59 protein-coding genes and 1 tRNA gene (2 of these 60 running past the window's edge) are annotated in these 54,810 nt (G+C 66.2%); 38 read left to right on the plus strand and 22 right to left on the minus strand.

The window, feature by feature from the left end:
* The 4 genes from HNO53_RS17890 to HNO53_RS17905 all read right to left on the minus strand — a co-directional run.
* Positions 1–537 carry the 5' end (the start) of an EAL domain-containing response regulator gene (locus tag HNO53_RS17890; RefSeq protein WP_209473980.1) on the minus strand. Its footprint begins 702 nt before the window's first position, so 537 of the gene's 1,239 nt are visible here — the first part of the coding sequence; the start codon lies at positions 535–537; the stop codon falls past the left edge of the window.
* 80 nt (positions 538–617) lie between these two features.
* Positions 618–1,235, minus strand: coding sequence for a LysE family translocator (locus HNO53_RS17895; protein ID WP_209473982.1), 618 nt, complete (start codon positions 1,233–1,235; stop codon positions 618–620).
* A gap of 37 nt (positions 1,236–1,272) precedes the next feature.
* Positions 1,273–1,686 (minus strand): nucleoside diphosphate kinase regulator, encoded by a 414-nt coding sequence (gene rnk / locus HNO53_RS17900; protein ID WP_209473984.1) that lies wholly within the window; start codon positions 1,684–1,686, stop codon positions 1,273–1,275.
* A 159-nt stretch (positions 1,687–1,845) separates the two neighbouring features.
* Positions 1,846–2,004, minus strand: coding sequence for a hypothetical protein (locus HNO53_RS17905; RefSeq protein ID WP_209473986.1), 159 nt, complete (start codon positions 2,002–2,004; stop codon positions 1,846–1,848).
* A gap of 150 nt (positions 2,005–2,154) precedes the next feature.
* Between HNO53_RS17905 and HNO53_RS17910 the strand changes: the two genes are divergently transcribed.
* Positions 2,155–2,553 (plus strand): YkvA family protein, encoded by a 399-nt coding sequence (locus HNO53_RS17910; RefSeq protein ID WP_209473988.1) that lies wholly within the window; start codon positions 2,155–2,157, stop codon positions 2,551–2,553.
* A gap of 65 nt (positions 2,554–2,618) precedes the next feature.
* Here HNO53_RS17910 and HNO53_RS17915 read toward each other — a convergent pair.
* A tRNA-Leu gene (locus HNO53_RS17915) sits at positions 2,619–2,705 on the minus strand.
* Positions 2,706–2,843: 138 nt separating this feature from the next.
* Between HNO53_RS17915 and queA the strand changes: the two genes are divergently transcribed.
* The 5 genes from queA to secF all read left to right on the plus strand — a co-directional run bounded on the left by queA (position 2,844) and on the right by secF (position 8,459).
* Positions 2,844–3,884, plus strand: coding sequence for a tRNA preQ1(34) S-adenosylmethionine ribosyltransferase-isomerase QueA (queA, locus tag HNO53_RS17920; RefSeq protein ID WP_209473990.1), 1,041 nt, complete (start codon positions 2,844–2,846; stop codon positions 3,882–3,884).
* An 84-nt stretch (positions 3,885–3,968) separates the two neighbouring features.
* Positions 3,969–5,087 carry a tRNA guanosine(34) transglycosylase Tgt gene (gene tgt, locus HNO53_RS17925; protein WP_209478706.1) on the plus strand — a complete coding sequence of 373 codons (1,119 nt, stop codon included), beginning with the start codon at positions 3,969–3,971 and terminating at the stop codon, positions 5,085–5,087.
* Between the two features lie 92 nt (positions 5,088–5,179).
* Positions 5,180–5,509 carry a preprotein translocase subunit YajC gene (gene yajC, locus HNO53_RS17930; protein ID WP_197448524.1) on the plus strand — a complete coding sequence of 110 codons (330 nt, stop codon included), beginning with the start codon at positions 5,180–5,182 and terminating at the stop codon, positions 5,507–5,509.
* Positions 5,510–5,659: 150 nt separating this feature from the next.
* Positions 5,660–7,510, plus strand: a complete 1,851-nt coding sequence (gene secD, locus HNO53_RS17935; RefSeq protein ID WP_209473992.1) for a protein translocase subunit SecD — start codon at positions 5,660–5,662, stop codon at positions 7,508–7,510.
* 22 nt (positions 7,511–7,532) lie between these two features.
* Positions 7,533–8,459, plus strand: a complete 927-nt coding sequence (gene secF / locus HNO53_RS17940; protein ID WP_209473994.1) for a protein translocase subunit SecF — start codon at positions 7,533–7,535, stop codon at positions 8,457–8,459.
* Positions 8,460–8,572: 113 nt separating this feature from the next.
* Here secF and HNO53_RS17945 read toward each other — a convergent pair whose 3' ends face one another.
* Complete coding sequence (locus HNO53_RS17945; protein WP_209473996.1) at positions 8,573–9,367, minus strand: inositol monophosphatase family protein; 795 nt, start codon at positions 9,365–9,367, stop codon at positions 8,573–8,575.
* A gap of 193 nt (positions 9,368–9,560) precedes the next feature.
* Here HNO53_RS17945 and trmJ point away from each other — a divergent pair, with 193 nt between their 5' ends.
* The 15 genes from trmJ (at position 9,561) to HNO53_RS18020 (ending at position 23,788) form a co-directional block, all read left to right on the plus strand.
* Positions 9,561–10,379 carry a tRNA (cytosine(32)/uridine(32)-2'-O)-methyltransferase TrmJ gene (gene trmJ, locus HNO53_RS17950; RefSeq protein ID WP_242597466.1) on the plus strand — a complete coding sequence of 273 codons (819 nt, stop codon included), beginning with the start codon at positions 9,561–9,563 and terminating at the stop codon, positions 10,377–10,379.
* A 101-nt stretch (positions 10,380–10,480) separates the two neighbouring features.
* A complete protein-coding gene (gene cysE / locus HNO53_RS17955) occupies positions 10,481–11,347 on the plus strand; it encodes a serine O-acetyltransferase (RefSeq protein ID WP_209473998.1) in 867 nt (288 codons plus the stop codon).
* Positions 11,348–11,478: 131 nt separating this feature from the next.
* Positions 11,479–11,949, plus strand: coding sequence for a Fe-S cluster assembly transcriptional regulator IscR (gene iscR / locus HNO53_RS17960; RefSeq protein WP_209474000.1), 471 nt, complete (start codon positions 11,479–11,481; stop codon positions 11,947–11,949).
* A 38-nt stretch (positions 11,950–11,987) separates the two neighbouring features.
* Positions 11,988–13,136 (plus strand): aminotransferase class V-fold PLP-dependent enzyme, encoded by a 1,149-nt coding sequence (locus HNO53_RS17965; protein WP_209474002.1) that lies wholly within the window; start codon positions 11,988–11,990, stop codon positions 13,134–13,136.
* A gap of 36 nt (positions 13,137–13,172) precedes the next feature.
* Positions 13,173–13,499 carry a HesB/IscA family protein gene (locus HNO53_RS17970; protein ID WP_209474004.1) on the plus strand — a complete coding sequence of 109 codons (327 nt, stop codon included), beginning with the start codon at positions 13,173–13,175 and terminating at the stop codon, positions 13,497–13,499.
* Positions 13,500–13,845: 346 nt separating this feature from the next.
* Positions 13,846–14,271, plus strand: coding sequence for a nucleoside-diphosphate kinase (gene ndk, locus HNO53_RS17975; RefSeq protein ID WP_209474006.1), 426 nt, complete (start codon positions 13,846–13,848; stop codon positions 14,269–14,271).
* 76 nt (positions 14,272–14,347) lie between these two features.
* Positions 14,348–15,472 carry a dual-specificity RNA methyltransferase RlmN gene (gene rlmN, locus HNO53_RS17980; protein WP_209474008.1) on the plus strand — a complete coding sequence of 375 codons (1,125 nt, stop codon included), beginning with the start codon at positions 14,348–14,350 and terminating at the stop codon, positions 15,470–15,472.
* A 133-nt stretch (positions 15,473–15,605) separates the two neighbouring features.
* On the plus strand, positions 15,606–16,331 hold the full coding sequence (gene pilW / locus HNO53_RS17985; RefSeq protein WP_209474010.1) for a type IV pilus biogenesis/stability protein PilW: 726 nt from the start codon (positions 15,606–15,608) through the stop codon (positions 16,329–16,331).
* Between the two features lie 30 nt (positions 16,332–16,361).
* A complete protein-coding gene (locus HNO53_RS17990) occupies positions 16,362–17,339 on the plus strand; it encodes a RodZ domain-containing protein (protein WP_209474011.1) in 978 nt (325 codons plus the stop codon).
* 5 nt (positions 17,340–17,344) lie between these two features.
* Positions 17,345–18,460 (plus strand): flavodoxin-dependent (E)-4-hydroxy-3-methylbut-2-enyl-diphosphate synthase, encoded by a 1,116-nt coding sequence (ispG, locus tag HNO53_RS17995; protein WP_209474013.1) that lies wholly within the window; start codon positions 17,345–17,347, stop codon positions 18,458–18,460.
* Positions 18,461–18,488: 28 nt separating this feature from the next.
* Complete coding sequence (hisS, locus tag HNO53_RS18000; protein WP_275951351.1) at positions 18,489–19,796, plus strand: histidine--tRNA ligase; 1,308 nt, start codon at positions 18,489–18,491, stop codon at positions 19,794–19,796.
* 35 nt (positions 19,797–19,831) lie between these two features.
* Positions 19,832–20,476: a YfgM family protein gene (locus HNO53_RS18005; RefSeq protein ID WP_209474015.1), complete on the plus strand. Its 645-nt coding sequence runs from the start codon at positions 19,832–19,834 to the stop codon at positions 20,474–20,476.
* Positions 20,473–21,639, plus strand: a complete 1,167-nt coding sequence (gene bamB / locus HNO53_RS18010) for an outer membrane protein assembly factor BamB (protein ID WP_209474017.1) — start codon at positions 20,473–20,475, stop codon at positions 21,637–21,639. The genes HNO53_RS18005 and bamB overlap by 4 nt, the downstream gene beginning before the upstream one ends.
* Positions 21,636–23,039, plus strand: coding sequence for a ribosome biogenesis GTPase Der (gene der / locus HNO53_RS18015; RefSeq protein WP_209474019.1), 1,404 nt, complete (start codon positions 21,636–21,638; stop codon positions 23,037–23,039). The genes bamB and der overlap by 4 nt, the downstream gene beginning before the upstream one ends.
* A gap of 110 nt (positions 23,040–23,149) precedes the next feature.
* Positions 23,150–23,788 (plus strand): hypothetical protein, encoded by a 639-nt coding sequence (locus HNO53_RS18020; protein ID WP_242597467.1) that lies wholly within the window; start codon positions 23,150–23,152, stop codon positions 23,786–23,788.
* Here the strand turns inward: HNO53_RS18020 and HNO53_RS18025 are convergent, their stop codons facing one another.
* The gene (locus HNO53_RS18025) at positions 23,789–24,658 is read right to left on the minus strand and encodes an ATP-binding protein (RefSeq protein WP_209474021.1); all 870 of its coding nucleotides are present in this window, start codon (positions 24,656–24,658) and stop codon (positions 23,789–23,791) included.
* 120 nt (positions 24,659–24,778) lie between these two features.
* On the opposite strand from HNO53_RS18025, the gene HNO53_RS18030 reads away from it, so the two are divergent.
* Both HNO53_RS18030 and HNO53_RS18035 read left to right on the plus strand, forming a co-directional pair.
* Positions 24,779–25,579 (plus strand): M48 family metallopeptidase, encoded by an 801-nt coding sequence (locus HNO53_RS18030; RefSeq protein WP_209474023.1) that lies wholly within the window; start codon positions 24,779–24,781, stop codon positions 25,577–25,579.
* A 167-nt stretch (positions 25,580–25,746) separates the two neighbouring features.
* Positions 25,747–26,007 (plus strand): hypothetical protein, encoded by a 261-nt coding sequence (locus HNO53_RS18035; RefSeq protein WP_209474025.1) that lies wholly within the window; start codon positions 25,747–25,749, stop codon positions 26,005–26,007.
* A gap of 3 nt (positions 26,008–26,010) precedes the next feature.
* On the opposite strand, the gene aroE is transcribed toward HNO53_RS18035, so the two are convergent.
* The 5 genes from aroE to HNO53_RS18060 all read right to left on the minus strand — a co-directional run bounded on the left by aroE (position 26,011) and on the right by HNO53_RS18060 (position 30,667).
* Complete coding sequence (gene aroE / locus HNO53_RS18040; RefSeq protein WP_209474027.1) at positions 26,011–26,823, minus strand: shikimate dehydrogenase; 813 nt, start codon at positions 26,821–26,823, stop codon at positions 26,011–26,013.
* Positions 26,820–27,749, minus strand: coding sequence for an oxygen-dependent coproporphyrinogen oxidase (gene hemF / locus HNO53_RS18045; protein WP_209474029.1), 930 nt, complete (start codon positions 27,747–27,749; stop codon positions 26,820–26,822). The genes aroE and hemF overlap by 4 nt, the downstream gene beginning before the upstream one ends.
* A 63-nt stretch (positions 27,750–27,812) precedes the next feature.
* A complete protein-coding gene (tsaC, locus tag HNO53_RS18050; RefSeq protein ID WP_209474031.1) occupies positions 27,813–28,370 on the minus strand; it encodes an L-threonylcarbamoyladenylate synthase type 1 TsaC in 558 nt (185 codons plus the stop codon).
* Positions 28,371–28,448: 78 nt separating this feature from the next.
* Entirely contained in the window at positions 28,449–29,504 is a 1,056-nt protein-coding gene (gene dprA, locus HNO53_RS18055) for a DNA-processing protein DprA (RefSeq protein ID WP_209478709.1), read from the minus strand.
* A gap of 59 nt (positions 29,505–29,563) precedes the next feature.
* Positions 29,564–30,667 (minus strand): LysM peptidoglycan-binding domain-containing protein, encoded by a 1,104-nt coding sequence (locus HNO53_RS18060; protein ID WP_209474033.1) that lies wholly within the window; start codon positions 30,665–30,667, stop codon positions 29,564–29,566.
* 181 nt (positions 30,668–30,848) lie between these two features.
* Here HNO53_RS18060 and def point away from each other — a divergent pair, with 181 nt between their 5' ends.
* From def to HNO53_RS18095, 7 genes are all read left to right on the plus strand, one after another.
* The gene (def, locus tag HNO53_RS18065) at positions 30,849–31,361 is read left to right on the plus strand and encodes a peptide deformylase (protein ID WP_209474035.1); all 513 of its coding nucleotides are present in this window, start codon (positions 30,849–30,851) and stop codon (positions 31,359–31,361) included.
* A 101-nt stretch (positions 31,362–31,462) separates the two neighbouring features.
* Positions 31,463–32,449 (plus strand): methionyl-tRNA formyltransferase, encoded by a 987-nt coding sequence (gene fmt, locus HNO53_RS18070; RefSeq protein ID WP_209474037.1) that lies wholly within the window; start codon positions 31,463–31,465, stop codon positions 32,447–32,449.
* The gene (gene rsmB, locus HNO53_RS18075; RefSeq protein WP_209474039.1) at positions 32,449–33,798 is read left to right on the plus strand and encodes a 16S rRNA (cytosine(967)-C(5))-methyltransferase RsmB; all 1,350 of its coding nucleotides are present in this window, start codon (positions 32,449–32,451) and stop codon (positions 33,796–33,798) included. The genes fmt and rsmB overlap by 1 nt, the downstream gene beginning before the upstream one ends.
* A gap of 42 nt (positions 33,799–33,840) precedes the next feature.
* Positions 33,841–34,047 (plus strand): dodecin, encoded by a 207-nt coding sequence (locus HNO53_RS18080; RefSeq protein ID WP_149328065.1) that lies wholly within the window; start codon positions 33,841–33,843, stop codon positions 34,045–34,047.
* A 113-nt stretch (positions 34,048–34,160) separates the two neighbouring features.
* A complete protein-coding gene (gene trkA / locus HNO53_RS18085) occupies positions 34,161–35,534 on the plus strand; it encodes a Trk system potassium transporter TrkA (RefSeq protein ID WP_209474041.1) in 1,374 nt (457 codons plus the stop codon).
* A gap of 43 nt (positions 35,535–35,577) precedes the next feature.
* Entirely contained in the window at positions 35,578–37,026 is a 1,449-nt protein-coding gene (locus tag HNO53_RS18090) for a TrkH family potassium uptake protein (protein ID WP_209474043.1), read from the plus strand.
* A 95-nt stretch (positions 37,027–37,121) separates the two neighbouring features.
* On the plus strand, positions 37,122–38,366 hold the full coding sequence (locus tag HNO53_RS18095; RefSeq protein ID WP_209474045.1) for a TraB/GumN family protein: 1,245 nt from the start codon (positions 37,122–37,124) through the stop codon (positions 38,364–38,366).
* 2 nt (positions 38,367–38,368) lie between these two features.
* On the opposite strand, the gene HNO53_RS18100 is transcribed toward HNO53_RS18095, so the two are convergent.
* On the minus strand, positions 38,369–38,797 hold the full coding sequence (locus HNO53_RS18100) for a transcriptional regulator (protein ID WP_209474047.1): 429 nt from the start codon (positions 38,795–38,797) through the stop codon (positions 38,369–38,371).
* 182 nt (positions 38,798–38,979) lie between these two features.
* On the opposite strand from HNO53_RS18100, the gene HNO53_RS18105 reads away from it, so the two are divergent.
* Positions 38,980–40,383, plus strand: a complete 1,404-nt coding sequence (locus tag HNO53_RS18105) for a sensor domain-containing diguanylate cyclase (RefSeq protein ID WP_209474049.1) — start codon at positions 38,980–38,982, stop codon at positions 40,381–40,383.
* Positions 40,384–40,389: 6 nt separating this feature from the next.
* Here the strand turns inward: HNO53_RS18105 and HNO53_RS18110 are convergent, their stop codons facing one another.
* The 3 genes from HNO53_RS18110 to aceK are packed head-to-tail and all read right to left on the minus strand — an operon-like array spanning position 40,390 to position 43,741.
* Positions 40,390–41,190 carry a tRNA-uridine aminocarboxypropyltransferase gene (locus HNO53_RS18110; RefSeq protein ID WP_209478710.1) on the minus strand — a complete coding sequence of 267 codons (801 nt, stop codon included), beginning with the start codon at positions 41,188–41,190 and terminating at the stop codon, positions 40,390–40,392.
* 49 nt (positions 41,191–41,239) lie between these two features.
* Positions 41,240–41,974 carry an SIR2 family NAD-dependent protein deacylase gene (locus tag HNO53_RS18115; protein ID WP_209474051.1) on the minus strand — a complete coding sequence of 245 codons (735 nt, stop codon included), beginning with the start codon at positions 41,972–41,974 and terminating at the stop codon, positions 41,240–41,242.
* A gap of 21 nt (positions 41,975–41,995) precedes the next feature.
* Positions 41,996–43,741 (minus strand): bifunctional isocitrate dehydrogenase kinase/phosphatase, encoded by a 1,746-nt coding sequence (gene aceK, locus HNO53_RS18120; RefSeq protein WP_209474053.1) that lies wholly within the window; start codon positions 43,739–43,741, stop codon positions 41,996–41,998.
* 186 nt (positions 43,742–43,927) lie between these two features.
* Here aceK and HNO53_RS18125 point away from each other — a divergent pair, with 186 nt between their 5' ends.
* On the plus strand, positions 43,928–45,091 hold the full coding sequence (locus HNO53_RS18125) for a glycosyltransferase family 4 protein (protein ID WP_209474054.1): 1,164 nt from the start codon (positions 43,928–43,930) through the stop codon (positions 45,089–45,091).
* A complete protein-coding gene (locus tag HNO53_RS18130) occupies positions 45,063–45,605 on the plus strand; it encodes a phosphatase PAP2 family protein (protein ID WP_209474056.1) in 543 nt (180 codons plus the stop codon). Before HNO53_RS18125 ends, HNO53_RS18130 begins: the two co-directional genes overlap by 29 nt.
* A 2-nt stretch (positions 45,606–45,607) precedes the next feature.
* On the opposite strand, the gene HNO53_RS18135 is transcribed toward HNO53_RS18130, so the two are convergent.
* Positions 45,608–46,273 (minus strand): SDR family oxidoreductase, encoded by a 666-nt coding sequence (locus HNO53_RS18135; protein ID WP_209474058.1) that lies wholly within the window; start codon positions 46,271–46,273, stop codon positions 45,608–45,610.
* A 177-nt stretch (positions 46,274–46,450) separates the two neighbouring features.
* Here HNO53_RS18135 and HNO53_RS18140 point away from each other — a divergent pair, with 177 nt between their 5' ends.
* Positions 46,451–47,869, plus strand: coding sequence for a hypothetical protein (locus tag HNO53_RS18140; protein WP_209474059.1), 1,419 nt, complete (start codon positions 46,451–46,453; stop codon positions 47,867–47,869).
* Between the two features lie 26 nt (positions 47,870–47,895).
* On the opposite strand, the gene HNO53_RS18145 is transcribed toward HNO53_RS18140, so the two are convergent.
* Positions 47,896–49,638 carry a bifunctional diguanylate cyclase/phosphodiesterase gene (locus HNO53_RS18145; RefSeq protein ID WP_209474061.1) on the minus strand — a complete coding sequence of 581 codons (1,743 nt, stop codon included), beginning with the start codon at positions 49,636–49,638 and terminating at the stop codon, positions 47,896–47,898.
* A 210-nt stretch (positions 49,639–49,848) separates the two neighbouring features.
* Here HNO53_RS18145 and HNO53_RS18150 point away from each other — a divergent pair, with 210 nt between their 5' ends.
* From HNO53_RS18150 to HNO53_RS18165, 4 genes are all read left to right on the plus strand, one after another.
* Positions 49,849–51,147: a Glu/Leu/Phe/Val family dehydrogenase gene (locus HNO53_RS18150; protein ID WP_209474063.1), complete on the plus strand. Its 1,299-nt coding sequence runs from the start codon at positions 49,849–49,851 to the stop codon at positions 51,145–51,147.
* 80 nt (positions 51,148–51,227) lie between these two features.
* Positions 51,228–51,995, plus strand: a complete 768-nt coding sequence (locus HNO53_RS18155) for a pseudouridine synthase (RefSeq protein ID WP_209478711.1) — start codon at positions 51,228–51,230, stop codon at positions 51,993–51,995.
* Between the two features lie 28 nt (positions 51,996–52,023).
* Positions 52,024–52,863 (plus strand): tRNA cyclic N6-threonylcarbamoyladenosine(37) synthase TcdA, encoded by an 840-nt coding sequence (gene tcdA / locus HNO53_RS18160; protein WP_209474064.1) that lies wholly within the window; start codon positions 52,024–52,026, stop codon positions 52,861–52,863.
* Positions 52,864–52,896: 33 nt separating this feature from the next.
* Complete coding sequence (locus tag HNO53_RS18165; RefSeq protein WP_209474066.1) at positions 52,897–53,121, plus strand: DUF1653 domain-containing protein; 225 nt, start codon at positions 52,897–52,899, stop codon at positions 53,119–53,121.
* A gap of 98 nt (positions 53,122–53,219) precedes the next feature.
* Here HNO53_RS18165 and bfr read toward each other — a convergent pair whose 3' ends face one another.
* From bfr to lptG, 4 genes are all read right to left on the minus strand, one after another.
* Positions 53,220–53,702 carry a bacterioferritin gene (gene bfr, locus HNO53_RS18170; protein ID WP_209474068.1) on the minus strand — a complete coding sequence of 161 codons (483 nt, stop codon included), beginning with the start codon at positions 53,700–53,702 and terminating at the stop codon, positions 53,220–53,222.
* Positions 53,703–53,883: 181 nt separating this feature from the next.
* Positions 53,884–54,090, minus strand: coding sequence for a (2Fe-2S)-binding protein (locus HNO53_RS18175; protein WP_209474071.1), 207 nt, complete (start codon positions 54,088–54,090; stop codon positions 53,884–53,886).
* Between the two features lie 102 nt (positions 54,091–54,192).
* Complete coding sequence (locus tag HNO53_RS18180) at positions 54,193–54,672, minus strand: RDD family protein (RefSeq protein WP_209474072.1); 480 nt, start codon at positions 54,670–54,672, stop codon at positions 54,193–54,195.
* A gap of 37 nt (positions 54,673–54,709) precedes the next feature.
* Positions 54,710–54,810: the end of an LPS export ABC transporter permease LptG gene (gene lptG, locus HNO53_RS18185; protein WP_209474074.1), read on the minus strand. Its footprint extends 964 nt past the window's final position; 101 of the gene's 1,065 nt are visible here — the last part of the coding sequence; its start codon lies beyond the right edge, outside the window — the gene reads right to left on this strand; the stop codon is at positions 54,710–54,712.

Consider the following 54,810-nt stretch of genomic DNA (forward strand, 5'->3'; position numbering starts at 1 on the left):
GCCGCTCAGGCGACCGCTCGCCAGTTCGAACTGCGGCTGATAATGCACGGTGAGCTCACGGCGCTGGAGCGCCGACTCCAACTCGTCGGCGGAAAAGAAAGGACTGTCTTCGGGTACGATGGCCGGCTTGCGCCCGGGACGCAGCCGATCGAGACGCTGCCTGAGCTCGGCCAGCCGCATCGGTTTGTCCAACGAACCGAGCATCTGCAGCCCCAGGGTATGGCCGACCCGCTCGGCAATGCGCGAGATCTTGCGCTCGACGCCGCCCAATAGCAGCACCCAGCCGGCGAAGCGCTGCTCGGCCAGCAGCCGAAGCAGCTCGATGCCATCCGGGTCGCCGAACTCGAGCCCCATGATCACCAGCTGCGGCGCACACTCGTCGAGCTCTGCCAGCAGCGCATCGGCGCGTCGGTAGCAGCGGCTCTCCAGGCCCAGCACATGCAGTTGCAGCGACAGCACCGCCACCACGTCGGGATCCTCGTCGAGCACCAGGGCCAGGGCTCGCTCTTCTTCGTCGTATTCCGCCAAAAGGTTCATCAAGGGATCCCGCTCACGAATTATCCTGAGACTACCATCATCCCTGACGACCAGCCGGCTCAGCTGTCAACGCTTGCCCTTCAGCCGAGGGGGCCGATGACCACACGCAGGGCAAGCGCCAGCAGCATTATGCCGGTAATGCGATGAATCCAATGCGCCCGGGCCTGCAACCAGGGCAAAACGCGGGAGTGGGTCAACGACACCGCCACCAGCACGTACCAGCCGCCATCGATGACCATTGCCGTAGCAACGATGATCGCCTTGGCCGCCAGGCTCATTTCCGGCGTGACGAACTGGCTGAGCAGCGCAACGAAGAACAGGATCAGCTTGGGATTGCCCAGCGCCACCAGCATACCCTCACGGGCCGCCTGGCGGCGGGTAGTCGCCACGCCGGCCGCTTCGAGTGCCGCCGCCCTGCCGGCACGCAGCGCCTTGATCCCGAGCCAGGCCAGGTAAGCCGCTCCACCCCAGGTGATCGCCTGGAACAGCGTGGGAAAGCGCACGATCAGCGCTCCCAGCCCGAGCACCGTGAGCAGAGCATAAAAGCCTACCCCGAGCGCATGCGACAGCGCCGCCACGATGCCGGGCGAGCGACCGCCGCCCAGCGTATGACGCAGCACCAGGGCCAGGCTCGGCCCGGGTGACATCGCCCCCATGGCGCACACCGCCACCAATGACATCCAGAGTGAAAGCGGCATTCCTGCTCCTCTTCGGTTGAGCGCCAGGCGCGTCGGCTCAGCGGTGGTACTGGCCTTCCCGTTCGGGCTGCCACAGGATCGCATCGATGCGCAGGCGCGCCTCGCCGCCGCCCGGCAGCGGCCAGTCGATCTCGTCGCCGATGCGCAGGCCGATCAGGCCGGCACCGATCGGGGCCATCACCGAGATGCCGTCCTCGGTGGCCGCCAGCGCATGGGGATAGACCAGCGTACGTATCATCTGCCGGCTGCGTGTCAGGTCGGTGAACTGTACCTGGCTGTTCATGCTGACCACATCCGACGGAATCTCCTCGGGGTCGATCACCTCGCCGCGCTCGAGCTCCTCTTCCAGGCAGTCGGCAACGAAGCGATCCTTGTCACTGGCCTGATCGATCAGGCGCTGCAGCCGCTCCGCATCCAGGCGGTTGATGATGATGGGGGGACGGGATGACATACGACCTCCTTGGCACCGGCAGCGCCGCTCTTGGCAATGGTGGCTGCCGGCCATGCAACGAAAACAGCCCTTCGCCCCGGGCGGGGAGAAGGACTGTGACTCTTACTATCATAAGCCCAAGCGTGGGGAATGTCAGGCCCGCCAGACGCTTGCCGCTGCCTAGCGTTGGGGCCGCCGCTTCGACGTCGCCAGCAGCACGCCGGCCAGCGCGATCAACGCCACACCGACGAAAGCGCCCGGACTCCGCTGTTGCCAGCCAAACAGGGCCAGCCCCACCCCAAGAGCGCCGAGCGCCCAGGCAAACCGCTTCACACCCATACCGCCTCCTCATTGTTCCCGCTCGACAGCATGCCGCGGGCAGCGCGGGGACATCAAGACACTTGCCGATGGCACTGCCTGTACGCCAAGGCGAACGTAGCGCCCCCTCATGCTGTCAAAACGCTGGACGAGGCAAACACGGGATCTCGCATGAAGGCACACGACTTCCAGCGTGACGGCGGCGAGCCGAACGTTATCGAGGGCACCCTCGAGGCGAACGCGGGCCACTATTCCGAAGAGGGTTTCTGGGACAAGGTCGGCCACAGCGCCCGCCGAGCGGGCAAGCAGACCCTCGAGCCCGCCCTGAAGATGTACTACTCGGCCCAGGACCCCAGCACACCGCTGTGGGCCAAGACCGCCATCTATGGTGCGCTGGGCTACTTTATCTCGCCGATCGACGCCATCCCCGATCTCACACCGCTACTCGGCTATACCGACGACATGAGCATACTGGCCGGCGCATTGGCCATCGTCGCGGCCAAGATCAACGACAAGCACCGGCAGAAGGCCAAGGCCACGCTGGAAAGATGGTTCGGGCAGGGTCTTTAGACTGAGAGATACCAGAAGCGCAAACAGCCGCTCGTAAGCGGCTGTTTTTATGACTCATCTACCAATGGTACCGGCGGTCGGACTCGAACCGACAAGGGCTTGCACCCGGCGGATTTTGAATCCGCTGCGTCTACCAATTCCGCCACGCCGGCAGCGCCGAGCATTATACGTGGCCGGTGCGGCAGGTCAATCGCCAGGCCTGACGCAGGCGACGATTTTCGGTATCCTTGCCGGCTGTTTGCGGCTGCCCGGCAGCCGCCCGTATCGACCTATTCGCGGACCCGACCTGCATGCAGCGCGCCGACTTCCACTATGAGCTTCCCGAGGAGCTGATCGCCCGCTACCCCTCCGAGCGGCGCAGCGACTGTCGCCTGCTGTGCGTGAACGGCGAGAGTGGCGAGCTGGCCCATCGCCGCTTCACTGACCTGGTGGAACTGCTAGAGCCCGGCGACCTGCTGGTGTTCAACGACACCCGGGTGATCCCGGCGCGACTGCACGGCCACAAGGCCAGCGGCGGCAAGGTGGAGATGCTGCTGGAGCGCCCGCTGGACGCCCACCGCGGCCTGGCCCATCTTCGCTCCAGCAAGTCGCCCAAGCCCGGCACCGAGCTGATCTTCGAAGGCGACGTTCGCGCCGTGGTCGAGGGCCGCCGCGAGGCGCTGTTCGAATTGCGCTTCCTCGGCGAGACGCCGTTGATCGAGCTGCTGGAGCGTCACGGCCACATGCCGCTGCCGCCCTATATCGACCGTGCCGACGAACTCGCCGACCGCGACCGCTACCAGACCGTCTATGCCCGTCGCGACGGCGCCGTGGCGGCTCCCACCGCCGGTCTGCACTTCGACGAGCCGCTGCTGGAGCGCCTGGCGGCGATGGGCGTCGAAAGTGCCTTCGTCACCCTGCACGTGGGCGCCGGCACCTTCCAGCCGGTGCGTGCCGACGACATTCGCGAACACCAGATGCACAGCGAGTGGATCGAAGTGACCGAGGCGGCCTGTGCCAAGGTGCGCGCCGCCCAGGCGGCAGGTCGACGGGTGATCGCGGTGGGCACCACCAGCGTGCGCTGCCTGGAGAGCGCCTGTGCCAAGAGCGCCGACGGCAGCATCGCACCCTACAGCGGCGAGACCGACATCTATATCTTTCCCGGCTACGAGTGGCACTGCGTGGACGGTCTAATCACCAACTTCCACCTGCCCGAGTCGACCCTGCTGATGCTGGTCGCCTCATTCGCCGGCTACGAGACGATCATGGCGGCCTATCGCGAAGCGGTAGCCGAACGCTATGCCTTCTTCAGCTATGGCGACGCCATGCTGTTGACCCGCAAGCGCTGCTGACCCAAAAGAACTGCTGACCCGCGAGACGTCCGCCGTCGCGACGCCTTGCCGAAAGAAGAGAGTTTCATGCGCAACGAATGCTTCATGTCCTTCGAGCGGCTGGCCAGCGATGGCCGGGCGCGCCGCGGCCGCCTCACCTTCCCCCGAGGCACCGTGGAGACACCGGCCTTCATGCCGGTTGGCACCTACGGCACGGTCAAGGGCATGACGCCCGCTTCGGTGGAAGAAATCGGCGCCGAGATCATCCTCGGCAATACTTTTCACCTGTGGCTGCGCCCGGGCACCGAAGTGATCGAGGCTCACGGCGACCTGCACGACTTCGCCCAGTGGCACAAGCCGATCCTCACCGATTCCGGCGGCTTCCAGGTCTTCTCGCTGGGCGAGATGCGCAAGATCACCGAGGAGGGTGTGCATTTCCGCTCGCCGGTGGATGGCGCCAAGGTATTCATGGGCCCCGAGGAGTCAATGGCCGTGCAGCGCTCGCTGGGCTCCGACGTGGTGATGATCTTCGACGAATGCACGCCCTACCCGGCTACCGAAAAGGAGGCCGAGTTCTCCATGGAGCGTTCGCTGCGCTGGGCCAAGCGCTCCCGCGAGGCTCACGGCAGCTCGCCCTCGGCACTGTTCGGCATCATCCAGGGCGGCATGTATCCCGAGCTGCGTCGTCGTTCGCTGGAGGGCCTGCTGGAGATCGGCTTCGACGGTCTGGCCATCGGCGGTCTCTCCGTGGGCGAACCCAAGGAGGAGATGATCAAGGTGCTCGACTACCTGCCGACCTGGATGCCCGAGGACAAGCCGCGCTACCTGATGGGGGTAGGCAAGCCCGAAGACCTGGTCGAGGGCGTGCGCCGCGGCGTCGACATGTTCGACTGCGTGATGCCCACGCGCAACGCCCGCAACGGCCACCTCTTCACCGCCGAGGGAACGATCAAGATCCGCAACGCCAAGCATCGCCACGACACCCGCCCGCTGGAAGACGACTGCGACTGCTACACCTGTCAGCACTTCTCCCGCGGCTACCTGCATCACCTGGATCGCTGTGGCGAAATGCTCGGCTCGATGCTCAATACGATCCACAACTTGCGTTATTATCAGCGCCTGATGGCCGGTTTGCGCGGTGCCATCGAAGCGGGTACATTGGCTGACTTCGTGGCAGGCTACTATGCGCAGCGGGGGCTGCCGGTACCTGACGCACCCGATTGACAGCCGGCCGGTGGTAGCAGGCCAAGCGCCACCGGCCGTCAACGACTAGCTCATTCGCGACCCAACTTACCTTCTCAGGAGAGACGCTTCTCATGCTGGATTTCTTCATCTCCCCGGCCATGGCCCAGGACGCCGGCGCCGCGGGCGGCGGCATCGCCCAGATCGTCATGCTGGTCGGCTTCGTGCTGATCTTCTATTTCCTGCTGTGGCGCCCCCAGTCCAAGCGCGCCAAGCAGCACCGCGAGCTGGTCGGTGGCCTGTCCAAGGGCGACGAGGTGGTGATCGGCGGCGGCCTGGTGGGTCGCATCACCAAGGTGGGAGACGAGTTCCTCACCCTGGAAATCGCCGACAATACCGAAGTCAACGTACAGAAGAACGCCGTGGCCAACGTGCTGCCCAAGGGCACCATCAAGTCCATCTGACGTCGATGCTCCTCGCCCTTGCCGGCGGCCCTTCTCCGGGCCGGGTAACGGCGAGGGCCGCATGGCGGCCAGGCCCCTTTCCCCACGGATAGGGCGCTTGTCCGCACTGCCGTCCCGTAGCCTTCTTTACGCAACCTAGGCAGGGCTCCCATGCTCAACCGTTATCCCCTGTGGAAGTATCTGCTGATACTCATCGTGCTGCTCGTCGGCCTGCTCTACTCGCTGCCCAATCTCTACCCCGAAGACCCGGCGGTTCAGATCAGCAGCGACCAGGGCGACTCCACCCTCGATGAGACACAGCTCGAGCGCGTCCAGCAATCCCTTCGCGACGCCGGCATCGACATCAAGGCCATCGAGCGCGATACGACCAGCGTGCTGATTCGCCTCGACGACCCCGACCACCAGCTGCGCACCCGCGATCTGGTCGCCGAGCAGCTCGGCGACGATTTCGTCGTCGCGCTCAACCTCGCCGAATCCACCCCCGCCTGGCTGCAGAGCCTGGCCGCCTCCCCCATGACCCTGGGCCTGGACCTGCGCGGTGGCGTGCACTTCCTGCTCGAAGTGGACATGGAGGCTGCCGTCCAGCAGCGCCTCGAGGTCAATGCCAGCGCCATGCGCGAGCAGCTGCGCAGCGAGCGCCTCCGCTACCGGGGCACCGACATCGATGACCGCGCCCTGACCATCACCTTCGCCAGCGAAGAGGATCGCGACAGCGCGCGCCGGCTGATCAGTCGCGAGTTCCGCGACTTCGAATACCGCAGCGAGCAGGATGGCCGCGCCTCACTGCTGGTAATGACGCTGACCGAGCAGGCGGTGGCCGAGATCCAGGACTACGCCATCAACCAGAACCTCACGACCCTGCGCAACCGGGTCAACGAGCTGGGCGTGGCGGAACCGCTGGTGCAACGTCAGGGCCCCGATCGCATCGTGGTCGAGCTGCCCGGCGTGCAGGACACCGTGGCCGCCAAGCGTGTGGTGGGCGCCACCGCCAACCTGGAGTTCCGCCTCGAGGCGCGCCCGGATACCCCGGACGCCGAGACCGAGACGTTCACCTTCCGCAACGACCCCAACCGCACCGCCGACCTGATGCGCGACGTCATCATCACCGGTGACAGCGTCTCCAGCGCCAGTCGCAGCTTCGACGAGAACGGCCGCCCACAGGTCAACATCAACCTGGACGGCACCGGCGGCACGCTGATGAACCGCGCCACGCGCACCAACATCGGGCGCAACATGGCGGTGCTGTTCATCGAGCACAAGACCCGCGACCGCACGGTGATGGAGAACGGCGAGGAAGTCACAGTTCGCGAGCCCTACACCGAACGCGGCCTGATCAGCCTGGCCACCATCCAGAGTGCCCTGGGCAACAGCTTCCGCATCACCGGGCTCGATTCGCCCACCGAGGCGGCGGAGCTCGCCCTGCTGCTGCGCTCCGGCTCGCTGGCCGCCCCCATCTACTTCGTCCAGGAGCGCACCATCGGCCCGAGCCTCGGCGCCGAGAACATCGAGCGCGGCCTGATGTCGGTGCAGATCGGCCTGCTGCTGGTGGTGCTGTTCATGTTGATCCGCTACCGGGTATTCGGCATCTTCGCCAACGTCGCCCTGGCACTGAACCTGACCCTGCTGGTGGCCGCCATGTCGCTGCTCGGCGCCACCCTGACGCTGCCCGGCATCGCCGGCATCGTGCTGACGCTGGGCATGGCGGTGGACGCCAACGTGCTGATCTTCGAGCGCATACGCGAGGAGCTGCGCAGCGGCCTCTCGGTGCAGCAGGCGATCCATGCCGGCTACGAACGCGCCTTCAGCTCGATTGTCGATGCCAACATCACCACCCTGCTGGTAGCGGTCATTCTGTTCTCGATCGGTACCGGCCCGGTCAAGGGCTTCGCCGTGACCCTGTCGCTGGGGATCCTCACCTCGCTGTTCACCGCCCTGATGGTGACGCGTGCGATGGTGAACCTGACCTACGGCGGCAAGCCGGTCAAGAAGCTCTGGATCTAAGGCTCACCAACTTGAGGTGGTTATGAAGACCCTCGTCAACCGACAGTTCGACTTCATGGGCAAGCGCCGGATCGCCTTTGCGCTCTCCGGCCTGATGATCCTGGTGTCGATCGCCGCGCTGCTATTCCAGCAGCTCAATCTGGGCCTCGATTTCACCGGCGGCACCCTGGTCGAGGTCCGCTACGCCGCGGCGCCCTCGCTGGATGCGGTACGCCAAACCCTCGAGGCCGCCGAGTTCCGTGACGTCTCGGTGCAGACCTTCGGCGCCTCCAATGAGGTACTGATCCGACTGCAACAGGCCTTCGACGCCGATGTCGGCGACCGCGTGGTCCAGCTGCTGCGTGCGCAAGGCGATAGCGTGGAGCTGGTGCGTGCCGAGTTCGTCGGCGCCCAGGTCGGCGAACAGCTGCGCGACCAGAGCGGCCTGGGACTTCTGGTGGCCCTAGGCATCGTGATGCTCTACGTCGCCTTCCGCTTCCAGTACAAGTTCGCCATCGGCGCGCTGCTTGCGTTGATGCACGATGTGATCATCGTGGTCGGCGTCTTCGCGCTGTTCCAGCTCGAGTTCGACCTGACCGTACTGGCGGCCCTGCTGGCGGTAATCGGCTACTCGCTCAACGACACCATCGTCGTCTACGATCGCATCCGCGAGTCGATCCGCACCTCGCGCATCGACGACATGCGGGCGATCTTCAACGAGGCGATCAACCTCACCCTGTCACGCACGCTGGCAACCTCCGGCACCACCCTGCTGGTGCTGCTGGCACTGCTGATCCTCGGCGGCGACATGATCCGCTACTTCTCGATCGCCCTGATTCTCGGCATCGTGGTGGGCACCTTCTCCTCCATCTATGTGGCCTCGGCCCTGTTGCTCACCGTGCACCTGGAGCGCAAGGATCTGATTCCACCCAAGAAGGAAATGGACGAGGAGGAGGAGCAGCTTCCCTAGGCAGGCCCCATGACTTGTCGCGCTCCGATGCCTTTTCGGCATCAGGAGCACGCAACGCAAACCGCCCCCGCAGCAGCGCTGCGGGGACGGTGTCGTTTCAGGGCGACCGAGGCTTAGAAGTGCGGCTTGAGCTGCTGCACCAATGCCTTGTACAGGCGCGGCCCGGCGGCCATCAGTTGCCCCTCGGTCTCCAGGCTGGGCTGACCGTCGGGCGTGCCCATCAGGGCACCGGCCTCCTTGAGCAACAGGCTGCCGACCAGGCGGTCCTGCTCCTCCAGCCCCAGCACGAAGGCGGCGTCGACACGGCCTGCGGCCAGCTCGGCCATGTCGAGCAGGCCGCTGCCGCTGGCCACCTGGGTCTCGACCTGGGGGGCCAACTGCTGGATCAGGGTCAGGTAGGCGGGCAGATGGCGGGAGCGCTGCCAGCTCTCGGGCAGGCTCATGGCCACCCGGGTGCCGGGAATGGCGCTGGCCTTGGGCACGCGGATTCGCTTGCCGTTGTGCTGCGCACCACGACCGCGACTGGCCAGGTATTCGTTGTCACTGAAGGGGCAGATCACCACCGCATGCTCCGGACGTCCCTTCACCAGGCACAGCACCGACAGGGCGAAGCCGCTGCCGGCGACCTCCAGGCTGGAGTAGCCATGAAAGGGCTCGATGCGCCATTCGACATCGCGTCCTTCGCCTTCCCCGGCGCGGTGGGGCGTGAAGCGACCGGCGACCCCGTGCTGGGGATAGCCGCGGTTGAGCTGACGCACGATCAGCGTTTCGGCATTGCGGGCAGTGTCCTCGAGCAGTCGCTCGAGGTTGTGTTCCTCGTGAGCGTTCTCGATGCGCTCACGGATGCGCAGGAACTGTTCGGCGGCGCTGCGCGTGGCACGCAGGGCGAATTGGACCATCGGATGCATGATCGGGCCTTGGAGCGTCGGTGATGTTAAAGAACGGACAGGTTCGAGCGCGAAATCGGATCGAACGCGGCGTGCGCGGTCGCACGCATGGCGCGCATCCTAGCAGAGTCGCGCCACCGGCGCCATTGCCACGCCTCGACATGGTAGACTCCCCCTGACCATCCCGGACCACGTCAACGGCAGAGGCAGTTCCATGCTCGACCGCATACGCATCGTGCTGATCGGCACCAGCCATCCCGGCAATATCGGCGCCGCCGCCCGCGCCATGCATAACATGGGGCTTGCCGACCTGGCCCTGGTCGCGCCGCGTTGCGAACCCCTGACCAGCGAGAGCATCTCGCGGGCCTCCGGGGCCGACCACATCGTGCATGCGGCCCGGGTCGTGGAGACCCTGGAAGAAGCCGTGGCCGACTGCACGCTGGCCGTGGGAGCCAGCGCCCGCTCGCGCACCCTGCCGTGGCCGATGATTACACCGCGCGCCCTGGGCGAGCGTCTGCCGCAGGAGTTGTCCGGGCCCGCTTCGCGGGTAGCGCTGGTCTTCGGTCGCGAGGACAGCGGCCTCTCGAATGCCGAGCTGCAGCGCTGCCACGCCCACGTGCATATCCCCACCAACCCCGACTTCAGCTCGCTCAATCTGGCCGCCGCGGTCCAGGTGTTGGCCTATGAATGCCGCCTGGCATCGCTCGACGCCGACGACAACGCAGCCGGTGAGGACGACGAGCCGCTGGCCAGCCACGAGGAGCTGGAACACTACTTCGCCCACCTCGAGCGGACGCTGATCGCCATCGGCTTCCACGACCCCGCCACGCCGCGCCAGCTGATGGCACGCCTGCGCCGCTTCACCCTGCGCGCCCGTCCCGAGCGCATGGAACTCAACATCCTGCGTGGCATCCTGTCGGCCACGGAAAAGGGCGCCGCCACGCACGAGGCGGATACCCGGGGGGCACCAGCCGACGAGCAAGCTTGTTGCCACGGCAGCGCGGACCGCGACCCTAACCACTCGGCCGAATGATGACGCCTTGAACGTTGCCCGTTGCGTCCCCATATGATCAAACTGTTACGTGAAGGCTCTCCCGCCACCCAGGCCGCCCCTCCTTGACCAAGGACCGCTGCATGTTTCAACGACTGCGCGAGGACATCAATAGCGTATTCGCCCGCGACCCGGCGGCACGCAACTTTCTGGAAGTGCTCACCAACTATCCAGGACTGCATGCGCTGCTGCTGCACCGGCTCGCCCACTGGCTGTGGCAAAAGCAGCTCAAGTGGCTGGCCCGCACCCTGTCGACCTTCTCGCGCTGGCTCACCGGCATCGAGATTCATCCTGGGGCGAAGATCGGCCGGCGCTTCTTCATCGACCACGGCATGGGCGTGGTGATCGGCGAGACCGCCGAGGTGGGCGACGACGTCACGCTCTACCAGGGCGTGACGCTGGGCGGCACCAGTTGGCACAAGGGCAAACGCCACCCCACCCTGGAGGATGGCGTCATCGTCGGCGCCGGCGCCAAGATCCTCGGCCCGTTCAGCGTCGGTGCCGGCGCCAAGGTCGGCTCCAATGCGGTAGTGACCAAGGAGGTGCCCGCCGGCGCCACGGTAGTCGGCATCCCCGGCAAGATCGTCAAGCGTACCGATCCCGATATCGCCGAGGCGCTCGAGGTCGACCCCGAGCGCCGTGAAGCGATGCGCCGCAAGTTCGGCTTCGACGCCTACGGCGTGAGCGAGGACATGCCCGACCCGGTGGCGCGCTCGATCCAGGCCATGCTCGATCACATGCACGCCGTGGACGAGCGCATCGAGCGCATGTGCGGCACCCTGCGCAAGCTCGACGCCAGCTATCGCGAAGGCAAGCTGCCCGAACTGCGCGACGAGGACTTTGCCGACATTCTGTCCGATGTCGATGCCTGCTGCGGCCCCACCGGCGGCGCCGGCAGCGAACATGACCGAGATCAAGGCGGCTCGGAGCCGCCGCGGGGGAATGGTTGACCTCTGCACTCAGGCTTTACCATAATGGCGAATCGATCCACGGCTCGCTGCCAGCGGCGAGTGCTTGCTGACCTCCCGGCCCCGTTTCGCAGGCCCGAGGAAGGCTTCCCGATGCGCCTGAAGAGCCTGCCATGCGTTTGACTACCAAGGGACGCTACGCCGTCACCGCAATGCTCGACCTGGCCCTGAACGCTGACAAGGGACCTACCTGCCTGGCCGATATTTCGCGCCGCCAGGAAATCTCCCTGCCTTATCTGGAGCAGCTCTTCGCCCGCCTGCGCCGCGCCGGACTGGTCAACAGCGTACGCGGCCCGGGCGGCGGCTACCTGCTGGCGTTGCCGGCGGCCGAGATCTCGGTGTCACGGGTAATCGCCGCCGTCGACGAATCGGTCGACGCCACTCGCTGCCAGGGACTGTCGGATTGTCAGCAGGGCGATACCTGCCTGACCCATCACCTCTGGTGCGACCTCTCCGAGCAGATCCGCGGCTTCCTCGACGGCATTACCCTCGGCCAGTTGGTCGAGCACGGCGACGTGCGCCGCATCGCCGCGCGCCAGCGCAGTCGCCACGACGACAATACCATCCTGACCTCCTCGCCTTGATGCCGGCCGAGGAACAGATTGGAGATCTTCGCGAGACCATGAGCGCCCTCGTTTATCTCGACTATGCCGCCACCACCCCGGTCGATCCCCGGGTCGCCGAGGCGATGAGCCGCTATCTCACTGTGGACGGCACCTTCGCCAATCCCGCTTCGCGCAGCCACATGCTCGGCTGGCAGGCGGAGCAGGCGGTGGAGAGCGCACGCCGCCAGGTCGCCGACCTGATCGCGGCTGACCCACGCGAGATCGTATGGACCAGCGGCGCGACCGAAGCCGACAATCTGGCATTGATCGGCTTCATGCGTGCCAACCGTGAGCGCGGCCGCCATCTGGTGACCTCCGTCATCGAGCACAAGGCAGTGGTGGATACCGCCACGGCGCTCGAACAGGAAGGCTTCGAGGTGACCTGGCTGCAACCGGGACGCGACGGTCGCATCAGCCCCGCGCAGCTGCGCGAGGCGATGCGCTCCGATACCGTGCTGGTGTCGCTGATGGCGGTGAATAACGAACTGGGTTGCATCCACGACCTGGCGGCACTGGCCGAGGTCGCTCATGCCGGTGGTGCAACGTTCCATGTCGATGCCGCCCAGGGCGTCGGGCGCATCGACCTCGACGTAGGCCGTCTGGGCGTCGATCTGATGTCGCTCTCGGGGCACAAGGTCTACGGTCCCAAGGGTATCGGCGCGCTTTACGTGCGACGCAGCCCGGACCTGCGCATCGAGCCGCTGATCCACGGCGGCGGGCATGAGCGCGGCATGCGCTCCGGCACCCTGGCCACCCACCAGATCGTCGGCATGGGCGAAGCCTTCCACCTGGCCGCAGCCGAGGGCGAAGCCGACCAGGCGCGCATCCTGACGCTGCGGAACCGTCTGCTCGACGGACTGTCGGAGCTGGACGGGATACACCGCAATACCGCCATCGAGGTGGCGGTGCCCAATATTCTCAACCTGGCCTTCGAGGGAGTGGATGGCGAGTCGCTGCTGATGGCGCTGCGCAGCGTTGCCGTATCGACCGGCTCGGCATGCAATTCCGCCAGCGTCGAGCCATCCTATGTATTGAAGGGCATCGGCGTACCGCGCTCGCTGGCTCTGGCCTCGCTACGCTTCAGTTTCGGCCGCTTCACCACCGAGGCCGATATCGATGCGGCGCTCGAAGCGCTTCGTCATGCCCTTCCGGGCCTGCGACGCTAGTCGTCGCCCAGCCACTTTCGCTGCAGGAGAATGCACATGGCGCACCTTTCAATCACCACCAACGCCGCCGAGCAGATCCAGCGAGTGCTGGAGGAACGCGGCCACGGCCTGGGCCTGCGTGTCTCGGTCAAGCCCAGCGGCTGCTCCGGCTACAGCTACGTGCTCGACTTCGCCGACGAGGCCGCCAATGATGACGCGGTCTTCAAGGAGCACGGCGTCACCGTCTTCGTCACCCCAGAAGCGCTGCCCATGCTCGATGGCAGCGAAGTCGATTACGTATCGGAGGGGCTCAACCGCTTCTTCCGCTTCAACAACCCCAACGTCAAGGACCAGTGTGGGTGCGGCGAGAGCTTCACCGTCTGAAGAACGACTGCACAAGAGTCTGCGCGGGCAAATCGCTGCGCTGCGTGCGCCTTGCGACCCACAGGGGTGTGGGAAGTGCGATGGTTCGTCGGGAACGAACCTAGCCGCTTCACTCCGCTCGCCGACTTGTGCAGCGTTTCTTTCCGCAGGGATGACGATTGTTCAACGACCGTCGGCAGCGGTATACTCTGCGCCCACAGATTTCTCGCGCTGACGCGCCGCGTGCGGCATTCCCGGCTCGCGGGGACGAACGCATCTAGATCCGTAGCGCCACGCCGTACCGACCCGCCTGCGGGTGGGTACGGCGTGGCGCTATCACCTACCCATGTCAACGGAGACAGGCCACATGGCAACCGAACGCACCCTTTCCATCATCAAGCCCGACGCCGTCGCCAAGAATGCCATCGGCGAGATCATCTCCCGCTTCGAGAAAGCCGGTCTCAAGGTGATCGCCGCCAAGATGCTGCAGCTCTCCGAAGAGCAGGCCGGCGGCTTCTACGCCGAGCACAAGGAGCGCCCTTTCTTCAAGGATCTGGTGGGTTTCATGACCTCGGGCCCGGTGGTGGTGCAGGTGCTGGAAGGCGACGATGCCATCGCCAAGAACCGTGACCTGATGGGCGCCACCAACCCCAAGGAAGCCGCCCCGGGTACCATCCGCGCCGACTTCGCCGAGACCATCGACGCCAACGCCGTGCACGGCTCCGACTCGCCGGCTTCCGCCGAACGTGAAGTGGCCTATTTCTTCAACAGCGACGAAATCTGCCCGCGCTGAACCACTCCCGGCCAGCCGGCATTTCGCGGGGGCGCTCCTGCCCCCGCTCTCGTCCCGCCCCGACCTGCGTGAAATCATGACCGCCACCACCGCCCAACGTAGCAACCTGCTCGGCATGACCCGTGAAGAGATGGAAGAGTTCTTCCTCTCCATCGGCGAGAAGAAGTTCCGTGCCGCCCAGGTGATGAAGTGGATTCATCACGAGGGCTGCGACGACTTCGCCTCCATGACCAACCTCTCCAAGGCGTTGCGCCAACGACTCGCCGAGGTGGCCGAAATTCGCGGCCCCGGGGTGGTCTACGAGGGCACGTCAAGCGACGGCACCCGCAAGTGGGTGCTGGAAGTGGAGGACGGCAGCTATGTGGAGACGGTGCTGATCCCCGCCGACAACGGCAAGCGCCGCACCCTGTGCGTTTCGTCCCAGGTCGGCTGCTCGCTCGACTGCAGCTTCTGCTCCACCGGCAAGCAGGGCTTCCAGCGCAATCTCACCGCCGCCGAAATCATCGGTCAGGTGTGGGTCGCCCAGCGCAGCGTGGGGCCGCGCAAGGATACCGCCAATCGTCCCGTCACCAACGTGGTGATGATGGGCATGGGCGAACCGCTGATGAACTACGACAACGTCGTGCCGGCGATGAAGCTGATGCTCGACGACAACGGCTATGGGCTCTCCAAGCGCCGCGTGACCCTGTCTACCTCGGGCGTGGTCCCGATGCTCGATCGGCTGGGCGACGAGCTCGATGTGAGCCTGGCCATCTCGCTGCACGCCGCCACCGACGAACTGCGCAGCGAACTGGTGCCGCTCAACCGCAAGTACAATATCCGTACCCTGCTGGACGCCTGCCAGCGCTACCTGGCCAAGTGCGACGACACGCGCATGATCACCATCGAGTACACGGTGATCAAGGACGTCAACGATCAGCAGGAGCACGCCCGCCAGCTCGCCGAACTGCTGCGCGAACTGCCGTGCAAGATCAACCTGATCCCGTTCAACCCCTTCCCCCACTCCGGCTACGAGAAGCCGTCGCGCAACCAGGTGATGCGTTTCCAGCAGTGGCTCTACGAACTGGGATACACGGCACCGATCCGCAGCACCCGCGGCGACGACATCGATGCCGCCTGCGGCCAGCTGGTCGGCCGGGTGAAGGACCGCACCCGGCGCCATGAGCGCTACATCCGCTCGATCCAGATCGACGCCGACTGAAGCGGGGGTCGCCTTGACTTCAACCCGTCACGGCGCTTTGATGGACAGGCTTTTTTTGTCCCTGGCCCGCGCCACTCGGGCGCCAGGCACGCCAGACAACGACAGTACGACAAGGCCCGACCATGAGGATGTCATGACGCGCTCCCCCAATCTGCCAAGCCGACGCATGCCGCTGGTCGCGATGGCGGTCGTGGCGTTGTGGCTCTCCGGCTGCGCCAGCCAGTCCGGGCAGCAGGTCGACGCGGACCCGGCCGAGGCCTTCACAGAGCTGGGCATGGCCTACCTCGAGCGCGGCAATCTGCCACGCGCCATGACGGCACTCAACCGCGCCCTGGAACGCGACCCCGAGGATCCCGAGGCGCTACAGGCCATGGCCATCGTCTACCAGCGCCAGGGTGAACGGGAGCAGGCCGAGCGGATGTTTCAGCAGGCCATCGCGGCCGACCCGGATAACAGCCGGGCGCGCAACAACTATGCCGCCTTTCTCTACGAACAGGGCCAGGCACGTCGCGCCTGCGAACAGCTCGAGCTGGCCTCCCAGGATGTCCGCTACGCCAACCGCGCTCAGCTGTTCGCCAACCTGGGACAGTGCCGATGGGAACTCGGCGAGATCGAGCAGGCACGCCAGAGCCTGGCGCGGGCCCGCAGCCTCGACCCGCGCGACCCGAGAAGCTACTTCACCCTCGCTGCGCTGGAACTGGAGCAGGGCAACCCGGAGCGCGCCCAGCAGCAGCTGGAGATCTTCGTCGGGCTTGCCGGCATGACGCCCAACGCCCGGGCGTTGGCCCAGCAGATCGCCGCCAGCAGACTGGACACGACCGTCACCCCCGGCGCCGATACGCAACGTGACGCACCCTGATCAACGACTTTAGACGAAGGATGCTCAGCCATGAGCGACAATCAAGACATCGATGCCGTCGGCTTCACATCCTCGGCCTCTCCCGGGGAGCTGCTGCGCCGTGAGCGCGAAACGCAAGGGCTGAGCCGAGAGGAAGTCGCCACGGCATTGAACCTCCGCCCCGCCGTCGTCACCGGCATGGAGGAGGACAGCTACGAGCAGGTACCGGTGGCCACCTATCGCCGTGGCTACCTGCGCGCCTATGCCCGCCTGCTGGGCATGGACGACCGCCCCGTGCTGCAGGCCTACGCCGATCGCTTCGGCAGCCAGGAGAACGAGCAGCGGGTGACGCCGGTTCAGGTGACCAAGCCGCCGTCGCGCATCGGCGCCTGGCTGTTCAAGCTGGTCACACTGCTGGTCATCGCCGGCCTGATCGGCCTGACCCTGGTGTGGTGGCAGAGCCGCGATGGCAACGAGCCGCCCGCCGTCGACGCCAGCGGTCCGGTCTCGGTCGAAACGCTGGACGGCACCACCACCATCGAGGAAGAGCCGGCCCCCGAGGTAGAGGACGCCTTGCCGCCGCTTCCCGAGGAAGGCATCGATCCGCTCGATGGCGAGACCCCGGCACCGGCCAGCGAAGTCGACCCGACCGGCGCCGAGCTGATCGCAGGCATGGTCGAGGAAACACCGGTCACGCAGGGCGAGACCAGCGTCGAGGCGCCCGCGGAGCAGCCGAACACGGTCGAAGAGGAGCCGGAGGTCGCCGAGACAGCACCGCCCGCCGATCGCACCGTGCTGCAGTTGACCTTCAACGAGCAATCGTGGACCGAGATCTTCGACGCCAACAATCGGCGTGTTTTCGTCGGTCTCCAGGAACCTGGCACCACGGCAACCGTCGAAGGGGAGCCCCCGTTCCGCCTGACCATCGGCAATGCCACCGGCGTCGAGCTGAGTTGGGCCGGCGAACGCGTCGACCTCTCCGCTCGCGCCGGGGCCAACAACGTCGCCCGATTCACCTTGGGAGAGTGATACCTATGCATTCCCCGTCGCCCATCGTTCGTCGCAAGTCGCGTCAGATCCATGTCGGCAAGGTGCCGGTCGGGGGTGATGCCCCGATCTCGGTGCAGAGCATGACCAACACCGACACGCTGGACGTCGCCGCCACCGTGGCGCAGATCGAACGGCTGGAGGCCGCCGGTGCCGACATCGTGCGTGTCTCGGTGCCGACCATGGACGCCGCCGAGGCCTTCGGCCGCATCAAGCGTCAGGTCAACGTGCCGCTGGTGGCCGACATTCACTTCGACTACAAGATCGCCCTGCGCGTCGCCGAGCTCGGCGTCGACTGCCTGCGCATCAACCCCGGTAACATCGGCAAGGAGGAACGCGTACGCGCCGTGGTCGCCGCCGCTCGCGACAATGGCATCCCGATCCGCATCGGCGTCAACGCCGGCTCGCTGGAGAAGGAGCTGCAGCGCAAGTACGGCGAGCCAACGCCGGAAGCACTGGTGGAATCGGCGATGCGCCATATCGACCATCTCGACCGCCTCGACTTCCAGGAGTACAAGGTCAGCGTCAAGGCCAGCGACGTGTTCATGGCCGTGGCCGCCTACCGCCAGCTGGCTGGGCTGATCGAGCAACCCTTGCACCTCGGCATCACCGAGGCCGGCGGGCTGCGTTCGGGTACCGTCAAGTCCTCCATCGGCCTGGGCATGCTGCTGATGGACGGCATCGGCGACACGATACGCGTATCGCTCGCCGCCGACCCGGTGGAAGAGGTCAAGGTCGGCTACGACATGCTCAAGAGCCTGCGTCTGCGCAGCAAGGGCATCAATTTCATCGCCTGCCCCAGCTGCTCGCGCCAGAATTTCGACGTCATCGGTACCATGAACGCCCTCGAGGAGCGCCTCGAGGACATCATGACGCCTCTCGACGTCTCGGTGATCGGCTGCGTCGTCAACGGCCCCGGCGAGGCCAAGGAGAGCGACATCGGCCTCACTGGCGGCAGTCCCGCCAACCTCGTCTACATCGACGGCAAGCCGGCCTCCAAGCTGCGTAACGATCGCCTGGTCGACGATCTCGAGTCCCTGATCCGCGAGAAGGTACGCGAGAAGGAGCAGGCCGAAAAGAACGTGATCGCCCGCGAGGCCTGAGCGGCCGTCGACCATCAAGGAGCCCCCGTTGAGCAAGCCCGAAAGTCGCAAGAAGAAGATCCAGGCCATTCGTGGCATGAACGACCTGCTGCCGGGCCAGTCGGCCCGGTGGCAATATTTCGAAGGTACCGTCCAGGCGCTGATGAAGCGCTACGGCTACGCCGAGATCCGCACGCCCATCGTCGAGCAGACCGCCCTGTTCGCACGCTCCATCGGCGAGGTCACCGATATCGTCGAGAAGGAGATGTACACCTTCGACGATCGCAACGGCGACAGCCTCACTCTGCGCCCCGAGGGTACGGCGAGCTGCGTGCGCGCGGCCATGGAGCACGGCCTGCTGCACAACCAGACCCAGCGGTTGTGGTACCAGGGTCCGATGTTTCGTCACGAGCGCCCGCAGAAGGGCCGCTACCGGCAGTTCCATCAGGTCGGCCTGGAAACCTTCGGCCTGGAAGGGCCTGACATCGACGCCGAGGTGATCCTGCTCTCCGCCCGCCTGTGGCAAGAACTGGGGCTCATCGAACATGTCACCCTGGAGCTCAACTCGCTGGGCTCCAACGAGGCCCGCGCCGCCTACCGCGACAAGCTGGTAGCCTACTTCGAGCAGCATCGTGACCAGCTCGACGAGGACTCGCTGCGCCGCCTCACGAGCAATCCGCTGCGTATCCTCGACTCCAAGAACCCCGACATGGCGCCGATGCTGGCCGACGCGCCCCGGCTGATGGATCATCTCGACGACGCCTCGCGCGAGCACTTCGAGCAACTCACCGCCCTGCTCGAGGCCGCCGGCATCGACTATGTCATCAACCCACGCCTGGTACGCGGCCTCGACTACTACTGTCGCACCGTGTTCGAGTGGACCACCACCGCGCTGGGTAGCCAGGGCACCGTGTGTGCCGGCGGCCGCTACGACGGCCTGGTCGAGCAGCTCGGCGGCAAGCCGACCCCCGCGGTGGGCTTCGCCATGGGCATCGAGCGCCTGATTCTGCTGCTCGAGACCTTGGAGCTCGTGCCCGAAGCCGCGCTCGACGAACTGGACCTCTACGTGCTGCCCATGGATGATGGCGCCACCGCCCAGGCCATGCTGCTCGCCGAAAGAATCCGCAGCGAGTTACCCGACCTGCGCCTGCAGCTGCACTGTGGCGGCGGCAGCTTCAAGAGCCGCATCAAGAAGGCCGACCGCAGCGGCGCTCGGCTGGCGCTGCTGCTGGGCGAGGATGAACTGGCCCACGGCCGCGTGACGCTGAAATTCCTGCGCGAGGAGCGCGATCAGCTGAGCCTGGCCCAGGATGCCCTGGCCGAGGCGCTCACTTCGCTGGTGGACGAGTGCGCCTGAACGAACCGCATTTTGCTGTGTAAAGGAGACCGCCCGTGGCGGAGCTGAGAACCGAAGAAGAGCAGCTGGAAGCCATCAAGCGTTGGTGGAAGGAGAACGGCACGTCGCTGATCGCCGGAGTCGCCATCGCCATCGCCGGCGTGGTGGGCTGGAATGCCTGGCAGAGCTATCAGGACAACCAGGCGGAAGCGGCCTCGATGCGCTATCAGCAGCTGGTCAGCCTGGCCGACAGTGACAACGTCGATGAGGCCCGCGGCCTGATCAGCGAGATCACCGATCAACACGGCCGCACGCTCTACGCCGACCTGGCACGCCTGATCGACGCCAGCCTCGCCGTGGAAGAGGGCGACCTGGACGCGGCCCGTCAGGCGCTCGAGGGCGTGATCGAAGCCAGCGGCCGTCCCTACGTTCAGGGCTTGGCCCGTCTGCGCCTGGCCCGGCTGCAGGTGGCCGACGGCGAGGCCGAGGCCGCGCTCGATACCCTGGCGCGAGACGTACCCGCCTCCCTGACCGCCCAGCAGGCCGACGTGCGCGGCGATGCGCTGCGTGCCCTGGGCCGCGACGACGAAGCCCGCCAGGCTTGGCAAGAGGCTCTCGCGGTCGCCGAACAACGTAACCAGCCGATCTATGGCGTCCAGCTGAAGCTCGACGACCTGGGTGCCGAAGAGGCCATGCTATGAAGATGACACTCGCACGCAAGTTCAACCTCGCCCTGACGGCGACCCTGGCCCTTGGCCTGTTGGCCGGCTGTGCCAACAAGGCGGAGCCGCGCTACAGCCCCAAGGAGCTCAAGCGCTTCGACGCTCGCGTCGAGCTTGAAAGCGACTGGCGCCAACAGGTCGGCAAAGGGCTCGGACGGGCCACCTACCCCATCACGCCATCGCTGGATGGCGGCGTGATCTATGCCGCCGACGAGCGCGGCCGGGTCATGGCGGTGGAGGCTCAGAGCGGCGAGCGTCGCTGGCAGATCGACCTCGAGGTCGGCGTCTCCAGCGGCCTGACCGCCGTGGCCGGGCAGGTCTATCTCGGTACCCGCAACGGCGAGGTGCTGGCGCTGAGCCAGGCCGACGGCGACGTCAGCTGGCGCACCCGAGTCTCCAGCGAAGTGCTCGCTCCGCCGCAGCCCAACCAGCAACTGCTCATCGTGCAGAGCGTGGACGGCACCGTGACGGCGCTGGACCGGCTCAGCGGACGTGAGCGCTGGGTACATACCACCACCGAGCCCGCCCTCACCCTACGCGGCACCGGCACCCCCATGGTGATCGACCCGGTCACCTTCGCCGGCTTCGCCAACGGTCGCCTGGTCACGCTGGACAACCGCAACGGCCAGCCGCTATGGGAGCGACGCATCGCCGTGCCGCGCGGACGCAGCGAGATCGATCGCATGGTCGACCTGGGTGGACAGCCGGTGCTGACCCCCGACGGGCGGCTTTTCGTGACCAGCTACAACGGTCGCCTGGTGGCACTGGAAGCGCCCAGCGGCGAGGTCCTGTGGGAGCGCGAGCACTCCGGCTACCACACGCCGGTGCTGGTTGGCGACCGCCTCTTCGCGGTCAACGAAGCCAGCCACGTGATCGCCTTCGATGCGCGCAGCGGCGAAGAGCTGTGGCGCAACCGCGACCTCGAGGGCCGCTGGCTGACCGCCCCCGCCTTCGCCGATGGCAACCTGGTGCTGGGTGACTTCGAGGGCTACCTGCACCTGATCGACACCCAGGACGGCCGTTTCTCGGCACGGACGAAGATCGACGGCTCCGGCATCAGCCTGCGCCCGGTCACCGATTCCCGCCGCATCTACGTGCTGGCCAACGACGGTCGCCTCGAGGCCCTGGAAGTCAATCGATGACACCCGTGATTGCCCTGGTCGGCCGCCCCAACGTGGGCAAGTCGACCTTGTTCAACCGCCTGACTCGTAGCCGCGATGCCCTGGTGGCGGATTTCCCCGGCCTCACCCGCGACCGCAAGTACGGTAACGGCATGCTCGGCGACAAGGCCTATACGGTGATCGATACCGGCGGCATCAGCGGCGACGAGGAGGGTATCGATGCCGCCATGGCCGAGCAGTCGTTGGCGGCCATCGACGAAGCCGACATCGTGCTGTTCATGGTCGACGCCCGGGCCGGCCTGCAGGTAGCCGACGAGGCCATCGCCAACCACCTGCGGGTCAACCAGAAGAAGACCTGGCTCGTCGTCAACAAGACCGACGGCCTGGAAGAGCACTCGGCCATGGCCGACTTCTGGACCCTGGGCCTGGGCGACCCCCGTCCCATCGCCGCGGCCCACGGCCGCAACGTCACCAGCCTGATCGAGGAAGTGCTTGCCCCCTTCCCCGAGCGCGACCTGAGCATTCCGGCGGATACCGGCACCAAGGGCATCCGCATCGGCGTCATCGGCCGGCCCAACGTCGGCAAGTCGACCCTGGTCAACCGCCTGCTCGGCGAGGAGCGGGTGGTGGTCTTCGACGAAGCCGGCACCACCCGCGACGCCATCGAGATCCCCTTCGAGCGCCGCGGCAAGCCCTACGTGCTGATCGATACGGCCGGCGTGCGGCGACGCAAGAACGTCAGCGAGATCGCTGAAAAGTTCTCGATCATCAAGACGCTGGAGGCGATCAAGGAGTGCCACGTCGCGATCATGGTGCTCGATGCTCGCAGCGGCCTGGTGGAGCAGGACCTGCACCTGCTCGACTACGTGTTGACCACCGGTCGCGCGCTGGTGCTGGCGGTGAACAAGTGGGACGGCCTGGAACAGGAGGCCAAGGAGAAGATGCGCGCCGAGATCAAGCGCCGCCTGGGCTTCGCCGACTATGCCGAGCTGCACTTCATCTCGGCGCTGCACGGCACCGCTGTCGGCGACCTCTATCCCTCGATCGAGCGCGCCTTCGCCTCGGCCAACAGCCACTGGTCGACCAACCGGCTCACCACCCTGCTGCAGGATGCCGTCAGCCAGCACCCGCCGCCGTTGGTCCACGGCCGACGGATCAAGCTGCGCATGGCCCACCAGGGCGGCAGCAATCCGCCGATCATCGTCGTCCATGGCAACCAGACCGAGGCCCTGCCCGAGGCCTACAAGCGCTTCTTGACCAACACCTTCCGCAAGGTGCTCAAGGTCAAGGGCACGCCGATCCGCTTCGAGTTTCGCTCCGGCAGGAACCCGTTCGATCCATTGGCCGGTGCCAGCGACCGGGAGAAAGCCAAGCAGCGCGAACTGGGGCGCACCCGCGCCGCCCGCAACAAACGTCGTTGACCCCTTGTCCAACCCCGGTCGCCAAGGCCGGGCCGTCATTCCCACCGACAGGCCGTCCTGGCCAAGCCCGTACCCCGTTACCGAGCCGCTTCGTCCCACAGGAGGAGCCGATGTTCCTGAGTCGTTCGTTGTCCTTCGTCCTACCTCGCCGCCGCTGGCGCCTGCTTGCCCCGCTCAGCCTGGCCATGCTGCTCGGCGGCTGCCTGGCCCTGCCCCAGACCGGGCTGTTCGCCTTTCGCCTGGCCGTGACCTCGCTCGGCATCGAGGATGTCCGCATCGGCCCCTACTCGATCCAGGCCGGCCTCGACACCAGCGACATCGCCTCGCTGGTGGCTTCGTCCCTGGGCATGGGCAGCCTGCCGGTGCAGGCGACCGTGGCCATGGGCCTGTCACTGCCCGTCGGCATGCCGGCGGTGGAAATGTCGGGGTTTCGCTGGACCCTGGACGTTCCCGGCGCCGAGCCGGTCAGCGGCAACTACCAGCAGGACGTGACCCTGACCTCCCGCGACGACACCAAGCTGCGCCTGCCCGTGGCCTTCGACGTGCTGGCCACCGACAGCAGGCGCCTGGCCCCCATGGTGGAACTCGCCACCCAACTGGCCAGCCAGGGCGAGCTCCCCGCCGGCAGTGAGCTGGCCATCACTCCGGGCAGCCTGCGCGGCCTCGGCGTGACGCTGCCGGCCGGGCTGTGGACGCCGACCCTACGCTTCGCCGTGGGCCAGGATGGCGAGCTGACTCCGCAGCGTTGATCACGCCGACTCGTGCAGTCGTCGGCGACCGACCCACTGGCAGGCGAACTGCCAGGCGCCGCGGCCGCTACGGCCGCCGCGCAACGTGGCGTAGCGGATCGCCTCGGCGCGCGCCTCGGCATTCCAGTCCCGCTCGCCGCCCAGTTGCGTCACCCAGTGGCAGCAGGCTTCGAGATAGGTGTCCTGGTTGAAGGGGTAGAAGCCGAGCCATAGGCCGAAGCGGTCGGAGAGCGAGATCTTCTCCTCCACCGCATCGCCATGGTGAAGCTCTTCCCCGACCAGCTGCGTGTCGGCATTGTCGGCCAGCGACTCGGGTAGCAGGTGGCGGCGGTTCGAGGTGGCGTAGAGCAGCACGTTCGGCGGTGGCCCGGTGAGCGCCCCGTCGAGCACGCTCTTGAGCGCCTTGTAGGCGTCGTCATGACCCTCGAAGGAGAGGTCGTCGCAGTAGACCACGAAGCGATGCGGCTGCCGGCGCAGCTGCTCGACCAGCATGGGCAGGCCGGCCAGATCGTGACGATCGACCTGCACCAGGCGCAGCCCCTCCGGCGACAGGCTATTGAGCAGGGCTCGGATCAACGACGACTTGCCGCTGCCCCGCGAGCCCCACAGCAGGGCATGGTTGGCCGGCCACCCCTGCAGGAAGGCGCGGGTATTGTCGACCAGAGCCAGCTTCTGGCGCTCGATACCCAGCAGGTCGTCGAGCGACAGGGCATCGCGTGGCGGCACCGGCAGCAGGCGGCCGCCCAGTACGTGGCGCTGCCACAGCGCGGCCACGTCGCGCTCCCAGTCGACCTCCTGCGGCGCCGGGGGCAGCCAGTGCTCCACGTGATCCAGCAGGCGGCTAAGGCGGCGGCTCAGCTCGGCATCCATCGACATCTCCTTGGGACTTTCACGGTTCACGGTTGACCTTGTTACGCTTCAGGGTATCTTGTGGCGAACCGTCACCCCCGTCCAGGGTCTCAAGGGATCTGAACGAACGAGGTATCGAACATGCGCTGGATTCGCTGTGCTGCCGTGGCCACCCTGGCCCTGACTCTTACCGCCTGCACCACATCGCCGACCGGACGTCAGCAGCTCACGCTGATGTCGGATGAGCAGCTCAACCAGATGGGCCAGGAGGCCTTCGCCCAGTACCAGCAGGACCTGCCCCCGGCCGGTCAGGCCCAGCAGCGCTACGCCCAATGCGTGGCCGAAGCCATCGTCGCCGTGCTGCCGGAGCGCGAGCGCAATCAGGAGTGGCAGATCCGCGTGTTCCAAGCGGAACAGGCCAACGCCTTTGCCCTGCCCGGCGGCTACATGGGCGTCAACACCGGCCTGCTCGACATTGCCGACAATCAGGATCAGCTCGCCTCGGTGATCGGCCACGAGATCGGCCACGTACTGGCACGCCATGCCAACGAGCGTGTCTCGACCCAGACCTCGACCCAGCTCGCCCTGTCGGTGCTGTCCTCGGCGGCCGGTCTCGAGGGGCCGGGCGGCGAGCAGCTGATGGGGGCGCTGGGCCTCGGCGCTCAGTATGGCATTCTGCTGCCCTTCTCGCGCCGCCACGAGAGCGAGGCCGACGTGATCGGCCTGCGGCTGATGGCCGACGCCGGCTTCGACCCCCGGGCCAGCATCGCGCTGTGGGAAAACATGAGCGCCCAGGGCGGCGCCCGCCCGCCGGAGTGGATGTCCACTCACCCCAGCCACAGCGGGCGCATGCAGGGCCTGCAGGCCGAGATGGACAACGCCCTGGCCCGCTACGAGCAGGCACGGCAGGCAGGGCGGCAGCCAAATTGCCCGCGCCCCTAGGGGAACACTGATTTATTACTGCGCTCGATATTCTGCCCGCCGGCGGTGCTCGGAATCCTCATGTAGCAGGCTACACTCCGGTTCCTGCGCTCCGGCGGCGAACAGCCTCTCTTCGCTCGCGACATAAATCAGCCCTCCCCCTAGTTTTTTTAACTATAGGAAAATGAATGCTGAGACTTGGCCTGCTGCTGTTGATCCTGCCCATCTTCGTGCTGATGGGGGTCTACTTCTGGGAGCTCAACGACGTGCGTGAATGCGCGCTGATCCAGGGGGGGCATTGGGACTATCTGGCCGGCGTATGCCGCGAGTCGCCTCAGCCCTTCGTGCCCTGGGTGGAACGCCATCCGTGGCTGGTCAACGGCGGCATGCTGCTGTCGCTGGCCGGTGTGGTGATGTGCATGCTGGGGCTCTACGTCAAGCGCCGCTGACCCTCACAAGGACCGTCTCAGCATCTCGAGTACCGGGGCAGTATCGGGGCGCTTGCCACGCCACTGGAAGAACGACTCGGCGGCCTGCTCCACCAGCATGCCCAGGCCATCGACACCGCGAGCGCCGCGCTCCCCTGCCCACTGAAGGAAGACGGTGGGCTCGGCGCCGTACATCATGTCGTAGGCGGTGGCGCCGCCCACGAACAGGTCGTCGGGCAGCGGTGGCAGGTCGCCGGCGAGGCTGGCGCTGGTGCCATTGATCACCAGGTCGAAAGGTCCCGAGATGCTATCGAAGCCACCGCCGCTGATAGCGCCAAGGTCGCGGAAGTCGCTGGCCAGCGCCTCGGCCTTCTCGGCGGTACGATTGGCGACGAACAGGCTGGCCGGCTTGGCCGCGAGCAGCGGTTCGAGCACCCCGCGCACAGCCCCTCCGGCACCCAGCACCAGAAGGCGCGCCCCGGCGAGCGTGACAGCGTGACGCTCGAGGTCGCGCACCAGGCCGATGCCATCGGTGGTGTCGCCATAAGTCTGGCCATTCTTTCCCAACAGCAGGGTATTTACCGCTCCGGCCCGCTGGGCACGCCGGCTCAGGGTATCGCAGAGCCGGAACGCCTCCTCCTTGAACGGCACGGTGACGTTGGCGCCCCGTCCTCCCTCGGCCGTGAAGCGACGCCAAGCGCCGGCAAAGTCGTCGAGCGGCGCGGCGATGGCGGTGTAGTCGATGGTCTCACCGGTCTGCGCGGCGAAGGCGGCGTGGATCGTCGGCGACTTCGAGTGCGAAATCGGATTGCCGAAGACGCAATAGCGGTCGGTCATGCAGTGGGCTCCTCTTCCCCCAGCCAGTCGCGAGGGCGCAGGTAGTTCCGGTACAGGGTTTCCTCCGCGCTGCCCGGTTCGGGCTGCCAACCGTACTCCCAGCGGGCCAGTGGCGGCATCGACATCAGGATCGACTCGGTACGTCCGCCGCTCTGGAGTCCGAACAGGGTGCCGCGGTCCCATACCAGGTTGAATTCGACGTAGCGTCCGCGGCGGTAGAGCTGGAAATCGCGCTCGCGCTCGCCCCAGGGCGTGTCGCGACGCCGCCGTACGATGGGCAGGTAGGCGTCGAGAAAGGCATCGCCCACCGCACGCTGGAAAGCGAAGCTGGCATCGAAGTCCCACTCGTTGAAGTCGTCGAAGAACAGCCCACCCACGCCGCGCGTCTCGTCACGGTGCTTGAGATAGAAATAGCCGTCACACCATGCCTTGAAGCGCGGGTAGACGTCGGGGCCAAAAGGGGTGCAGGCATCGCGAGCCACGCGGTGCCAGTGCAGCACGTCCTCGTGCACCGGGTAGTAGGGCGTCAGGTCGAAGCCGCCGCCGAACCACCATACCGGTGCCTCGCCCGGCTTCTCGGCGATGAAGAAGCGCACGTTGCCGTGGCTGGTAGGCACGTGGGGGTTTTCCGGGTGCAGCACCCAGGAGACCCCCACGGCGTGGAAGCCGCGCCCGGCAAGCTGGGGCCGGGCCGCCGTGGCCGAGGGCGGCAGCTGGTCACCGTGGACGTGGGAAAAATTGACGCCGCCCTTCTCGAACACCCGGCCGTGCTCGATGACCCGCGAACGGCCTCCCCCTCCCGCTTCACGCTGCCAGCTCTCCTCGCGAAAGCCGGCGCTGCCATCCTCGGCGGCGAGTCCGTTACACAGCCGGTCCTGCAGGTCGAGCAGGTAGCTCTTTACCGTATCGAGATTGGCGTGCGCCATGCTGCTCCTCGCTGTCATTGCCCTTCGACGTTGCCTGCCCCGTCTGACCAGGACGTTTCGCGCTCAGGCGCGCAGCACCCGACCGCTGCGCAGGTCGCGAATGGTGCTGGGGCGGTCCAGCCCCCCCAGTTCACCTTCGACGATGGCATCGAGTTCGTCGCCGAAGATCGCGCGAACCTCGGCGGCGCTCATGGCCGAGGGCTCGCTGGCCCGGTTGGCCGAGGTCGAGACGAGCGGTCCGCCGAATGCCCGGCACAGCGCCGCGACTCCGGGGTGGGCGCTGACCCGCAGCGCCACGCAATCGTGGGCACCGCGCACCAGCGCGTGGCTGCGGCCATTGTGCGGCACCAGCCAGGTGTTGGGGCCCGGCCAGCTGGCGACCAGCGGAGCATGCAGCTCCGGCGCCAGGCCCTCGAGCCAGGGGCCGAACTGTTCGATGGAGGCTGCCACCAGGATCAATCCCTTGGCCGGGTCGCGTTGCTTGAGCCGCAGCAGGCGGGCCACGGCCTCGTCATTGTCCGGGTCGCAGCCCAGTCCCCACACGCCCTCGGTGGGGTAGGCAATCACGCCGCCGCCACGCAGCGCGGCAACGGCGGCATCGAGCGATTCGGCCACGATCATGGTCTCCTGCAGGTGATTCGGTACGCGACCGCCTGGGTGGCCAGGACGGTCGAGACAAGGGCCTCTATGCTAGCACGCCTAGGCGTTCTCAGGCAGGCGCACCCAACCCCCGGGGGCCTGGGCGGCACGCCCCTCGAGCTCGAGTTCCAGCAGCCGCCGCTGGCAATCGGGTACGGCCAGCCCGGTCAGGTTCACCAGCGCATCGAGCGGCGAGGGCGCGTCGCTGAGCCAGCGCAGCAGCGGATCGCCGCCACTGGCATCCGGCGTGCCAGCATCCGGCGGCTTGCGCGGGGAATGGCACGACGCGGCCCAGTGGGTCAGTTCCTCGAGCATGTCATCGGTATGGCGCACCAGTACGGCGCCTTCGCGAATCAGCTTCAAGCAGCCCCTGGCCTGGGGGTTGTGGATCGAGCCGGGCAGCGCGAAGACTTCGCGATTCTGCTCGATGGCGAGCCGGGCACTGACCAGCGAGCCACTTTTCTCGGCGGCCTCGACCACCAGCACCCCCAGCGAAATGCCGGTGACGATGCGGTTGCGGCGAGGAAAGAACCCCGCTCGCGCGGGCGTCCCGGGGGGATGCTCGGAGAGGATCAGCCCGCCCTGCTCAAGCAGTTGATGATAGAGCCTGGCATGACGCGGCGGATAGATCACGTCAGCGCCACAGCCGAGCACCGCCACGCTGCGACCGCCGGCCTCCAGCGCCGCCTGCTGGGCTGCCCCGTCGATGCCAAGTGCCAAGCCGCTGACGACGCACCAGTCGCGGCTGGCCAGCTCGCGGCCGAAGGCGGCGGCATTGGTCAAGCCTTCGCGGGTGGGGCGTCGCGAGCCGACGATGGCCAACTTGGGCGGCTGCAGCGCCGCCAGGTCACCCAGCGCCCAGAGTACCGGCGGCGGGTCGCCGATCTGCTCGAGCAAGGCCGGCCAGGCGGGATGCCCCGGGTGCAGCAGCTCGCGTTCGGGCGCGGCGTCCAGCCAGGCCAGGGCTGCCTCTACCCCCGGTGCCAGTGGGCTGCGGCCCGGATGGTCGAGCCACAGCCGCAGCGACAAGGACGCCTGACGCGGCAGGCGTGCCAGCCACCCTTCAGGCCAGTCGGGCGCGGCCGCCACCATCTCGGCCAGCCTCGCCGTCCCCATGCCCGGCAACCGAATCAGTGCCAGCCAGTCGCGCTGGCTCGGCCTGGAGCGCGCCTCACTCACCGCTGCGCCACCCCCACCCCACGCCGGGGATTGTAGAGACGATCGCCGACTTCCAGCGTCCGGGTTGCCTGCATCACCAGGCCATAGCTCATCTTCTCGTAGGGCCGGAATACCATGACCAGCCCGGCGTCCGTCCCGGGCAGGCGCAGCGACTCGCCGGTGCGCGGGTCGACGACTCGCTCGCCCTGTTGCTCAACCTGCAGCACATGCCCCGTTTCAAGCCCGTCACGACGCCCCCGGTCCAGCGCCACCACCTGCAACCTGCCGATGAAACGCACCCCGCCCGGCACGGCAAGGATAGTGCCCTCGATATCTCGATCCGGCGCGCGGGGCACGAATTCGCTGACCAGCTCGCGCTCCTCCAGCGGCAGCACGATATCCTCGTTGCGCACCTCCTGGCTGGCGGAGAGGACTTGCATGAGCGCGATATCATCCTCGCTGCGCTCGGCCTGGGCACGTCCGATGCTGATCAACTCAAGGCCCAAGGCCTCGCCGCTGGCCGCATCGTGATAGCGCTCACCGACACGGTAGATGCCGTAGCGCTGTCCGCGCTGCAACTCGCCGCGGGCATAGATGCGGTCGCCGGCGCCGCTGATGATGCGCCGGTCGTTGCCGGCCACCACGTAGGCCAACTCATCGAGCGTATCAGGATCGTCGACGACCCGGTGGTCACGCAGGAAGTGGCGTACGGTATCCAGCGGAATCGGTTCGATCGCTTCACGCACGGGGACACGGCGCACCTCGGGCGAGAGCCGCACCACGTTCTGGCCACGCTCGAGCCCGAGGCACGGCCGGCCATTGCAGTCCTGCAGGGTGATCACGTCACCGGGGTAGATCAAATGCGGGTTGCGAATCTGCGGGTTGACCTGCCATACCTCCGGCCATTGCCAGGGGTGGCGCAGAAAGCGCCCCGAGATGTCCCACAGGGTATCGCCGCGCACCACCGTGTAACGCTCCGGCGCGTCACTACGCAGCCCATGCTCCCAGCTCAACCCCTGGGCCTGGGCCAGCGTCGCCGCCAGCCATAGCGCCAGGCCGCCCGCCCACGTTCGCCGCCACTTCGGCGGGCCGTCCTGCCGACGCTTCGCCTGTTCGTCCATCCCGTCCCCCTGCCTCGCCGCTACCGGCCCTCTGCGCGCCCACCCACGTCGGGAACCGGAGCACAGTGCGATAGTCCAATGCTATTGGAATGATAATGCATGCCAGCGGTTTCCCCCTGGCCTGCCGCCGCCTAGAATAGGGGCAATTCCCGAATGACAGCATAACGGTGATTCCAACGCCATGGCCAAATTGACGATCCTCGAATTTCCCGACGAGCGGCTGCGCACCAAGGCAGCGCCGATCGAAGCGGTTGACGACGAGGTGCGCCGACTGGTCGACGACATGCTCGAGACCATGTACGACGCTTCCGGCATCGGCCTTGCCGCCACCCAGGTGGATGTGCACCGTCGCGTGATCGTGATGGACGTCAGCGACGACCGAGCCAACCCGCTGGTGCTGGTCAACCCCGAGTACGTTCCCATCGGCGAAGAGCGTGAACTGATGTCCGAGGGCTGCCTGTCGATTCCCGAGTACTATGCCGAAGTGCCGCGGGCGCTCAAGGTTCACCTCAAGGCGCAGGACCGCGACGGCAAGCCCTACGAGCTCGAAGCCGACGGTCTGCTGGCGCACTGTATTCAGCATGAGTGCGATCACCTCGAGGGCGTGCTGTTCGTCGACTACCTCTCGCCGCTCAAGCGCGATCGCGTGCTGAAGAAGATGCAAAAGCGCCACAAGCAGATGCAGACAGCCTGACCCCCGACTTACCCAAGGCCGACGTTTCGATGTCGGCCTTCGTCGTTTGGGCCTGCCTCCGTTAAGATGAGGGGCAACCGTTCACAGGCAAGGCTCGATCCATGTCCCGTTCCCTGCGCGTCATCTTCGCCGGCACCCCCGATTTCGCCGCCGCCAGCCTCGCTGCCCTGCTGCACAGCCGGCACTCGGTAGTGGCCGTCTACACTCAGCCCGACCGCCCGGCTGGCAGGGGCCGCAAACTGACCGCCAGCCCGGTCAAGTCGCTGGCTCTCGCGCATGAGCTGCCGGTCCGCCAGCCCGAGACGCTCAAGCGCGACGATATCCAGGCCGAACTGGCCGACTTCGAGGCGGACGTCATGGTGGTGGTGGCCTACGGCCTGATCCTTCCCCAGGCCGTACTCGACATTCCCCGACTCGGATGCCTCAACGTCCATGCCTCGTTGCTGCCGCGCTGGCGCGGTGCCGCCCCGATCCAACGCGCCATCGAGGCGGGCGACAGCGAGAGCGGCGTCACCATCATGCAGATGGACGCCGGGCTCGATACCGGCGACATGCTGATGGTGAGGCGCACGCCCATCACCCCGACCACCACCGGTGGCACGCTGCACGACACCCTGGCCACGCTCGGTGGCGAGGCGATGGTCGAGGTACTCGATGCCCTGGCCGTTGATGGGCTGACCGCCACACCCCAGCCCGAAGCAGGCGCCACCTACGCCGCCAAGCTCTCCAAGGCCGAGGCCGAACTCGACTTCACTCGCCCCGCCAGCGAACTCGCCGCCAGGGTGCGCGCCTTCAACCCCTGGCCGGTGGCCTGGTGCGCCTGCGGTGATGAGCGGCTGCGCCTGCTGATGGCCGAGGCGGACCGCCTCCACGAGGGCGAACGGGCCGTCATGCCAGGCACCCTGCTCAGCCCAGACGCCGACGCCCTGCGCATCGCCTGCGGCCCCCGCGGCGACGTCGTATTGCGGGTCACCCGCGCCCAGTTACCGGGGGGCAAGCCGCTGGCGGCACGTGACCTGCTCAATGCGCGTGATGCGCGCCTGCAGGCCGGGCGCCACTTGGGTCGTGCGAATGAGGAGAGCCTCTGATGCATCGCTCCACTCCCTCCACCCGCGCCGGCAAGAGCGTCCAGGACGGCGGCCAGGCGGTACGCGCCAGCGCCGCCCGCGCCTTGGTTCCCGTCATCACCGGCAAGGGCTCGCTGAACGAGCTGGACGATCACCAAGTGGTAATACGCGATCGGGCCCTGTTCAGAGCGATGTGCTACGGCGTGTGCCGCACGCTGCCGCGTCTCGAGGCGCTGGCCGAGCAACTGCTGAAAGCCCCTTTCAAGGCGCGCGATGCCGACATCCAGGCGCTGCTGCTGCTGGGTATCTTTCAATTGCTCTACCTGCGCATTCCGGCACATGCCGCAGTGGGCGAAACCGCCGGTGCCGCGCGCCAGCTGGGCAAGGAGTGGGCAACCCGGGTGCTCAACGGCTGCCTGCGCCGGCTGACCCGGGAATCCGCGGCGCTGCAAGCCGAGGTCGACAAGGATCCCGCAGTGGCTCTGCTGCACCCGCGCTGGCTGCTCAAGGCGCTGCGCCAGGCCTGGCCCGACGACTGGCGCGCCGTTGCCGAGGCCAACAATCAGCCCGGTCCCATGACGCTGCGTATCAATCGTCGTCACGGCGATCGCGAGGCCTACCTGGCGAAGCTGCTCGAGAGCGGCATCGAGGCCCGGCTGTGCACGCACTCGCCCGACGGCCTGACGCTGGACAAGCCCTGCGACGTGCAGGCGCTGCCCGGCTTTGCCGAGGGCGACGTCAGCGTGCAGGACGAGGCCGCCCAGCTCGCCGCTGAGCTGCTTGGACCGGCACTGGCGCCGCGCCCCGGCGGTCGCGTGCTGGACGCCTGCTGTGCACCCGGCGGCAAGACCGCCCACCTGCTCGAGCTGTTCGATATCGAACTGCTGGCGCTCGACAGCGATGCCGTGCGCCTGGCCCGGGTCGAGGAGACGCTCGAGCGCCTTGGCCTGTCGGCCACGCTGGTGCATGCCGACGCCACGCAGCGCGACTGGTGGGACGGCACGCTGTTCGACGCCATCCTCCTCGACGCGCCCTGCTCGGGCACCGGCGTCATTCGTCGCCATCCTGACATCAAGCGTTTGCGGCGTCCCGCCGACATCCCCAGGCTGGCCGAACTGCAGGCGCGCCTGCTCGACAACCTTTGGCCGCTGCTGCGCCCGGGCGGGGCGCTGCTCTACGCCACCTGCTCCGTGCTGCGCGAGGAAAACGATCTGCAGGTACGCGCCTTCCTCGAGCGCACCCCCGATGCCGAAGCCACTACCCCCGGGGAAGTCAGCTGGGGCCAGGTGGCCGGCGCCGGGCGCCAGCTCCTGCCGCAGCCCGACAGCCATGACGGATTCTTTTATGCCAGACTGAGAAAGCGGGGTTGAACCGGCCCCACCATCGTTCGTTCACTTGAGCAAGGAGCCCCTATGAGCGATCACGTCTACAAGCACATCGAACTGACCGGCTCTTCGGAGAAGAGCATCGAGGACGCTATCCAGCGTGCGCTCGACAAGGCCTCGCAATCCCTCCACGGCATGCGCTGGTTCGAGGTCGTGGACACCCGCGGCCACATCGAGAACGGTCGCGTCGGCCATTGGCAGGTCACGCTCAAGGTGGGCTTCACCCTGGATTGACGACGCCCGTTACCACACGAACCTGTTACATCACCTGCGGCTGGTTTATGCTAGCCACGAATGCTGCGACGCCATAACGGCGTCGCAGAGTCGTTTGACGGGCCTGATTGCATATGAAGATCATCATTCTGGGCGCCGGCCAGGTCGGCGGCACGCTGGCCGAACACCTGGCCCGCGAGGAGAATGACATCACGGTGGTGGATACCGACGGCGAGCGGCTGCGAGAGCTGCATACCCGACTCGACATACGCACCGTGGTCGGTCCCGGCTCCTACCCGGTGGTACTGCGCCAGGCTGGCTGCGAAGACGCCGACATGCTGATCGCGGTGACCAGTCAGGACGAAGTCAACATGATTGCCTGCCAGGTCGCCCATACGCTGTTCCGCACTCCGACCAAGATCGCCCGGGTCCGCGCCACCGCCTACCTCACTCGCAAGGGGCTGTTCGCCCACGAAGCGGTGCCCATCGACGTACTGATCAGCCCCGAGCAGGTGGTCACCGATCATATCCGCCGCCTGATCGAGCATCCCGGCGCTCTGCAGGTGCTCGAGTTCGCCGGCGGTCTGGTACAGCTGGTGGCAGTCAAGGCTTACTACGGCGGGCCGCTGGTGGGCCAGGACCTCGGTTTTTTGCGCCGCCACATGCCCAGCGTCGACACCCGCGTAGCGGCCATATACCGGCGCAACCGGCCGATCATTCCCCGGGGCGACACCGTGATCGAGGCCGACGACGAGGTGTTCTTCATTGCCGCCCGGCGCGACATCCGCGCGGTGATGAGCGAATTGCGCCGTGTCGATCGCGACTTCCGCCGGGTGATGATCGCCGGCGGCGGCAACATCGGCGAGCGGCTCGCCGAGCACCTCGAGCACAGCCATCAGGTCAAGATCATCGAGCACGGCCTGGAGCGCTGCACCACCCTCTCGGAGCGGCTCAATCGCACCGTGGTTCTGCACGGCAGTGCCACCAACAAGCGCCTGCTGGAAGAAGAGAACATCGAAGACTGCGACATCTTCTGCGCCCTGACCAACGACGATGAGGTCAACATCATGTCGTCGATGCTGGCCAAGCGCATGGGGGCCAAGAAGGTGTTGACCCTGATCAACAATGCCGCCTATGTCGACCTGGTCCAGGGCGGCGAGATCGACATCGCCATCTCGCCGCAGCAGGCCACCATCGGCAGCCTGCTGACCCACGTGCGCCGTGGCGACATCGTCAACGTACACTCGCTGCGCCGAGGTGCGGCGGAAGCGATCGAGGCCATCGCCCACGGCGATAACCAGTCCTCCAAGGTGGTGGGCCGTGCCATTGGCGAGATCGACCTGCCCCGCGGCACCACCATCGGCGCCATAGTCCGCGGCAAGGAGGTGCTCATCGCCCACGACGACGTGGTGGTGGAGTCCGGCGACCACCTGATCCTGTTCGTGATCGACAAGCGCCGCATCCGCGACGTCGAGCGTTTGTTCCAGGTCGGGCTGACGTTCTTCTGATGGCCGCCATGACGACACTCCGCGACGCCGGGAGCGCCGCCCGATGAGCCTACGAGTCATTCTGCGTATCCTCGGCCTGCTGCTGATGATGTTCAGCCTGACCATGCTGCCGCCGATTCTGGTCTCGCTGCTGTTCGGCGACGGCCAGTGGGATGCCTACACCATCGCCATCCTGATCACCGTGATGACCGGCCTGGTGATCTACCTGCCCAACCGCAACGCCCACAAGGAGCTACGCATCCGCGACGGCTTCTTGATTGCTGCCCTGTTCTGGAGCGTACTCGGGCTGTTCGGTTCGCTGCCGCTGATGCTAACCGGCGACGCCGCCCTGGCCCCCACCGATGCGGTGTTCGAATCATTCTCGGGGCTGACCACCACCGGCGCCACCGTGATCACCGGCATCGAGTTCCTACCCGAGTCGGTGCTCTACTACCGCCAGCAGCTGCAGTGGCTCGGCGGCATGGGGATCGTGGTGCTGGCGGTGGCAATCCTGCCGACACTGGGCGTCGGCGGCATGGCTCTCTACCGTACCGAGATTCCTGGGCCGTTGAAGGACTCCAAGCTGACCCCGCGCATCACCGAAACGGCCAAGGCACTGTGGTACATCTATGCCGCGCTGACGCTGACCTGCTTCCTGGCCTACCTGGCCGCCGGCATGTCCTGGTTCGACGCCCTGGGCCATAGCTTCTCCACCGTGGCCATCGGCGGCTTCTCCACCTACGACGCCAGCATCGGGCACTTCGACAGTGCCCTGATCGAGCTGATCTGCATGTTCTTCCTAGTTATCTCGGCGATGAGCTTCAGCCTGCACTTCCTGGCCTGGCGCGGTCGCCAGCTGCGGCACTACCTGCAAGACCCCGAGGCCCGGTTCCTGCTGATTTTCCTCTCCATCCTTGCCGTCATCGTCGTCGTCTCGCTATGGCTGACCGGAACCCATGACACCGAACGCGGGCTGCGGCACGGGCTGTTCGAAGCGATTTCCATCGCCACCACTGCCGGTTTCGGCGTGGATGACTTCTCGGCCTGGCCGGGGGCGCTGCCCTTCCTGCTGTTCATGGCGGCCTTCGTCGGCGGCTGTTCCGGCTCCACCGGGGGCGGCATGAAAGTGATCCGCATCATCCTGATTCTCAAGCAGGGCATGCGCGAGGTGATGCGCCTGATCCACCCCAGCGCGGTAATCGCGGTGAAGGTGGGCAAGGTGAGCGTGCCCGACGGCATCGCCCAGGCGGTATGGGGCTTCTTTTCGGTCTACCTGATGCTGTTCTTCCTGATGCTGGTGGGCGTCATGGCCACCGGGGTCGATCAGGTCACCGCCTGGTCGACGGTGGCTTCATCGCTCAACAACCTGGGACCCGCCCTCGGCGAGGCTTCCGAGAACTATGGCGAGCTCCCCCAGCTCGCCAAGTGGATCCTGGTGGTGGCGATGCTGCTTGGTCGTCTCGAGATCTTCACCGTGCTGGTACTGTTTACGCCCGCCTTCTGGCGCAAGTAGAGCAAGCTGCGGTAGAGCATCGAGAGACGCGGTTTGGCCCCGCCAGCTGGCTTAGTGGATAATCGGACCTTCACTCCTTGCGAACCCGAGGGTTCATGACCGACTCCCAGGAATCCGTGACCGACCCGCGCCAGGAAGGTGCCTTCAGCGGCCCCCATCGCATCGTCGAAGTGGGCGGCACCCGCTATACACTGCTGGGTACCGCGCATGTCTCCGCCGAGAGCGCCGAGGACGTGCGACGGCTGATCCGTTCCGGCGACTTCGACGCCGTGGCCATCGAGCTGTGCGATGCGCGCCACCACAACCTCAGCAATCCGGACGCCCTCGCCCAGCAGGATCTGTTCGAGATCTTCCGCCGCGGCAAGGCCGGCATGGTGGCGGCCAACCTGGCGCTGGGCGCCTTCCAGCAGCGGGTCGCCGAGCAGTCCGGCATCGAGCCGGGGGCCGAGATGCGTGCCGCCCTGGAGGAAGCACGAGACCACGAGCTGCCGTTGCTGCTGATCGATCGCGACGTGGGCATCACGCTCAAGCGCATCTATGCCAACGTGCCGTGGTGGCAGCGCATGTCGCTGTTCACCGGCCTGCTCGGCAGCGTGATGTCGCGCCAGGAGATCAAACCCGAGGAGATCGAGCGATTGAAGGAGGGCGACGTGCTGGAGTCGACCTTCAGCGAGTTCGCCGCCGAATCGGAGACGCTGTATACCCCGCTGATTGCCGAGCGCGACCGCTACATGGTGCTGCGCCTGGCGGAACAGGCGCCACCCGGCCGCTACCGCAACGTGCTGGTCGTCATCGGCGCCGGCCACATGAAGGGCATGGTCGAGCACTTCGACGCCCCGCTTCCCGCCGAGCCGGAAATAGAACGGCAAACGCTGGAGGCCACCCCGCCGCCGTCGAAGCTCTGGCGCGCCCTGCCCTGGCTGGTCACGGCACTGGTGCTGACCGGCTTCATCATCGGTTTCTCGCGCAATACCGATCTCGGCTGGCAGCTGGTCGTCGAGTGGTTCCTGATCAACGGCGTGCTCTCGGGAGTCGCCACGCTGGCGGCCCTGGCCCACCCCGTGACGGTGCTGGCAACCATGGTGGCGGCACCGCTGACCTCGCTCAATCCTACCATCGGCGCCGGCTTTGTCGCCGCCGGGGTCGAACTGTGGCTGCGCAAACCCAAGGTGCGTGACTTTTCACTGCTGCGCCATGACGTCACCGAGCTCAAGGGCTGGTGGCGCAACCGGGTCTCACGCACGCTGCTGGTATTCCTGTTCGCCACCCTGGGCTCAGCCGCCGGAACCTGGATCGCCGGCTTCCGTATCGCCGGGGCACTGCTCGGCACCGCCGCCTAGCGCTACGCACCTTCTCCATCCGACCGGCCCTCTCCCGGCCCGTTTCGTTCGGCCCGGGAGAAGGCCTCGATGACCTGGGCCACCACCTTGCGCTGTGCCACCGGCAGGGCCAGGTAGCGCTGCAGCACAAGGCGCTCTTCGGCGCTGACCGAGGCATCCCAGGCACCACGCGGCTCGCTGATCCGATAGCCGCCGCCCTCACCGAAGCGCAGCACTTGGGGCTCGATCCCGAGCCACTCGGCCAATACCTGCAGTTTCTCCTGCTGCGGCAGGGTCTCCCCACACAGCCAGCGCCGTACGCCCTGCAGCGTGACGGGTTTACCCCAATAACGCAGGTTGAATTCCCGCTCCAGTATGGCAGGGCGCGGTTCGTAGCCGGCAGTGCGCATGGCGGCGGCCAGCCGCTCGGCGAAGGCAATTTTCTCGTTCATCGTGGGAATGTGCCGCGCACACCGGACTAGCGGTTAAACCGCGGTTGATCTAATGTGACAACCAATGGTTTACTCCCGTCATGACATGATCCGCGTGTGCCGTGCCAGCCTTCCCGGCTGACGCGTCACGTGTTCAGGGCGGCAGCCACCCTCGCTGCCGGCGACACAACAGGAAAGGCTCCATGCCGGACTCGCTTGAAAGGGAACTCGATGCGAGCGTCTGCCCGTCAGCGGCGAACGCCACCCACGGTGCCATACAGCCTCATGGCTGCCTCATTGGTTTCGACAGCGACTGGCGAAGAGTGTGCCTCGCCAGCACCAACCTGCCGCGCTTCTTCGGCCTCGCATCGACCGAGGCACTCGGCTGCCCGCTAGAACGAGTCGTGGGGGGCGGCGCCACCGTTGCTCTGGAGAGGGCGCTGGCCTTGGGGTCGCCCGGCATCTCGCTGCCTGCCAGGCCCGCAAGTGGCGCCTTGCAGCGGCTCCATCTCTCCCTTCATGCCACAGGGCGACTCATCATACTCGCTGCCGAGCCCCTGGAGGGAACGGCACATGACCTGCCGGGGCTCGGCTATGCCTGGGGTACACGCCTTGCCCAAGCCGACAGCACAGGAGAGCTGGACGCGCGACTCCAGCAGGCCTTGCATGCTCTGACCGGCTTCGAGTTCTGCACCTTGTCCCAGCCGAAACGGGCGGGGCCGGCGACCGAACATCTCCCCGGCGAGCTGAGCCACAGTGACTACCCGCCACTGTGGCTGGTCGATAGCCGGGCGGTACCGGTCGAACTCCTCGCGGCACCGGGCATCAATGCCGATCTCTCCGACTGCCCGTTGCATCTGCCTGCGCCGATGCTACACCGCTGGCTGGCCGACCGTCAGGCCCGCGCGGCGCTCATGCTTGACCTGCAGGCAGCCCGCCCGGAACGAAGATACGCCGTGTGCTGGGATCGCCGACCGCGCTCTCTTGCCCCACCCCTGAGGCATCTGTTGCTGCAGCTCGTCCAGACGGCGGCGCTGCGTCGGACGCTGCTTGACGAGACGCAGCAGACGCAACAACGATACCGCCTCCTGTCTGAGCGCAACAGTCGCCTCCAGCGGCTCGCCTATACCGACCCGCTGACCCAACTGGCGAATCGACACCGCATCGAGCGGGTGCTCGAAACCGAACTGGCGCTGGCCAGCCGCACGGATGCCCCCTTGGCAGTGCTGCTGTTCGACATCGACCATTTCAAGCCGATCAACGATACCCATGGCCATGAGACGGGCGACCGAGTGCTGTCTCAGGTCGCCCGGCAGGCCCAGTCACATCTGCGCGACTCCGACCACCTGGGGCGTTGGGGCGGTGAGGAGTTCATCGTCGTCATTCCGTGCTGCGAGCTGTCTCGGGCGCGTGAACTGGCATGGCGTATGTGCCGCGCCCTGGCGCAGCGCCGGATCGATCCCGTAGGGCAGGTCACCGCCAGCTTCGGCGTCGCCACCAGCCAACCCGGCGACAGCTGCCGCACCCTGGTGCGACGCGCCGATCAGGCCATGTACCTGGCCAAGCAGGCGGGACGAGCCTGCGTGCGAACCCAGGAAGCCGGCTGAGCTCTCTCACTCACCACGGTATGCCAGCAACCGACGCATCGCCGGCGTCGGCTGCTCGATCTTCTCGTAGCGGCGGCTGGCGGCATAGCTGACATTGAAGGCGTCGAAATAGTCGTCCAGCAACTGAGCCGCCTCGCCGTCGCCGCTCTGGCGCAGCAGCTCGGCGGCCACCTCGGCGGTGCACAGGTGGGACTGGGACGCCGGCTTGCGCAGCCGGTAGCGGGTCAGGCGCGTGGTGGCCAGCGGCAGCACCGGCAGTCGGTCGAGGTAGGGGCTCTTGCGGAAGATCCGCCGCGCCTGGCGCCAGGTGCCGTCGAGCAGGATGAAGACCGGCACCTTGCCCTGATGCTTGGCGACCTCGACGGCGTCCATGCCCACGACTCGGTCGGCATAGTCGGGCTGGTCGTCGGGGAAGATCACGAAGGGGGCGAAGTGCGGGTCATCGAGCAGTGCCAGCAGCCTTTCATCGGGGGCCGTCCGGTACCAGGTAAAGACCTCGGTATCCGGCAGCACATCACGGATCAGGCGCCCGGTATTGGTCGGCTTGAGATGCTCCAGCGGATGGGTGATCAGCCACACCCGCGCCTTGCTCTCGGCGCTGGCCCGGTAGGGGCATAGGCAGTTCAATACCGGCAGGTTGCAGCCAGGGCAGCGCTCGGTAAAACTGCCGCGTGCCTTGAATTCGCGCCGCGGCGGGCGTGGATGACCGGTTACGGGGTCATGAGAAAGCCCGGTTGCGGGGTCATGCGAAAGCCCGGTGACAGGCTCGCGGTCGCCAAGATCGGCCCGGTAAGTCTCATCCAGCATCATTGCGTATCCAGGGAGCGGCGGGGACGGCATTCTAGCATCCTGACGCTTACCCAAGCAGGATTTCCGGCACCCACAGCCGCCCCTCGCGCCGCCAGTGGCGAACCAATGCCGGCACTCCCTTGCCAGCAGACTGGCTGATGCGGGTCACGCCCGGTGGCGCCAGCGACTCGGCCTCGGGATCGACCAGCACACTGGGCGTCTCCAGCGGCGTGCATTCGAGCAGTGAGGCGGCCGGCATGACGGCCAGCGAGGTGCCCACCACCAGCAGCAGGTCGGCTTCGGCGACGATCTCGCAGGCGTCCGAAAAATGCGGTACTGCCTCGCCGAACCACACCACGTCGGGGCGCAACTGGCTGCCCTTGTCGCAGATGTCGCCCAATTCGATGCCGCCGCGAGGAAGCGGGTACTGCATACGGGCGTCCACCGTGGAGCGCGCCTTGAGGATTTCGCCATGCAGGTGCAGCACGTTGCGCGAGCCGGCACGCTCGTGAAGGTCGTCGATGTTCTGGGTAATGATGCTGACCCGAAAACCCTGCCGCTCCAGTGCCGCCAGTGCTCGGTGGGCGGCATTGGGCCGCGCCCGGCGAACCTGCGCGCGGCGCAGGTTGTAGAAGTTCAGTACGCGAGCGGGGTCGCGCCGCCAAGCCTCGGGCGTGGCGACTTCCTCGATGCGATGCTCGGCCCATAGCCCGTCACTGGCACGAAAGGTCTGGATCCCGCTCTCGGCACTGATGCCCGAGCCGCTGAAGACCACCAGATGGGGGCGACTGTCGTTTGCCATCACTGCCCTCTTGTCGCGGCGTCAATAGACCAGACCGTTCTCTTCGCTGGCGCTGAAGCGCTGCTTGTTACGATAGGGATAGACGTCGATCACGCGCCCATCGACGATCGCCTGCTGCAGCCCCTTCCAGTAGTCGGCGTCGAAAAGTTCCGGATGCAGCTGGTTGAAGAGCTTGCGCAGCTTGAGATCGGCGAACAGGAACGGGCCGAATTCCTCGGGAAAAATATCATTGGGCCCTACCGAGTACCAAGGTTCGCCGGACAGCTCCTGCTCCGGGTACATCGGTTCGGGAATGTGCCGGAAGTTGCACTCGGTGAGGTAACACACCTCGTCGTAGTCGTAGAAGATCACCCGGCCGTGTCGGGTCACGCCGAAGTTCTTCAACAGCATGTCGCCGGGGAAGATGTTGGCCGCGGCCATCTGCTTGATGGCGTTGCCGTAGTCCTTGAGTACGGCGCGGGTCTCCTCCTCGCCGATCTGCTCCAGGTAAAGGTTGAGCGGGGTCATCATGCGCTCGGTGTAGCAGTGCTTGATGATGACCTTGTCGCCCCTGAGGTACACGGTGGAGGGTGCCACCTCCAGCAGATGCTCGAGGCACTCGGGCGCGAAGTGATCCTGACGCGCGATGAAGTTGGAGAACTCCTGGGTGTCGGCCATGCGCCCGACCCGGTCGTGGCGCTTTACCAGCCGATACTTCTCGCGCACCGTTTCGTGGCTCATCTCCTTGGAGGGATCGAAGCGGTCCTTGATGATCTTGAACACGGTGCGAAACGAAGGCAGCACGAACACCGCCATGACCATGCCGCGTACGCCGGGGGCGATGATGAACTTGTCCTCGCGCTTGGCCACCTGGCGATTGAGCGCACGGAAGAATTCGGTCTTGCCGTGCTTGAAGAAGCCGATCGCCGAATAGAGCTCCCCCTCCGGCTTGTCGGGCATGAGCTGCTGGAGGTAATCGACGAACTCGCCCGGCACCTGGACCTCGACCTGGAAGTAGGCGCGGGTGAAGGAGAAGATGATCGACACCTCGTCCGACTCGATCAGCACGGTGTCCAGATGCAGCCCCTCACCCTGCTCGTGCAGGATCGGCAGCACCAGCGGCACCTGCTCGCCATCGCCACGGATGCGCCCCACCAGGTAGGCGCCCTTGTTGCGGTAGAACACGCTCTTAAGCAATTCGATCTCGGCGTCCGGAGCGCCAAGGAGCGTCGGCGGCAGGTGGCCACGCAGGAACTCGCCGCCCAGGCGCACGTCCCGCGTCAGGTCCTCGAAGGGAGTCTCGAACGGCGCCTCGGCCAGCGCCCAGCGGATCGCCTCCTCCCAGTCGCCCCCGACCCGCCGGCTCCGACACGGCTCGAGGCCCGAGTGGTGGGCTGCCCCGTCCCGCGAACTGTAGACGAACATCCAATCGTTGCGGATGTGGCGGTGATGGAAGATCGAGCAGAACAAGGAGTTGAAGTAGGTTTCGGCCAGTTCGTAGTCGAGCCGCTCGCTGATCAACTCGGCATAGTGGTTGCGGGCTTCACGCCAGCACTCGCAGTGGGTCAGATCATCCTCGTCCAGGGCGCGCTTGAGCCGGCCCAGGGTTTCGCCGACCTTCTCCTCGTAGAGGTTGATGCGCTCGGCGGAGGCTTGCTGGGCTTCGCGCCAGGCGGCATCGCGAAAGCGCCGGCTGGCATCGGCGGTGATCTCCTTGAAGCGAGTACGATACTCGTCGAAACCGTGCAGGATGGTGGCAGCGAGACGATAGGCGGGCGAATGCTTCATGGCGGACTCCGGGCAGCTTAGGCACCCAGCTTCGCCAATTCTCGCCGATCGTGCGAGGCGACCATGGTGGAGCGCGCTGTAGTGCCACGACAGCGGGCCTCGTCATCCTTTCATCACTGTCCTGTCGCAGAGCCGTCATCCCCGGCTGGCATGCTCGCTCACAAGCTCCCAGGCAGCGAGGATGCCATGCGAATCTGTCTAGTCAGCGAGACCTGGACACCCGAGATCAACGGCGTCGCCCATACCTTGGCGCAGCTGAGCCAGGAGTTGCTGGCACGAGGCATGTCGCTGCAGCTCATCCGCCCCCACCCGGCCGATGCCAACGCGCCGCGCCGAACGCCGGGCATGCAGGCTGAACTGAGGGTGGCGGGCATGGCGATACCCGGCTATCGAGCCGTGCGCATCGGCATGCCCGCGGCACGGCGTATTCGGAGAATGTGGCACAAGCAGCGCCCCGACGTGGTCTATCTGGCCACCCAGGGGCCGCTAGGCTGGTCGGCACGGCGCGTGGCCCGGCGCATGGGCATTCCCCTGGTGGCTGGCTGGCACACGAACTTCGACCACTATTGCGGTGACTATGGCCTGCCCTGGCTGGCCCCGACCCTGATGCGGGGACTGCGCCACTTTCACAACGCCTGCCAGGCAACCCTGGTCCCCACGCGCCAGCAGGCGAACGATCTTTCGCGACAGGGCTTTCATGGCCTCGCGGTAATGGGTCGCGGCATCGATCATCAGCGGCTCTCCCCCGCACTGCGCTGTGCCGAACTGCGTCGCAGCTGGAACGTCGACGAACACTGCCCGGTGGCGCTGTATGTCGGTCGTCTGGCGGCAGAGAAGAATCTCGGGCTGCTGCGCGAGACCCTGCATGCCATGCGCAGCGCGCGTCCCGACATGGCCCAGGTGATCGTCGGCGACGGGCCGGCGCGCCGATCGCTGGAGAAAGCCCTGCCGGACGTGCGCTTCACCGGTTTCATCTCGCCGGAGGCCCTGGCCCGTCACTATGCCAGCGCCGACCTGTTCCTGTTTCCCTCGCTCTCGGAGACATGGGGCAACGTGGTCCCTGAGGCCATGGCCAGCGGTTTGGCCGTGGTGGCCTACCGCCATGCCGCCGCCGCCGAGCTGATCGACAGCGGCGTCAACGGCGTGACCGTGCCCGCCGGCGATGCCGAGGCGTTTCGCGAAGCCGCCGTGGCGTTGTGCCAGCAGCCGGCCCGCTATGCGCAGCTCGGCCGCGCCGCCCAGCTGCGCAGCCAGGCCTGCCGCTGGCCGGTCATCGCCGATACCTTTCTGACCGTACTCGAGCAAGCCCGGGAGGTGAGCCATGCGACCACGCACCCTTGCGGTATTTGACCGTCTCGACCTGCTGGAGTGGCGGCTATGCCAGCGTTTCGCCAGCCTGAGCCTCTGCTCCCCGTGGCTGACCACCCTGCGCCTGGCCAGTCGCGTGGGCGACTGGCCGGCATGGGTACTGCTGATCGCCGCCCAGCCACTGCTTCAGCCCGAGGCCGGCTGGCACTTTCTGGTGCAGTATGCGGCAACGGGGCTCGTTGCCATCCTCGTCTATCGCTTGATCAAGACCCGGCTGTGCCGCGAGCGTCCCTTCATCACCTTCGTCAATGTCATCCAGTGCGGCGAGCCGGCCCGGGACCGCTACAGCTTTCCCAGCGGGCACACCATGCATGCGGTGATGTTCTGCGTGATGACCGCCGCCCATGCCCCGTGGCTGCTGCCCCTGCTGATACCACTGGCGGTACTCATCGCACTCTCGCGGGTCGGACTGGGGCTGCATTACATCAGCGATGTCGCCGCCGGCGCCGCGATCGGCTATGGGTTCGCCCTGACCAGTCTCTATCTGGCCGGATGATGCTACCAGGGCAGCGCCTCGCCATTGCTGTGCCAAAATCCGCCGCTGGTCTCGAGCGTCAGTTCCGCGATTCGCGCCGTGATACCGGCGGCGGCCTCTTCGGGGGAAATCAAGCCACCAAAGTTGACCATGCGGGTCTGCACGTAGCCCGGATGGAGCAGAGCGACGGCGATGCCCTTGGGCTTGAGGTCGATGGCCAGCGACTTGCCGAAAGCATTCAGCGCCGCCTTCGAGGCCCGGTAGCCATAGCGCCCTCCCGAGTCGTTGTCGGCAATCGAGCCCATGCGGCTGGTGACGTTAGCCACCTTGCTGCCGGGGCCCAGGTTGTCGAGCAGCGCCTCGGTCACTCGCAGCGGGCCGTAGGCATTGACTTCCATCTGTCGCTGGATGGCAGCGAAGTCGAGCGAGCCCAGCGACTCGTCGTGAAGCAGGCCGGCATTGTTGATCAGCAGCTCCAGTCGTTGCCCGCGCACGGCCTCGGCGAGCCTCGCGACATCCTCGGCGCGGGTCACGTCGACTCCTTCGATCACCTGCTCGGCGATTTCGCCGAGTTCGGGCGACCCGGTGCGACAGACGCCGACCACCAGCCAGCCTTGTGCATGGTAGTGCCGGGCCAGCGCCAGACCGATGCCGCGATTGGCCCCCGTGATCAGCACGCGCGAAGACATGAACTAACTCCTCTGTGGGGTGATTGGTAGTCAGTGTGGCGCCGAGAGCCCGTAGTGCAAGCGCCGATTCGGCACATTTCCTTCAACGTAACGATGAGCATATAATGGTTACCCAATGTAATGCCCGTTCCAGGGCTCTTCACCCACCGATGCCTGCCATCGAACAAGGATGATTTCATGGCCAATCGCGCCTCTACCGTCACTCTCGCCGCCCTGGGCGGCGCTGCCGTCGGCCTGGTTGCCGGCTGGCAGCTGCCCGACCTGGTCCCGACCACGACGCCGATCATCGAAGAAGCGGCTGCCGAAACCGCCGCGTCGCCTGCCCTGACAGTGGGCGAGCGCCAGCGGGGTGAGATCACCTCGACCAGCGAGCTCAATGGCAAGGATGGCAGCCGCTTCCAGCGCTTCACCCTCTCGCTGGAGGAAGGAGCACTGATCGAGATCGAGCTCGACGGCCCGCTGCATGGCACTCTCTCGCTCTATGACGGCGAGGAGAACCTGCTCGCATCGAGTGCCGATCCGGCCTACTACGATCCTTCCGCAGCCGCCTCGTTGCGTCGCCGTATCGACCAGAGCGGCGACTACATGCTGGTAGTCAGCGGCTACGATAAGCACAGCTATGGTCCTTTCACCGTGACCAGCCGGGAGATGGAGCTCACCACCAGCGATACGCTCGGGATGCCTTCGCATGCCGACGGCTGGCTGCAGGGTGACGGCGATACCTTCGACGTGACGATCGAAGAGAGCGGCCTGTACCAGATCGAGATGCGCTCCAGTGACGTGGATGCCTACCTGGTGCTGGAAGGCCCCAATGGCTACCGCCGTGAGGACGACGACAGCGCCGGCAACCTTGACGCACGCATCGCCGACTTCCTCGAGCCGGGCGATTACCGCCTGACCGCGCGCGCCGCCTACGACCACGACGGCGGACTCTACACCCTGGAACTCGCGCCGCATGCCCAGGCCGATGGCGCAGCACTGCGCAACAGCGGCGAACTGACGTTCGACGAGCCGCTGCAGGGTTGGTTCAGCGGCGAGGCCCTGAGCTACGAGTTCACCCTCGAGTCACCGGCAGCGGTGACCATCGACATGCTTTCGTCCGACTTCGATGCCTACCTCGAGCTGCAGGGCGACAATGTCTTCGTCAGTGACGACGATGGCGGCGATGAGCTCAACGCCCGCCTCTACTCTCCCCTCGAGGCCGGCAGCTACCGACTGACCGCTCGCAGCCATGCGGGTAACGGCAGCGGGCTGTTCGAGCTGCGCGCCAGCAGTATTCCGCTGGACGAGCTGCCCAGCAACGGACAGCTGGAGGTCGACAGCCCGGTACGCGCGCGACTCGATCCGGGTGCTCGCGACTACTATGAGGTCGTGGTCGAGGAAGCCGGCCGCTATCGCCTCGATCTGCTCTCGGACGAATTCGATGCCTACCTCGAGCTCGACGGTAATGGGCAGTATCTGCGCGACGATGACGGTGCCGGTGGGCTGAATTCACGTATCAGCAGTCATCTGGAGCCGGGCAGCTACCGTGCCACCGCCCGCGCCTACGGCAGTAGCGAGAGCGGCAACTATACCCTTCAGCTGTATCGCGAGTGAGGTGAGCCAGTCTCGCTGGCCGGCCACTAGCCATGGGCATGCTGGCGGCGCTCGACGAACAGGCTATTGCCGGCCTGTCGCTTGGCCTGCTGCTTGAGCTCGGAGAGTTCCGCCGCGATGGTGAGGGGATCGTGGCCACGCCCGTCCCCCACCGGGCGAGCCGCCAGCGATAGACTGACAAAGGGGTAGTGGGTGAGCCGTCCCTGGCGGCTCTTGACCCACACGCCCCCTCCCCGCCGATCTTCGGCATCATAGAAACCGGGCGCCATGTCACTGAACGCCTCGAGTATCGCGTGGCAACGGCGCTCCCAGCGCTCCCCGGCGAGCAGCAGCATGAAATCGTCGCCGCCGACATGTCCCAGGAAATCGTTCTGGCCGGCCTGCTGATCGAGCAATTGTGCCAGTGCCGTGATCACCCGATCGCCGCGCGCATAGCCGTAGGCGTCGTTGTAGGCCTTGAAGTTGTCCAGGTCGCAGTAGACCGCGGTAAAGGCCACCCCGGCTTCCAGCCACTCGCTTAACGTCTCGTTGATCAACAGATTGCCCGGCAGCCCGGTCAAGGGATTGGCATGCCGTGCCTGACGCACCTGAATGGCGGTGATCTCGCGCAGCAGGTCGACGATGTTGCCCATGCCGAGGTAGTCCCCCTGGGCATCGACGATCACGAAATCCTCCTGTGGCATATCGCGACTGTCGGTGAGTTGCTGGCTGAGCGCGCTCAGCGGTGTCTCGACCAGGGCGATCGGTACCCGCGGGTCGATCAGTTCCCTCACCTGGCGTTTGGCGAACAGCGCATGGCTATAGGGGTTGGTGAACAGGGTCAGGAACGCATTGCGCCGGATCACACCCAACGGACGCCCCGCCTCGACCACCGCCACGCAGCGCAGATCGGGATCGGCACGAAAGTGGTCCGCCAGGTCAAGCACCGCCCACTGCGGCGTGATGGGCATCAGGGGCTTGAGGATGACACGGGCACTACGCACCTTTTCCTGGCGCAATGGGGCACCGATGCGAAGGAACGTCTCGATCTCGCGCGGCGGGTTGAGGCTGGGGCGCGCAAAGTAGTAACCCTGCAGCAGCGAAAGGCTTCGGTCGAGTTCCCACAGACAGCGGTACTCCTCGATGGTCTCGACACCTTCGGCGATCAGCTGGCACCCCAGGCTGCGCGCCACATCGAGAATCGAGCGCAGAAATTCCCGCTTGCCCGGTTCGCGGTCGATACCGGCGATGAAATGACGGTCGAGCTTGACGAAGTCCGGGCGCAGCTCGGCCCAGTGCCGCAGACTGGAATGACCGGCCCCCAGATCGTCCAGCGCCACCTGAAAGCCCATGTCCCGGTAATGCGCCACCGCCTGCCGCATCAGCGCATAGTCCTGGATCGGCACGTGCTCGGTCAGCTCGATCACTACCCGGTTGGGGGCCAGGCCCTGTTCATGCAGGTAGCCAAGGGTCAGCCCCTCGCGAAAGTCGCGATCGACGATGGTGGACGGCATGACGTTGAGAAACAGCCGCCCCGGCAGACCGAGCCTAGCGAAGGCGGCAATCGCCAGACGCCGACACATCAGGTCGAGATCGACCAACAGTCCCGTGCGCATCGCCACATCGAACAGCGTCAGCGGGGATTGCAGCCACGTGCCCTCCGGCCCGCGAATCAGTGCTTCGTAGCCATGCACCCGCTGCCGGCCCACATCGACGATGGGCTGAAAGCAAGGTGTGAGCCGTTCACCTTCGATGATTGCCCTGAGCTCCTGTGCCTCTCGGCAGGCCATGGCACGCCCCCTCGGTTCCCATGGAAAGGGCAACGATGCGACATATTCGTGACAGAGTCGTGACATAGCCGACACACTCGTCTCACTGGCATGCACTCGATGCGTGGTCGACGACTGGCCGGTCGCTCGTCCCGCCTGCATGGATCGTTCTCTCCCCGGGGACTACCCTGAACCAGGCAAACGAGGAACCCGCCCATCAGGAGGAAGCCGATGCCAGGGCAAAAGGATCATGCCAACCTGTTCGACGATGCCCGCTCACGCCTGGAGGAGGTCTTCGAGGCCATCCACGTCCACGGCGATGCCAGAGAGCGCCTCAAGCAACCCAACCTGGCGATGCAGGTCAGCGTACCCGTCCGCATGGATGACGGCAGCCTCAGGGTCTTCCCTGGCTGGCGCGTGCAATACAACAACACGCTGGGGCCGGCCAAGGGCGGCATTCGCTTTCACCCCGACGTCAGCCAGGAAGAGGTGACCACGCTCAGCTTCTGGATGGCGGTGAAGTGCGCCGTGGTCGACCTCCCCTACGGCGGCGGAAAGGGCGGCGTCAAGGTCGATCCCAAGCGGCTGTCGAAGCTGGAGCTGGAGCGTCTGTCGCGCGGTTATGTCCGCGCCATCGCCGACATCATGGGGCCCGACCGTGACATTCCCGCCCCGGACGTGAACACCAACCCCATGGTCATGGGCTGGATGGCCGATGAATTCGATCACCTGGCCCGCGGCAAGGTGCCCGCCGCCATCACCGGCAAGCCGCCGGCACTGGGCGGCTCATTGGGCCGCGTGGCGGCCACGGGGCGTGGCGCGCTGCATGTGCTCGACCTGTGGGCCTCCCGCGAGGGCCGCAAGCCCGAAGAGACCACCCTGGCCATCCAGGGCTTCGGCAATGCCGCCTATCACTTTGCCCGCCTGGCGCATGAGCGCGGCTATCGCATCGTCGCGGTATCCGACTCCCAGGGCGCCATCTACAGCCGCGATGGCCTTGCCCCCGATCCCATCATGGAGCAGAAGACCCAGCATCAGCGCCTGCACGAGATGGTCTACTGCGACGACTCGGTCTGCATCGCGGAAAACGTGGAAAAGCTCGAGCGTGACGAGCTGTTGAGCCTGGAGGTCGATATCCTGGTGCTGGCGGCACTCGAGAATCAGGTCCATGAACACAATGTCGATCAGGTGCAAGCCGGTGCCGTGCTCGAGATTGCCAACGGACCGGTCACCAGCTACGCCGACGAGCAGCTCGAGGCGCGCCGCGTTCCCGTGCTCCCCGACGTGCTGGCCAATACCGGGGGCGTGATCGTCAGCTACTACGAGTGGGTGCAGAACCGCAGCGGAGAGCGCTGGGCCGAAGAGGAAGTCAATGCGCGCCTGGCCGAACGCCTGGAATACCAGAGCCGGCTCGTGCTCGAGCGTGCCGAGCGGGAGGAGATTTCCTACCGCAAGGCCGCCTATCGCCAGGGCATCGAGCGCATTGCCGACGCGATCCAACTGCGCGGCAACTGTCAGGACAGCGAGTGAGCGACCGTGGCGGCGCGCAGGTGACAAGAGCCAAGGAGGGGGCGACAATGGCGCCCCTGACAAGCAATCGACGGGTCGCCATGACGCAGCACCTGACCATCCTTCATCGGGATGAACATCTGGTGGCGGTACACAAGCCGGCAGGACTCCTCGTGCACCGCTCCAAGCTGGCCGGTGGCGCGAGCGAGTTCCTGCTGCAGCGGTTGCGCGATCAGCTGGGCCAGCGTGTGTATCCGGCTCACCGTCTCGACCGTCCCACCTCGGGCGTGATGGTCTTCGCCCTGGAGCCGTCCACCGCGACCAGGCTGGGTGACGCCTTCGCCGAGCGCCGGGTCGCCAAGCGCTACCTGGCCGTGGTGCGCGGTATCGGCCCGGAGCGCGAGCGGCTCGACTATGCCCTGCGCGAGGAGGACGGCAGCCGTCCCAAGGCGGAGATGCCCGCGCAGGAAGCCATCACCGAGATCCGCCGGCTCGACAGCGTCGAACTGCCGATCCAGGTGGATCGCTACCCCACCAGCCGCTATTCGCTGATGGAAGTCCTGCCCATGACCGGTCGACGCCACCAGATTCGCCGCCACCTCTCGCGGCGTGGCTACCCCATCATCGGCGACGCCAAGCACGGCAAGGGCAACCATAACCGCTTCTTCGCCGAACATCTGGGCTGCCCACGGCTGCTGCTGGCTGCCGTCGGCATGGACTTCGAGCATCCCGTCAGCGGGCATCGGCTGGCACTGAGCTGCGCCCTGGACACCCCGATGACGGCGCTGTTCCAGCATCTCGGCTGGGCTGGCCATCTGCCGGTCGATAGCGCCCGATGCCTCGACGCCCCACGGCCTGTCGCCACCTGACACCCTGAGCCGGAGTTCGATACGCCTCATGACCGCCCCACCCAGTCCGCACGATGTCGCGCCGCCAGCCCAGGATGACTATGACTTTCGCTTCGGCGGCATCCGGCGCCTCTACGGCGCTCGCGCACTCGAGCGCTTCCGCACCGCCCATGTGGTGGTGGTCGGCGTCGGGGGCGTCGGCAGCTGGGCGGTGGAGGCCTTGGCGCGTTCGGGTATCGGTCGGCTCACCCTGATCGACCTCGACGACGTCTGCGTCTCCAACGTCAATCGCCAGTTGCCGGCTCTCGACGGCACCATCGGCCGCCCCAAGGTGGACGTGCTGGCCGAACGCTGCCGGGCGATCCAGCCCGGCATCGAGCTCGTCGCCGATACCGCCTTCGTCACGCCGACCAACCTGGCGCAGCGTATTCCCGAGGACGCCGACTACGTGGTCGACGCCATCGACAGCGTGATTGCCAAGGCGGCACTGATACACTGGTGCCGGCGGCGCAAGCTGCCCATCGTCGTCGCCGGCGCCGCCGGCGGCCAGACCGACCCCACGCGCATCAAGGTGGCCGACCTCGCGCGTACCGAGCACGACCCGCTGCTGGCCAAGGTGCGGGCTCGTCTGCGCCGGGACTACGGCTTCTCGCGCAACCCCAAGCGTCGCTTCTCCGTGGAGTGCGTCTATTCTGACGAACAGCTGGTCTACCCGGGGGTGGATGGCGAGGTCTGCCTGCAAAAGCCCGGCAGCGGCGAATCGACCCGGCTCGACTGCGCTTCCGGCGTGGGTGCCGCCACCTTCGTGACCGGCGGTTTCGGCTTCGTTGCCGCCTCGAGGGTGCTGACACGCCTGGCCAAACGAGCTGCCCCGGACGGCAGCCAATAACGACAGGGAAACCTTGAACTGGAGCCCAACGCGATGACCCACCCCCTCCCCGTTCCCGGCATTTACAGCCATTACAAGGGCAACCGCTACGAGGTGCTCGGTGTCGCTCATCACAGCGAGACCGAGGAGCCACTGGTGGTCTATCGCGCCCTGTACGGCGACTACGGCCTGTGGGTGCGACCGCTGGCCATGTTCACCGAAACCGTCGAAGTGCGCGGCGAACCGGTGCCGCGCTTCGATCTCGAAAGGGCCTTCTAGGCACGTGGCGCTGACGCCATGCCGACTGACGGAGCGTACAGCAAAACGGCACCGATATGAGTCGGTGCCGTCGTGGTTTCGCTGCGACTAGTTTCTCGTTACTCGTCGCCGGCTTCCTGCATCTGGCGCAGCATGTAGTTCTCAATCCCCACCTTGTCGATCAGGCCGAGCTCGGTCTCGATATGATCGATATGTTCTTCTTCGTCGGCCAGGATGTCGCGGAGCAAGTCGCGGGAGACGTAGTCCTTGACCTTCTCGCAGTAGGCGATGGCCTCGATGTAGTCCTTGCGACCGTCGTGCTCGATCTTGAGATCGCTCTCGAGCATTTCGCGCACGTTCTCGCCGATGTGCAGCTTGCCCAGGTCCTGCAGGTTGGGCACGCCCTCGAGGAACAGGATGCGCTCGATCAGCTTGTCGGCATGATTCATCTCGTCGATGGATTCGTCGTACTCCCACTTGGCCAACGCCTTGAGGCCCCAGTCCTTGTACATCTTGGCATGCAGAAAGTACTGGTTGATCGCCACCAGCTCATTACCGAGGGCTTTGTTGAGGTATTCGATGACCTTGGCATCGCCTTTCATTGCCGTATCTCCCTTCTCTCGTCTCGGCCTTGGGCCTGTCTTGTCAGTGCGTGACGCTCAACGAACCATCATAGGCAGTATCGGCCCAAATACGCAAAAAATCCAACCGGGACAATCGGTTGGATTAATGGCAACAAGAATGAGAGCGATTGACAATGGCACACCGCTGAGGGCGCGTCTGCTACACGGCGTAGGCGAGATCGTTGGCCGATGCCATCATTTCGGACTTGATCGCTTCGCGGGCGATGGTCTTGCCAACACAGGCGCACTTGCCGCACTGGGTACCGCAGCCGGTCTGCTGCTGAACTTCCCGCCAGCTGCGCGCACCGCCTTCGACGCTTTCACGAATCTTGCGGTCTGATACGCCCTTGCAAAGACACACGTACATCGCCATCCACCTCGCTATGCTTACGATAGTTAATGTAAATGATTCGCATAGCTCGTCGCAAGGGGGAATCGACTCTTTTTTGATCTCGCTCAGCCTGGGCAGCTAACGGCGGCTCGCCTTGGGCAGGACCACTACCCGTGTATCCGAGGCAATGTCGGGCCAGCTGCGGCGTTCGGTATCGAACAGTATCCACAGATACCCGAGCCCGAAGGCGGCCAGCGAGAGCCAGGCCACCAGGTAACGCACCAGGCTCTGGCGCAGGGTAATCGCATTGCCGCTGCGGGTCTGCACGCGCAGGCGCCAGGCCTGCATGCCCAGCGTCATGCCGCCCCGCATCCAGGAGAAGGCAAAGAACAGGAAAGCCCCCGTCACCAGCAACAGCTGCAGCGAGAAACGCTGCATGACGCCCGCGCCGACCTCCTCGGCCCCGAGTCCCAGCACCTGGCGTACGAAGGTCACATGCAGCACGGTAATCAGGATCCATATCGCCAGGACCAGCAGGCCATCATAGAGCATGGCGCCCAGGCGACGCCCCAGGCCGGCCGGCCACACATCGTCGAGTTGATCGAATCGTCGTTGCATCATCGTCTCATGTTTTGGTCACGCGCCAGCAGCGTCGCTAGCCCGAGCGCCGCAGCAGATAAAGCCCAAGGAGAGCACACAGCACGGTGGGCGCCAGCACAGCCCACACCGGCGAGAAACCGAATACGGTGGAAGCCG

This window comes from Billgrantia antri (genome assembly GCF_017868935.1).
In the GTDB taxonomy this organism is placed as follows: Bacteria; Pseudomonadota; Gammaproteobacteria; order Pseudomonadales; family Halomonadaceae; genus Halomonas; species Halomonas antri.

Excerpts from the sequence above, each read along its gene's own strand:
- HNO53_RS17895 (WP_209473982.1), bottom strand. The coding sequence starts at position 1,235 with ATGCCGCTTTCACTCTGGATGTCATTGGTGGCGGTGTGCGCCATGGGG.
- rnk (WP_209473984.1), bottom strand. The coding sequence starts at position 1,686 with ATGTCATCCCGTCCCCCCATCATCATCAACCGCCTGGATGCGGAGCGG.
- HNO53_RS17905 (WP_209473986.1), bottom strand. The coding sequence starts at position 2,004 with ATGGGTGTGAAGCGGTTTGCCTGGGCGCTCGGCGCTCTTGGGGTGGGG.
- HNO53_RS17910 (WP_209473988.1), top strand. The coding sequence starts at position 2,155 with ATGAAGGCACACGACTTCCAGCGTGACGGCGGCGAGCCGAACGTTATC.
- queA (WP_209473990.1), top strand. The coding sequence starts at position 2,844 with ATGCAGCGCGCCGACTTCCACTATGAGCTTCCCGAGGAGCTGATCGCC.
- tgt (WP_209478706.1), top strand. The coding sequence starts at position 3,969 with ATGTCCTTCGAGCGGCTGGCCAGCGATGGCCGGGCGCGCCGCGGCCGC.
- yajC (WP_197448524.1), top strand. The coding sequence starts at position 5,180 with ATGCTGGATTTCTTCATCTCCCCGGCCATGGCCCAGGACGCCGGCGCC.
- secD (WP_209473992.1), top strand. The coding sequence starts at position 5,660 with ATGCTCAACCGTTATCCCCTGTGGAAGTATCTGCTGATACTCATCGTG.
- secF (WP_209473994.1), top strand. The coding sequence starts at position 7,533 with ATGAAGACCCTCGTCAACCGACAGTTCGACTTCATGGGCAAGCGCCGG.
- HNO53_RS17945 (WP_209473996.1), bottom strand. The coding sequence starts at position 9,367 with ATGCATCCGATGGTCCAATTCGCCCTGCGTGCCACGCGCAGCGCCGCC.
- trmJ (WP_242597466.1), top strand. The coding sequence starts at position 9,561 with ATGCTCGACCGCATACGCATCGTGCTGATCGGCACCAGCCATCCCGGC.
- cysE (WP_209473998.1), top strand. The coding sequence starts at position 10,481 with ATGTTTCAACGACTGCGCGAGGACATCAATAGCGTATTCGCCCGCGAC.
- iscR (WP_209474000.1), top strand. The coding sequence starts at position 11,479 with ATGCGTTTGACTACCAAGGGACGCTACGCCGTCACCGCAATGCTCGAC.
- HNO53_RS17965 (WP_209474002.1), top strand. The coding sequence starts at position 11,988 with ATGAGCGCCCTCGTTTATCTCGACTATGCCGCCACCACCCCGGTCGAT.
- HNO53_RS17970 (WP_209474004.1), top strand. The coding sequence starts at position 13,173 with ATGGCGCACCTTTCAATCACCACCAACGCCGCCGAGCAGATCCAGCGA.
- ndk (WP_209474006.1), top strand. The coding sequence starts at position 13,846 with ATGGCAACCGAACGCACCCTTTCCATCATCAAGCCCGACGCCGTCGCC.
- rlmN (WP_209474008.1), top strand. The coding sequence starts at position 14,348 with ATGACCGCCACCACCGCCCAACGTAGCAACCTGCTCGGCATGACCCGT.
- pilW (WP_209474010.1), top strand. The coding sequence starts at position 15,606 with ATGACGCGCTCCCCCAATCTGCCAAGCCGACGCATGCCGCTGGTCGCG.
- HNO53_RS17990 (WP_209474011.1), top strand. The coding sequence starts at position 16,362 with ATGAGCGACAATCAAGACATCGATGCCGTCGGCTTCACATCCTCGGCC.
- ispG (WP_209474013.1), top strand. The coding sequence starts at position 17,345 with ATGCATTCCCCGTCGCCCATCGTTCGTCGCAAGTCGCGTCAGATCCAT.
- bamB (WP_209474017.1), top strand. The coding sequence starts at position 20,473 with ATGAAGATGACACTCGCACGCAAGTTCAACCTCGCCCTGACGGCGACC.
- der (WP_209474019.1), top strand. The coding sequence starts at position 21,636 with ATGACACCCGTGATTGCCCTGGTCGGCCGCCCCAACGTGGGCAAGTCG.
- HNO53_RS18020 (WP_242597467.1), top strand. The coding sequence starts at position 23,150 with ATGTTCCTGAGTCGTTCGTTGTCCTTCGTCCTACCTCGCCGCCGCTGG.
- HNO53_RS18025 (WP_209474021.1), bottom strand. The coding sequence starts at position 24,658 with ATGGATGCCGAGCTGAGCCGCCGCCTTAGCCGCCTGCTGGATCACGTG.
- HNO53_RS18030 (WP_209474023.1), top strand. The coding sequence starts at position 24,779 with ATGCGCTGGATTCGCTGTGCTGCCGTGGCCACCCTGGCCCTGACTCTT.
- HNO53_RS18035 (WP_209474025.1), top strand. The coding sequence starts at position 25,747 with ATGCTGAGACTTGGCCTGCTGCTGTTGATCCTGCCCATCTTCGTGCTG.
- aroE (WP_209474027.1), bottom strand. The coding sequence starts at position 26,823 with ATGACCGACCGCTATTGCGTCTTCGGCAATCCGATTTCGCACTCGAAG.
- hemF (WP_209474029.1), bottom strand. The coding sequence starts at position 27,749 with ATGGCGCACGCCAATCTCGATACGGTAAAGAGCTACCTGCTCGACCTG.
- tsaC (WP_209474031.1), bottom strand. The coding sequence starts at position 28,370 with ATGATCGTGGCCGAATCGCTCGATGCCGCCGTTGCCGCGCTGCGTGGC.
- dprA (WP_209478709.1), bottom strand. The coding sequence starts at position 29,504 with ATGGGGACGGCGAGGCTGGCCGAGATGGTGGCGGCCGCGCCCGACTGG.
- HNO53_RS18060 (WP_209474033.1), bottom strand. The coding sequence starts at position 30,667 with ATGGACGAACAGGCGAAGCGTCGGCAGGACGGCCCGCCGAAGTGGCGG.
- def (WP_209474035.1), top strand. The coding sequence starts at position 30,849 with ATGGCCAAATTGACGATCCTCGAATTTCCCGACGAGCGGCTGCGCACC.
- fmt (WP_209474037.1), top strand. The coding sequence starts at position 31,463 with ATGTCCCGTTCCCTGCGCGTCATCTTCGCCGGCACCCCCGATTTCGCC.
- rsmB (WP_209474039.1), top strand. The coding sequence starts at position 32,449 with ATGCATCGCTCCACTCCCTCCACCCGCGCCGGCAAGAGCGTCCAGGAC.
- HNO53_RS18080 (WP_149328065.1), top strand. The coding sequence starts at position 33,841 with ATGAGCGATCACGTCTACAAGCACATCGAACTGACCGGCTCTTCGGAG.
- trkA (WP_209474041.1), top strand. The coding sequence starts at position 34,161 with ATGAAGATCATCATTCTGGGCGCCGGCCAGGTCGGCGGCACGCTGGCC.
- HNO53_RS18090 (WP_209474043.1), top strand. The coding sequence starts at position 35,578 with ATGAGCCTACGAGTCATTCTGCGTATCCTCGGCCTGCTGCTGATGATG.
- HNO53_RS18095 (WP_209474045.1), top strand. The coding sequence starts at position 37,122 with ATGACCGACTCCCAGGAATCCGTGACCGACCCGCGCCAGGAAGGTGCC.
- HNO53_RS18100 (WP_209474047.1), bottom strand. The coding sequence starts at position 38,797 with ATGAACGAGAAAATTGCCTTCGCCGAGCGGCTGGCCGCCGCCATGCGC.
- HNO53_RS18105 (WP_209474049.1), top strand. The coding sequence starts at position 38,980 with ATGCCGGACTCGCTTGAAAGGGAACTCGATGCGAGCGTCTGCCCGTCA.
- HNO53_RS18110 (WP_209478710.1), bottom strand. The coding sequence starts at position 41,190 with ATGCTGGATGAGACTTACCGGGCCGATCTTGGCGACCGCGAGCCTGTC.
- HNO53_RS18115 (WP_209474051.1), bottom strand. The coding sequence starts at position 41,974 with ATGGCAAACGACAGTCGCCCCCATCTGGTGGTCTTCAGCGGCTCGGGC.
- aceK (WP_209474053.1), bottom strand. The coding sequence starts at position 43,741 with ATGAAGCATTCGCCCGCCTATCGTCTCGCTGCCACCATCCTGCACGGT.
- HNO53_RS18125 (WP_209474054.1), top strand. The coding sequence starts at position 43,928 with ATGCGAATCTGTCTAGTCAGCGAGACCTGGACACCCGAGATCAACGGC.
- HNO53_RS18130 (WP_209474056.1), top strand. The coding sequence starts at position 45,063 with ATGCGACCACGCACCCTTGCGGTATTTGACCGTCTCGACCTGCTGGAG.
- HNO53_RS18135 (WP_209474058.1), bottom strand. The coding sequence starts at position 46,273 with ATGTCTTCGCGCGTGCTGATCACGGGGGCCAATCGCGGCATCGGTCTG.
- HNO53_RS18140 (WP_209474059.1), top strand. The coding sequence starts at position 46,451 with ATGGCCAATCGCGCCTCTACCGTCACTCTCGCCGCCCTGGGCGGCGCT.
- HNO53_RS18145 (WP_209474061.1), bottom strand. The coding sequence starts at position 49,638 with ATGGCCTGCCGAGAGGCACAGGAGCTCAGGGCAATCATCGAAGGTGAA.
- HNO53_RS18150 (WP_209474063.1), top strand. The coding sequence starts at position 49,849 with ATGCCAGGGCAAAAGGATCATGCCAACCTGTTCGACGATGCCCGCTCA.
- HNO53_RS18155 (WP_209478711.1), top strand. The coding sequence starts at position 51,228 with ATGACGCAGCACCTGACCATCCTTCATCGGGATGAACATCTGGTGGCG.
- tcdA (WP_209474064.1), top strand. The coding sequence starts at position 52,024 with ATGACCGCCCCACCCAGTCCGCACGATGTCGCGCCGCCAGCCCAGGAT.
- HNO53_RS18165 (WP_209474066.1), top strand. The coding sequence starts at position 52,897 with ATGACCCACCCCCTCCCCGTTCCCGGCATTTACAGCCATTACAAGGGC.
- bfr (WP_209474068.1), bottom strand. The coding sequence starts at position 53,702 with ATGAAAGGCGATGCCAAGGTCATCGAATACCTCAACAAAGCCCTCGGT.
- HNO53_RS18175 (WP_209474071.1), bottom strand. The coding sequence starts at position 54,090 with ATGTACGTGTGTCTTTGCAAGGGCGTATCAGACCGCAAGATTCGTGAA.
- HNO53_RS18180 (WP_209474072.1), bottom strand. The coding sequence starts at position 54,672 with ATGCAACGACGATTCGATCAACTCGACGATGTGTGGCCGGCCGGCCTG.